Source organism: Lactobacillus sp. wkB10, assembly GCF_000760615.1.
GTDB lineage: Bacteria > Bacillota > Bacilli > Lactobacillales > Lactobacillaceae > Lactobacillus > Lactobacillus huangpiensis.
On sequence record NZ_JRJB01000003.1, the window covers coordinates 57,672 to 115,342 of the forward strand.

General features: G+C 34.9%; 51 protein-coding genes (1 of these 51 only partly in view). 22 read left to right on the forward strand and 29 right to left on the reverse strand.

All coding sequences use genetic code 11. The features are described 5' to 3' along the window. A protein-coding gene (locus LACWKB10_RS02635) for a glucose PTS transporter subunit IIA (RefSeq protein WP_081945326.1) crosses the window boundary here: on the forward strand, positions 1 to 1,533 show its 3' portion. 318 nt of this gene lie to the left of the window's left edge; the window shows 1,533 of its 1,851 coding nt (coding positions 319-1,851); its start codon lies beyond the left edge, outside the window; its stop codon occupies positions 1,531 to 1,533. Between the two features lie 90 nt (positions 1,534 to 1,623). Here the strand turns inward: LACWKB10_RS02635 and LACWKB10_RS02640 are convergent, their stop codons facing one another. Beyond that, on the reverse strand, positions 1,624 to 2,373 hold the full coding sequence (locus LACWKB10_RS02640) for a sulfite exporter TauE/SafE family protein (RefSeq protein ID WP_034978492.1): 750 nt from the start codon (positions 2,371 to 2,373) through the stop codon (positions 1,624 to 1,626). A 101-nt stretch (positions 2,374 to 2,474) separates the two neighbouring features. On the opposite strand from LACWKB10_RS02640, the gene LACWKB10_RS02645 reads away from it, so the two are divergent. Continuing rightward, a complete protein-coding gene (locus LACWKB10_RS02645) occupies positions 2,475 to 3,044 on the forward strand; it encodes a TetR/AcrR family transcriptional regulator (RefSeq protein ID WP_034978495.1) in 570 nt (189 codons plus the stop codon). A 9-nt stretch (positions 3,045 to 3,053) separates the two neighbouring features. Here LACWKB10_RS02645 and LACWKB10_RS02650 read toward each other — a convergent pair whose 3' ends face one another. The 7 genes from LACWKB10_RS02650 to LACWKB10_RS02680 all read right to left on the reverse strand — a co-directional run bounded on the left by LACWKB10_RS02650 (position 3,054) and on the right by LACWKB10_RS02680 (position 12,759). Beyond that, the gene (locus LACWKB10_RS02650) at positions 3,054 to 3,818 is read right to left on the reverse strand and encodes a hypothetical protein (protein WP_034978498.1); all 765 of its coding nucleotides are present in this window, start codon (positions 3,816 to 3,818) and stop codon (positions 3,054 to 3,056) included. After that, on the reverse strand, positions 3,811 to 4,332 hold the full coding sequence (locus tag LACWKB10_RS02655; RefSeq protein WP_034978501.1) for a hypothetical protein: 522 nt from the start codon (positions 4,330 to 4,332) through the stop codon (positions 3,811 to 3,813). The genes LACWKB10_RS02650 and LACWKB10_RS02655 overlap by 8 nt, the downstream gene beginning before the upstream one ends. 150 nt (positions 4,333 to 4,482) lie before the next feature. Next, a complete protein-coding gene (locus LACWKB10_RS02660) occupies positions 4,483 to 5,505 on the reverse strand; it encodes a branched-chain amino acid aminotransferase (RefSeq protein ID WP_034978504.1) in 1,023 nt (340 codons plus the stop codon). 253 nt (positions 5,506 to 5,758) lie between these two features. Continuing rightward, positions 5,759 to 7,855 carry an ATP-dependent Clp protease ATP-binding subunit gene (locus tag LACWKB10_RS02665; RefSeq protein WP_034978507.1) on the reverse strand — a complete coding sequence of 699 codons (2,097 nt, stop codon included), beginning with the start codon at positions 7,853 to 7,855 and terminating at the stop codon, positions 5,759 to 5,761. 206 nt (positions 7,856 to 8,061) lie between these two features. Next, positions 8,062 to 10,593, reverse strand: coding sequence for an excinuclease ABC subunit UvrA (locus LACWKB10_RS02670; RefSeq protein ID WP_034978510.1), 2,532 nt, complete (start codon positions 10,591 to 10,593; stop codon positions 8,062 to 8,064). Next, positions 10,593 to 11,459 (reverse strand): alpha/beta hydrolase, encoded by an 867-nt coding sequence (locus LACWKB10_RS02675; RefSeq protein ID WP_034978513.1) that lies wholly within the window; start codon positions 11,457 to 11,459, stop codon positions 10,593 to 10,595. Before LACWKB10_RS02675 ends, LACWKB10_RS02670 begins: the two co-directional genes overlap by 1 nt. Positions 11,460 to 11,463: 4 nt before the next feature. Beyond that, complete coding sequence (locus LACWKB10_RS02680; protein ID WP_034978738.1) at positions 11,464 to 12,759, reverse strand: PTS sugar transporter subunit IIC; 1,296 nt, start codon at positions 12,757 to 12,759, stop codon at positions 11,464 to 11,466. A 149-nt stretch (positions 12,760 to 12,908) separates the two neighbouring features. On the opposite strand from LACWKB10_RS02680, the gene LACWKB10_RS02685 reads away from it, so the two are divergent. Continuing rightward, the gene (locus tag LACWKB10_RS02685) at positions 12,909 to 13,142 is read left to right on the forward strand and encodes a hypothetical protein (RefSeq protein ID WP_034978516.1); all 234 of its coding nucleotides are present in this window, start codon (positions 12,909 to 12,911) and stop codon (positions 13,140 to 13,142) included. Between the two features lie 67 nt (positions 13,143 to 13,209). Here the strand turns inward: LACWKB10_RS02685 and LACWKB10_RS02690 are convergent, their stop codons facing one another. The 15 genes from LACWKB10_RS02690 to LACWKB10_RS02760 all read right to left on the reverse strand — a co-directional run bounded on the left by LACWKB10_RS02690 (position 13,210) and on the right by LACWKB10_RS02760 (position 28,120). Beyond that, positions 13,210 to 13,917: a DUF975 family protein gene (locus LACWKB10_RS02690; protein ID WP_034978519.1), complete on the reverse strand. Its 708-nt coding sequence runs from the start codon at positions 13,915 to 13,917 to the stop codon at positions 13,210 to 13,212. 158 nt (positions 13,918 to 14,075) lie between these two features. After that, on the reverse strand, positions 14,076 to 14,492 hold the full coding sequence (locus LACWKB10_RS02695; protein WP_034978521.1) for a PTS sugar transporter subunit IIA: 417 nt from the start codon (positions 14,490 to 14,492) through the stop codon (positions 14,076 to 14,078). A 9-nt stretch (positions 14,493 to 14,501) separates the two neighbouring features. Beyond that, positions 14,502 to 15,341 carry a PTS system mannose/fructose/sorbose family transporter subunit IID gene (locus LACWKB10_RS02700; protein ID WP_369792477.1) on the reverse strand — a complete coding sequence of 280 codons (840 nt, stop codon included), beginning with the start codon at positions 15,339 to 15,341 and terminating at the stop codon, positions 14,502 to 14,504. After that, a complete protein-coding gene (locus LACWKB10_RS02705) occupies positions 15,319 to 16,116 on the reverse strand; it encodes a PTS sugar transporter subunit IIC (protein ID WP_034978524.1) in 798 nt (265 codons plus the stop codon). Before LACWKB10_RS02705 ends, LACWKB10_RS02700 begins: the two co-directional genes overlap by 23 nt. Then, positions 16,113 to 16,592 (reverse strand): PTS sugar transporter subunit IIB, encoded by a 480-nt coding sequence (locus LACWKB10_RS02710; protein WP_034978526.1) that lies wholly within the window; start codon positions 16,590 to 16,592, stop codon positions 16,113 to 16,115. The genes LACWKB10_RS02705 and LACWKB10_RS02710 overlap by 4 nt, the downstream gene beginning before the upstream one ends. A gap of 1 nt (position 16,593) precedes the next feature. Next, positions 16,594 to 18,717 carry a hypothetical protein gene (locus LACWKB10_RS02715; RefSeq protein ID WP_052060251.1) on the reverse strand — a complete coding sequence of 708 codons (2,124 nt, stop codon included), beginning with the start codon at positions 18,715 to 18,717 and terminating at the stop codon, positions 16,594 to 16,596. A 52-nt stretch (positions 18,718 to 18,769) separates the two neighbouring features. Continuing rightward, on the reverse strand, positions 18,770 to 19,258 hold the full coding sequence (locus LACWKB10_RS02720) for a PTS sugar transporter subunit IIB (protein ID WP_034978528.1): 489 nt from the start codon (positions 19,256 to 19,258) through the stop codon (positions 18,770 to 18,772). A 69-nt stretch (positions 19,259 to 19,327) separates the two neighbouring features. Next, positions 19,328 to 21,964, reverse strand: coding sequence for a sigma 54-interacting transcriptional regulator (locus LACWKB10_RS02725; protein ID WP_235191488.1), 2,637 nt, complete (start codon positions 21,962 to 21,964; stop codon positions 19,328 to 19,330). 255 nt (positions 21,965 to 22,219) lie between these two features. Beyond that, on the reverse strand, positions 22,220 to 23,194 hold the full coding sequence (locus LACWKB10_RS02730) for a serine hydrolase (protein ID WP_052060252.1): 975 nt from the start codon (positions 23,192 to 23,194) through the stop codon (positions 22,220 to 22,222). Further along, positions 23,194 to 24,501: a D-alanyl-lipoteichoic acid biosynthesis protein DltD gene (gene dltD / locus LACWKB10_RS02735; protein ID WP_034978532.1), complete on the reverse strand. Its 1,308-nt coding sequence runs from the start codon at positions 24,499 to 24,501 to the stop codon at positions 23,194 to 23,196. Before dltD ends, LACWKB10_RS02730 begins: the two co-directional genes overlap by 1 nt. Next, positions 24,494 to 24,733: a D-alanine--poly(phosphoribitol) ligase subunit DltC gene (dltC, locus tag LACWKB10_RS02740; RefSeq protein WP_034978535.1), complete on the reverse strand. Its 240-nt coding sequence runs from the start codon at positions 24,731 to 24,733 to the stop codon at positions 24,494 to 24,496. Before dltC ends, dltD begins: the two co-directional genes overlap by 8 nt. A gap of 28 nt (positions 24,734 to 24,761) precedes the next feature. Beyond that, positions 24,762 to 26,006: a D-alanyl-lipoteichoic acid biosynthesis protein DltB gene (gene dltB / locus LACWKB10_RS02745; protein WP_034978537.1), complete on the reverse strand. Its 1,245-nt coding sequence runs from the start codon at positions 26,004 to 26,006 to the stop codon at positions 24,762 to 24,764. Beyond that, positions 26,006 to 27,520 carry a D-alanine--poly(phosphoribitol) ligase subunit DltA gene (gene dltA, locus LACWKB10_RS02750; RefSeq protein WP_034978540.1) on the reverse strand — a complete coding sequence of 505 codons (1,515 nt, stop codon included), beginning with the start codon at positions 27,518 to 27,520 and terminating at the stop codon, positions 26,006 to 26,008. Before dltA ends, dltB begins: the two co-directional genes overlap by 1 nt. 15 nt (positions 27,521 to 27,535) lie before the next feature. Then, positions 27,536 to 27,688 (reverse strand): teichoic acid D-Ala incorporation-associated protein DltX, encoded by a 153-nt coding sequence (locus LACWKB10_RS02755; protein WP_034978542.1) that lies wholly within the window; start codon positions 27,686 to 27,688, stop codon positions 27,536 to 27,538. A gap of 114 nt (positions 27,689 to 27,802) precedes the next feature. After that, a complete protein-coding gene (locus LACWKB10_RS02760) occupies positions 27,803 to 28,120 on the reverse strand; it encodes a hypothetical protein (protein ID WP_034978544.1) in 318 nt (105 codons plus the stop codon). Positions 28,121 to 28,683: 563 nt separating this feature from the next. Here LACWKB10_RS02760 and cbpB point away from each other — a divergent pair. From cbpB to LACWKB10_RS02775, 3 genes are all read left to right on the forward strand, one after another. Continuing rightward, the gene (gene cbpB, locus LACWKB10_RS02765; RefSeq protein ID WP_034978546.1) at positions 28,684 to 29,169 is read left to right on the forward strand and encodes a cyclic-di-AMP-binding protein CbpB; all 486 of its coding nucleotides are present in this window, start codon (positions 28,684 to 28,686) and stop codon (positions 29,167 to 29,169) included. Between the two features lie 283 nt (positions 29,170 to 29,452). Further along, complete coding sequence (locus tag LACWKB10_RS02770; RefSeq protein WP_034978548.1) at positions 29,453 to 30,025, forward strand: hypothetical protein; 573 nt, start codon at positions 29,453 to 29,455, stop codon at positions 30,023 to 30,025. Between the two features lie 123 nt (positions 30,026 to 30,148). Further along, positions 30,149 to 32,017, forward strand: coding sequence for a heavy metal translocating P-type ATPase (locus LACWKB10_RS02775; protein ID WP_034978550.1), 1,869 nt, complete (start codon positions 30,149 to 30,151; stop codon positions 32,015 to 32,017). A 74-nt stretch (positions 32,018 to 32,091) separates the two neighbouring features. Here LACWKB10_RS02775 and LACWKB10_RS10180 read toward each other — a convergent pair whose 3' ends face one another. Continuing rightward, complete coding sequence (locus LACWKB10_RS10180; RefSeq protein WP_161779303.1) at positions 32,092 to 32,484, reverse strand: CPBP family intramembrane glutamic endopeptidase; 393 nt, start codon at positions 32,482 to 32,484, stop codon at positions 32,092 to 32,094. 490 nt (positions 32,485 to 32,974) lie between these two features. On the opposite strand from LACWKB10_RS10180, the gene LACWKB10_RS02785 reads away from it, so the two are divergent. From LACWKB10_RS02785 to LACWKB10_RS02810, 6 genes are all read left to right on the forward strand, one after another. Beyond that, entirely contained in the window at positions 32,975 to 34,063 is a 1,089-nt protein-coding gene (locus LACWKB10_RS02785) for a YdcF family protein (RefSeq protein WP_034978554.1), read from the forward strand. Between the two features lie 222 nt (positions 34,064 to 34,285). Beyond that, positions 34,286 to 36,622, forward strand: a complete 2,337-nt coding sequence (locus tag LACWKB10_RS02790; protein ID WP_034978556.1) for an ATP-binding cassette domain-containing protein — start codon at positions 34,286 to 34,288, stop codon at positions 36,620 to 36,622. Between the two features lie 158 nt (positions 36,623 to 36,780). After that, positions 36,781 to 37,506, forward strand: coding sequence for a glucosamine-6-phosphate deaminase (locus LACWKB10_RS02795; RefSeq protein WP_034978558.1), 726 nt, complete (start codon positions 36,781 to 36,783; stop codon positions 37,504 to 37,506). A 156-nt stretch (positions 37,507 to 37,662) separates the two neighbouring features. After that, entirely contained in the window at positions 37,663 to 38,217 is a 555-nt protein-coding gene (gene amaP / locus LACWKB10_RS02800) for an alkaline shock response membrane anchor protein AmaP (RefSeq protein ID WP_152560552.1), read from the forward strand. Between the two features lie 11 nt (positions 38,218 to 38,228). After that, the gene (locus tag LACWKB10_RS02805; RefSeq protein ID WP_034978562.1) at positions 38,229 to 38,411 is read left to right on the forward strand and encodes a DUF2273 domain-containing protein; all 183 of its coding nucleotides are present in this window, start codon (positions 38,229 to 38,231) and stop codon (positions 38,409 to 38,411) included. Between the two features lie 14 nt (positions 38,412 to 38,425). After that, positions 38,426 to 38,956 carry an Asp23/Gls24 family envelope stress response protein gene (locus LACWKB10_RS02810; RefSeq protein WP_369792478.1) on the forward strand — a complete coding sequence of 177 codons (531 nt, stop codon included), beginning with the start codon at positions 38,426 to 38,428 and terminating at the stop codon, positions 38,954 to 38,956. 251 nt (positions 38,957 to 39,207) lie between these two features. Here LACWKB10_RS02810 and LACWKB10_RS02815 read toward each other — a convergent pair whose 3' ends face one another. Then, positions 39,208 to 40,836, reverse strand: coding sequence for an ABC transporter ATP-binding protein (locus LACWKB10_RS02815; RefSeq protein WP_052060253.1), 1,629 nt, complete (start codon positions 40,834 to 40,836; stop codon positions 39,208 to 39,210). Positions 40,837 to 41,581: 745 nt separating this feature from the next. Here LACWKB10_RS02815 and LACWKB10_RS02820 point away from each other — a divergent pair. The 5 genes from LACWKB10_RS02820 to LACWKB10_RS02840 all read left to right on the forward strand — a co-directional run bounded on the left by LACWKB10_RS02820 (position 41,582) and on the right by LACWKB10_RS02840 (position 45,343). Further along, positions 41,582 to 42,232, forward strand: a complete 651-nt coding sequence (locus tag LACWKB10_RS02820; RefSeq protein WP_034978566.1) for a deoxynucleoside kinase — start codon at positions 41,582 to 41,584, stop codon at positions 42,230 to 42,232. A gap of 12 nt (positions 42,233 to 42,244) precedes the next feature. After that, a complete protein-coding gene (locus LACWKB10_RS02825) occupies positions 42,245 to 42,934 on the forward strand; it encodes a deoxynucleoside kinase (protein ID WP_034978568.1) in 690 nt (229 codons plus the stop codon). 240 nt (positions 42,935 to 43,174) lie between these two features. Beyond that, a complete protein-coding gene (locus LACWKB10_RS02830; protein ID WP_034978570.1) occupies positions 43,175 to 43,816 on the forward strand; it encodes an amino acid ABC transporter permease in 642 nt (213 codons plus the stop codon). Between the two features lie 18 nt (positions 43,817 to 43,834). Further along, positions 43,835 to 44,488 (forward strand): amino acid ABC transporter ATP-binding protein, encoded by a 654-nt coding sequence (locus tag LACWKB10_RS02835; protein ID WP_034978572.1) that lies wholly within the window; start codon positions 43,835 to 43,837, stop codon positions 44,486 to 44,488. After that, a complete protein-coding gene (locus tag LACWKB10_RS02840) occupies positions 44,489 to 45,343 on the forward strand; it encodes an amino acid ABC transporter substrate-binding protein (protein ID WP_034978574.1) in 855 nt (284 codons plus the stop codon). Here LACWKB10_RS02840 and LACWKB10_RS02845 read toward each other — a convergent pair. Next, positions 45,340 to 46,131 (reverse strand): Cof-type HAD-IIB family hydrolase, encoded by a 792-nt coding sequence (locus LACWKB10_RS02845; protein WP_034978576.1) that lies wholly within the window; start codon positions 46,129 to 46,131, stop codon positions 45,340 to 45,342. The two genes, LACWKB10_RS02840 and LACWKB10_RS02845, sit on opposite strands and share 4 nt — an antisense overlap. Positions 46,132 to 46,356: 225 nt before the next feature. Here LACWKB10_RS02845 and LACWKB10_RS02850 point away from each other — a divergent pair, with 225 nt between their 5' ends. The 5 genes from LACWKB10_RS02850 to LACWKB10_RS02870 all read left to right on the forward strand — a co-directional run bounded on the left by LACWKB10_RS02850 (position 46,357) and on the right by LACWKB10_RS02870 (position 52,556). Beyond that, complete coding sequence (locus tag LACWKB10_RS02850; RefSeq protein WP_034978579.1) at positions 46,357 to 47,664, forward strand: NCS2 family permease; 1,308 nt, start codon at positions 46,357 to 46,359, stop codon at positions 47,662 to 47,664. Between the two features lie 100 nt (positions 47,665 to 47,764). Beyond that, a complete protein-coding gene (locus LACWKB10_RS02855) occupies positions 47,765 to 49,210 on the forward strand; it encodes a DASS family sodium-coupled anion symporter (protein WP_052060254.1) in 1,446 nt (481 codons plus the stop codon). 139 nt (positions 49,211 to 49,349) lie between these two features. Next, a complete protein-coding gene (locus LACWKB10_RS02860) occupies positions 49,350 to 50,660 on the forward strand; it encodes an NCS2 family permease (protein ID WP_034978581.1) in 1,311 nt (436 codons plus the stop codon). A gap of 146 nt (positions 50,661 to 50,806) precedes the next feature. Beyond that, positions 50,807 to 51,091, forward strand: a complete 285-nt coding sequence (locus LACWKB10_RS02865; RefSeq protein WP_034978583.1) for a hypothetical protein — start codon at positions 50,807 to 50,809, stop codon at positions 51,089 to 51,091. 136 nt (positions 51,092 to 51,227) lie between these two features. Beyond that, positions 51,228 to 52,556, forward strand: coding sequence for an MFS transporter (locus LACWKB10_RS02870; protein WP_369792479.1), 1,329 nt, complete (start codon positions 51,228 to 51,230; stop codon positions 52,554 to 52,556). Between the two features lie 109 nt (positions 52,557 to 52,665). Here LACWKB10_RS02870 and LACWKB10_RS02875 read toward each other — a convergent pair whose 3' ends face one another. From LACWKB10_RS02875 to spxB, 3 genes are all read right to left on the reverse strand, one after another. Beyond that, positions 52,666 to 54,222 (reverse strand): ClC family H(+)/Cl(-) exchange transporter, encoded by a 1,557-nt coding sequence (locus tag LACWKB10_RS02875; protein WP_034978587.1) that lies wholly within the window; start codon positions 54,220 to 54,222, stop codon positions 52,666 to 52,668. 91 nt (positions 54,223 to 54,313) lie between these two features. Next, positions 54,314 to 55,699 carry an NADP-dependent phosphogluconate dehydrogenase gene (gene gndA, locus LACWKB10_RS02880; RefSeq protein WP_034978589.1) on the reverse strand — a complete coding sequence of 462 codons (1,386 nt, stop codon included), beginning with the start codon at positions 55,697 to 55,699 and terminating at the stop codon, positions 54,314 to 54,316. A gap of 113 nt (positions 55,700 to 55,812) precedes the next feature. Continuing rightward, entirely contained in the window at positions 55,813 to 57,624 is a 1,812-nt protein-coding gene (spxB, locus tag LACWKB10_RS02885) for a pyruvate oxidase (RefSeq protein ID WP_034978591.1), read from the reverse strand. Positions 57,625 to 57,671: the final 47 nt, after the last annotated feature.

Genomic DNA, 57,671 nt, shown 5'->3' on the forward strand with positions numbered 1-57,671 from the left:
ATTTCAGGTGTTTTCCAACCAATTTTACCTGCATTAGTTGCAGGAGGTATGCTAAAGGGAATTTTGGCAATAGTCCTAGCAATTTCACCAGGACTCGAAAAAAACACCACGATGGCTCTATTTAATTTAATCGCTGATGTTCCTTTTTACTTTTTACCATTCTTACTGGCAATTTCATCAGCACGCAAATTTAAATTAAATGAATTTCTTGGCATCTGTATGGCCGGTGCATTGCTTTATCCTACATTTGTTGCCAAAATAGCAAGTGGTCATTCCGGGTTAACGCTATTTGGCTTAAATATTCCAGTCTTTAACTACGCCTCTTCTGTTTTTCCAGTTATTTTAGGCGTAGGACTAATGGCCATTATTTATCACTTTGTTGACCGCTTTATACCTGACGTATTAAAATTGGTGGTTGTTCCCGCCATAACTTTAATTACCGCCGTACCAATTGCAATGTGGATTTTGGCACCACTAGGAGCATACGGAGGTCAATATCTAGCTGACGGTATAGTATGGTTATTCCAAAAAGCTGGTTTGTTAGCAGGATTTTTATTAGGATTTTTCATGCCATTAATCGTTTTAACGGGTATGCATCAATCAACATCTCCTATTCAAATTCAGAATATCGCTACATTAGGTTATGATTACTTATTGCCCGTCTCTTTTGTACACAATATGGCCGAATCTGGAGCAGCTTTTGGCACTTCTTTAAGAATGAAAAATAAAGAATTGCGTGCCGCAGGATTATCTACCAGCTTCTCTGCTTTTATAGGCATTTCTGAGCCTGCTCTTTATACGGTTAATGTGGTTCATAAAAGTTCCATGCTGGCAGCAATGTGTGGTTCCGGAGTTGGTGGCATGCTAACCGTTTTACTTGGTATTAAGTGCTATGCATTTGTAATGCCCGGCATCACTTCTCTGCCTGTTTATGTCAAGGCGGGTCAAGGTTTTACCAATGTTTTGTTAATGATTATATGCTTAATAGCAGCTTTCTTAACTAGTGCTCTAGTAGCAGTAATTTTAGGTGGAAAAGTTGCTCAAAGAAGTGAAACAAAATCCAGCTCACCACAAAGCATGACTTTTAGTACTCCTGCTGCCGGAGTTGTAATTCCATTGGAAGATGTAGCTGATTCAGTTTTTGCCAGCAAAACAATGGGTGAAGGTTTTGCAGTTAAGCCTTCTGAAGGCAGCATTTATGCTCCAGTTTCAGGTAAAGTCACTATGTTGGCAGAAACAAAGCATGGTATCGGTATCACCACAAATAATGGCCTAGAGGTTTTAATACATTTAGGAATTGATACAGTTGAACTAAATGGTAATCCTTTTAAGCTTTTTATTAAAAAAGGTGATGAAGTCGCTTCCGGTCAAAAAATTGCATTCATGGATATTAAGCAAGTTAAAGACAGTGGCAAAGATCCAACTGTCATCGTGGTAATCACAAATTCAAAAGACAAGGTTAAGAATGTTAAATTTACACTGCCAAATAAGTCTGCCGCAGATTTTGATGAGATAATGTCTGTGCAATTATAGAATTAAGAATTTAATATACACCAAAAAACGTGATTCTGTTTTTATAGCAGGATCACGTTTTTTATTCTAATAAACCGTATTTTTCAGGACTCAGAGCAATGACTTAACGCCTAATAATACCAGCAAGACACCAACTGTGGGTTTCATGTAGCGTGTGATTTTAGTTTTAGCTAGAATTTGGGCAAGTCTAGGTGCAATAACAGCGCCAATGATAGCACCGATCATCAAGGGCAAACCAGCAATCCAATCTACTCGCCCATCAGCGATATGAAAGACAGCACCCGTGATAGTCATAAAAACCAGAACATAAGTTGAAGTTGCAGTAGCCTGAAAATCTTGTAATCCCAGCAAAAATAAACCGCCAATAATAACAGCGCCACCACTCATGCCAGCAACGCCAACCATTAAGCCACCTAAGATACCATACATACCCGCTTCTAGCCTGGAATATTGCGTTTTTTTAACAGTTGCGGCAGTTTGCGTTTTCTTCTTGAGTAGCATATTAATGCCAAGAACTACCAAAACGATTCCTATCAACCATTTATAAATTTTGGCAGGAATATATTTTGAGAGTAATGCGCCTATTATCACAGCAGGAATTGCCGTCATTAACATTTGATTACCTATTTTAGTATTTATTTGTCTTTGATGATAATAGCTAATTGCACCAATAATTAATGAAGGCAAAGCTGTCACTAAGGAAGTAGAAGATGCTGTTGCAGCATTTAATCCAAATAAGCCGGTCAATATTGCCAGGTAAATGGCTGCTCCACCACCGCCAAAAAGAATAACGAAGGTTCCTATTATCAACCCTATTAGTCCCAGCAAAAAAATTTTCATATTATTTGACCTTCTTAATTTTTTTAAAATTATATGTTATAGTTACAATATGTAATTATAGTTTACATATTGTAAAAGTCAAATTAAGTAAGGAGTTCAAAATGCCACGACAAATTTTGTCTAAAGAAATAATTATTAAAACAAGCATTGAGTTAATTGAAGACAACAAAGAAAATAATTTTGTGTCTATTGCTAAAAAAATTGGCACTCAATCGCAAGCTCTATATAATTATTTTCCTAATCAATTAGCACTAAATTACGCCATAGTTGCGTGGACTGTTAGCCTGCTAACAGATCAATTACGCAAAGATTTGTTTGGCAAAGCTGGCCTGACAGCGATTATTGATTTTGCAATGACATTTCGCGAAACAGCACTGAATCATTTTCTCTTAACTCAATTTGTTTTAAAAATGCCACGCACTAATAACTATCCTGAAACTACCGCAGCTTTTAATGAACTAAAATCTATCTTTAATCAAATGATAGCAACAGAGTTCACTGACTCTAAAAAACAATTACTGGTAAGCAGATGCATTAGAGATTTAGCAATAGGAGATATTGTCAACGTTGGAACAGGTTGGTTTGCGGATAAATCGTTACCAGCTGATAAAAGTTTTCGTAAATTGCTGAAAAAAAGTCTGTGCCAAATTGCAGACCAGAACCATAATTAAAATATTGGTTTATAAATTTAATTTGCTAATCTTTTTTTCAATATTACGTTCTCCTGTAGGAGAAATAGTACATTCCCCGGTATTTTTATTATACTCTAATAGCCTTTTTCTATGTAAAGCGGCCAAAATTTCTCTAAATTTTGAAGGATTTGAATACTCTATATCTTTAAGAAGTTCTTTATCTGTCAACGTTGTATTTTCATATAAAATTAATAATATTTGGTCTTGAGTGATAAATGTGTTATCTAACACTCTATTTCTACCATTAATATTCCATATAAGATCAGGTTCTTTTGAAACTATAGAATTAATAATGTTATATACCTTATCAGATGGCATGTTTACTGCTAAGCGAAAGAACTCGGCAAGTACCCATTTCATATCATTTATTAATAAAGTGGCATCCATTATACCTGGGTCAGCTTTTTTTACATGTACTCCTCTTTTACTTCGTATACAATACATCGCAAACAAAACTCTAGGAATTATAATCCTATAGCTTTCACTATTTTCCTCTTTAGAATAATTTTCCCATTTATTTAAAAGCTGTTCGTTAAGTGCTGGAAGATTTTCATTTAGATCTTTATACTTTTTCGTCAAAGCATAATTTACCATTCTCATTGATATTTCTATAAATTGACCTACACAGGTACAAGTACTAATCCAATCTTTTCTTCTATATTCTTTTAAACTAGTTAAGTATCTGCTAATTAGTTTATTTATAAGTTCGGCTGGAAATTTTTTTATCAAAGCTTTTTTTATATCATCAATCATTTTGATACATCTCCTTAAGTAATTTTTTAGCAGCTATTTCTCCATCAGTAGTTAATTCAACACTCCAACTACTTTTATCTTCTTTAAGAATAAATAATTTTTTATATTTCTTTAATACATTTTTCATATTATGGCTATCTAAGCATCCACCTTTAAGGCATAATTTTGCAATTTCTCTTCGTTCAGCACTTCTTATGTTTTCTGTATGTTCTTTAGCATATAATGTTATTAAAGTAACATTCTTCATTCTTTCCGACTTATTTTTTCCAGGAATAGGTTTTAAAATTTCAATAGACTTATTTTTTTGATTCAATTTATATATAGTTGATTCATATTTATCCTTTTTTGTAAAATTATGATTGTCATAATTTTGTTTTTCACTATCTGACACATGTTTATTTTTTGAAATAAAATTTTCTATTCCTTCCAAATGATTATTAATAAAGGCTTCAGTCCCAGAAATTGAAAAACTCCCTGAACTTAAATCTAATTCGATTTTACTAGTCTGATCCATATTTTATTATCTCCTTATATTAATTTTTATATAAATTATATCACTCTTATAAACATATTATATACAAGAGCATTTCAACTTTTTATGGTGTTTTTAAGTATTTAAAAAAGCGAGTCCTAAGACTCGCCTTTTTTATTCCCAATTTGTAACTTAATCCAATGTTTGGACCCAGCCTTCTGGGCCTTTCTTGTTACCATACTGAATATCAACCAGTTCGTTATAAAGTTTCTTAGTAACTGGACCAGTTTCTGTTTCACTATAGATAACATGTTTTTTACCCTCGTAGGTAATTGAACCTACAGGAGAAATTACAGCAGCTGTACCCATTGCACCAGCTTCTTTCATGTTGAACGCTTCTTCCAAGGTAATCTGGCGTTCAACTGGGTTTAGACCTTGCCACTTAGCGACTTCCAAAAGTGAGCGCTTAGTAATAGAAACCAAAATCGATTTTGATTTTGGTGTGACAAACTGTCCTTCTTGGGTAATGCCGTAGAAGTTAGCACCACCAAATTCGTCAATATATTTATGTTCACGTGGATCCAAGTAAAGACTATCGGCAAAACCGTTTTTATGTGCTTCAACTGTCGGAAGCAAACTGCTGGCATAGTTACCGGCTGTCTTTGCTTGACCGGTACCAGCATATGCGGCACGGTCGTATTCACTAACAACGTAATCTGCAGGGTTCAATCCTTTAATGTATGCGCCAACTGGAACCGCAAAAACGCGGAAGGTATATTCAGTGGCCGCTTCAACACCTAAAACTTTACTTGTTCCTACCATAAGTGGTCGTAAATAAAGAGTTGCGCCACTATCATATGGTGGTACAAATTCTTCATTAGCTTTAACAACTTGTTTTACGGCATCAACAAATCTATCTTCAGGAAATGGCGGCATGGCTAACCGCTTTGCTGAAAGAGTAAAGCGGTGTGCATTTTGATCAGGTCTAAAGAGATTGATCTTACCATCTTTTCTACGGTAAGCTTTTAGTCCTTCGAAAACCTCTTGTCCATAGTGCAGTACTTCCGCGCCTTCAGAAAAGGTCATGGATGAATCTTCGGTCAGTTTTCCTTCCTGCCATTCTCCATCTTTATATTTCGCCTCATATCGATAAGGCAGATCACGATACTTAAATCCCAGATTTTTCCAATCCAGGTCTTCTACTCGTTGTTTCATTTGATTGTCCCCTATAACAAAACTACAAAAGCTAAAAAATAATTTTTAGCTTTTTAATAATAATTTAATTGCTACCTAATTTAAACTATATTTTTGTTGATGTCAATAGTGAATTCATATTAATCTTAATAAAATAATATGAATTTCTGATAATTAAACAAAAATTCAATTTTGTTACTGTATGGAAGGTTTCACATGAAACAACTAGAAGCAAAAAAGGGATCATCCTCTATTGAATGATCCCTTTTTAACATTAATCTTGTTTTGTTTTATCGTTATTTTCAGATTTTTCTTTTGGCTTAATGTCTAATACTGCAGCATCATTTAAGTAAACATGCTTGTCATCTGCTGTAAACTTGACTTCTTTGGTGTCAGGCTCTTTCATTAATAATTTAGCAATTGGGGTTTCCAAGTCCTGCTCAACTACCCGACGTAAAGGTCTTGCACCAAACTTTTTATCATAGCCCTTTTCAGCTAAATAAGCTTTAGTCTCATCAGAAACGTTAACCTTAACATTCTTTTTCGCCAAAACATGTGCCATTTTACTTAAGTAAATATCAATAATTTTATTCATATCATCTTTAGTTAAGGAATTAAATGGCACAATCGCATCAAGTCTATTCAAAAATTCAGGTCTGAAGTATGCTTCCAAAGCCTTGATTAATTTATCATGATCTACTTTACCGTCTTTTAGCAATTGGTCGGAATAACCTGCATTAGAAGTCATGATCAAAATTGTATCCTTGAAGGAGATTGTTCTGCCTTGTGCATCAGTTAAACGGCCATCATCCATGATTTGAAGCAAAGCATTAAACACTTGCGGATTAGCTTTTTCAATTTCATCGAACAAAATCAGGCTGTATGGCTGGTGACGAACTTTTTCAGTCAATTGACCGCCTTCGCCATAGCCAACATAACCTGGAGCAGAACCAATTAGCTTGTTAACTGCCATCTGATCTTGATATTCTGACATATCAAGTCTAATCAGATGATTTTCACCACCAAACAATTGAATAGCCAATTGTTTAGCTAATTCTGTCTTACCTACACCAGTAGGTCCGGTTAATAAGAATGTACCAGTAGGACGATCATTGTCTTTAAAAACTTGTTTACGGGCAATTGCATCAGTAATGACATCAACCGCATTATCCTGATCAATAACCACTTTCTTTAATTTTTCAGCTAAATCAAGATTCTTTTGTCCCTCACTTGCATGCAATTCACTCATTGGAATCTTTGTCTTGGCTTCAATCAAAGCATAGATATCTTCATCAGTAACATGTGGAGTCGCTTCATCATCTACATGATCAGCTTTGTCGCGCAACTCTTCAATCTTCTTTTTCAGCTCACTTGCTTTACTGTAATCTTCCTTTTTGGCAGCAGTTTCTTTTTCACTTTCCAGCTTTTTAATCCGCTTCTTTAAAGTTGCTTCATCATCAGGAATAGTGTCGAGACCCTTTTTGGCACCTGCTTCATCCATTAAATCAATGGCTTTGTCAGGTAAGTACCGTCCCTGAATGTAGCGCTGTGATAATTCAACAGCCAGCTTTAAAGCACTGTCATTGTATTTTACATGATGGAAAGCTTCATATTTATCTTTTAGACCCTCTAAAATTTTGACAGTCACTGCAGCAGATGGCTCAGGAACTTGTACAGGCTGGAACCTACGTGCTAGGGCCGCATCATTTTCAATCCTGCGGTACTCACTCGTAGTCGTTGCACCAATCAGGTTCAAGTCGCCACTAGCCAAAGCCGGTTTCAAAATATTAGCAGCGTCACCATTGTTATTTTCAGAGTCAGTTGACCCTGCTCCGACAATATTATGTAATTCATCAATAAATAAGATAATATTAGGATTTTTCTTAGCTTCGTCAATCACTTTTTTCAGGCGCTCTTCAAAGCTACCACGCAAACTTGATCCAGCAACCATATCATTAATGTTAATTGCAATAATATGTTTGTCTTTCATCTTGTCAGGAACATCGCCTGCAGCGATCTTCTGTGCCAATCCTTCTACAATGGCAGTTTTACCTACACCTGCTGGTCCAACTAAAACTGGATTGTTCTTTTTGCGCCGACTTAGAATCTCTATAACTTCCTGAATTTGTTCATCACGCCCAATTACAGGATCGTATTTGTTTTTCTTTGCTTGCTCAACCAAATCAACTCCAATTGGCTTTTGTCCTTGCTTTTGCCCCATTTGTCCGTTTTGGGATATGTCTTGCGGTGAAATATTCATACTGCTTGAATAGTGAATAGGAATAGCTCCACCTTTATCATTAGTGTTATTAAAGAAAGAATTGTTTAATTCGTTAAATAATTCGTCAAAATCATTATCAAAATATGCCATATGTAAACACCCCTTTGATAGGTTATAAATTTGTAATTAGCACTCGTAGCGTTTGACTGCTAATTGCTTACATATAATATTATAGCAGGTTATCCACAGAAAGCAATAGTTTTGATTAACTTTTTCCACAGATTGTTTGATTTTTCCACAGAAATCAAAAAAGCCTTAAAAGCAGCGCTCTCAGCTACTTTTTAGGCTCTATTTTTTTATTTTTGATATAATTTAAATTGCTTTGCCAAATATTTACCTGTTAAACTACCAGAATTTTGAGAAATATCCACAGGGGATCCGCTTGCAATAATTTTTCCTCCTTGTAGTCCTCCTCTTGGTCCCATATCAATCATATAATCACTGTTAGCCATAATATCCAAGTCATGCGTAATAGTAATAATAGTTCCTTCTTGCTCGAGTAATCTTTGAAACACTTGTAAGAGTGTTCTCACATCTTGTGGATGTAGTCCCACTGTCGGTTCATCAAAAACAAATAAAGTGCCCTTTTGCCTTTGATGAATGTGACTAGTTAACTTTAACCGCTGTGCTTCTCCTCCTGATAATGCTGGAGTAGACTCCCCTAGATGAAGATAACCTAACCCCATGTCATGTAATGTTGTAATTGTTTTATTAATTTTTGGCTCTTTTTGAAAAATTTCTTCTTTTAAGGCATCATCTACCGAGTAATCCAAAACGTCAGCAATACTTAGATTGTGCCATTTTACCTGCAAGACATTTTGATTGAAACGATGACCTCCACATACTGAACATGTTTCAACCATGTCAGGCAAATATTGGATATCAAGTGAAATCACACCAGTGCCACCGCATGCAGGGCATGCACCTTCTTTATTATTATATGAAAAATGAGACGCGCGATATTTTAACTTTTTAGCTAAAGGCTGTTTGGCAAAAAGTTTACGTAAGTTGTCCATAATATCTGTATAAGTTGCAACAGTTGATCTCTGATTCTTACCAACTGGTGTAGAGTCAACACTAATCACGTTTTTAATATAGTTATTGTTTAAACTCTTGACCCACTTAGGTCTTTCACTGTTATTTTTTTGTGCCTTTAATGCCGGAATCAAAGAATCTAGAATGAGAGTAGTTTTACCAGCACCTGAAAATCCGGTAACAGAAGTTAAGCGATTGACAGGTATTTGAACATGCAAGTTTTTTAAGTTAAAGCGCTCAGTAACATCAAGTTTTATTTTGCCGTGTTTAAAGATTTGGTTTTTATTGACCCTGGGTCTGACAAATAATGGTGCTTTACCTGTTAAATACGGTCCAATTAAGGATTTTTCATTATGTTCTATCTCTTTGGGTATTCCCTGAGAAATAATTTCACCACCCTGGCTACCTGAACCTGGACCAATTTCAATCACCCAATCAGCCGCATTAATAATGGAAGTTTCATGATCAACAACAACTAAAGAATTGCCTTGATTGACCAATTCATGAAATACATCAATCAACCCAGCTACATTGTCAGGATGCAAGCCCACTGATGGTTCATCTAATACATAGAGTACCCCTGTAGTTTCGGTGCGCAACGTTCTGCCAAGCTGGATACGTTGAAGTTCACCTGTAGACAGACTACTTGCCTGCCTGTCTATGCTCAAATAATCTAGTCCTAATTTTAATAGAGGTTTGACTTGATGCAACAATTCACTCGTTAAATTTTCTGCTAAGTCTTGCATGTCTTGTGGCAAACTTGCTAAAATCTCATCCATATATTGAGTTAATTCACCTAAAGTCAGTTTCTCAGCTTCAACAATATTTTTGCCGGCAACTAGCTGCTGCCAGCGACTAGGATCAATCCGATAGCCATGGCAGCGAGGACAGGTACTAAATTTATAAAAAGAATTAATTCTTTGCAATCCTCGCTCCGACTTTGTAGTTTTACGGGAGTTAGCTACCGCATTATAGGCATTTTCATATAACGCATCAAGATGATAAACCCGACCAGTTGAAGTTGGCAAGTCAATAGGTACTTTTCGCTCTTTACCATGAAGCACAATATCTTTTTCTTTAGCATTCAACTCTTTATATGGGATATCAGTACGTACACCTAATTCACGCGCAATGCGCCACATCCAATTTCGACCAGGAATTTGCCAAGTGGCTACCGCACCTTTTTCAAGCGTTAAATTTTCATCAGCAATAATCTTACTATCATCAATCTGCTCAACCGTTCCTAGACCCTGGCATTTTTGACACGCACCATCTGAATTAAACGCAAAGTCTTCAGCACTAAAAGCATAAAATTGTATGCCACATGTAGGACACGTCAAGCGACCCATTGCTTCCCCAGTTAGATCCATTGCTTCCGCAATTTTTATGGTTGGTGGAACTCTGTGACCATTAGGACATACGGGTGAACCTAATCGGGAAAAAATTAGTCGTAGGATATTAAAAACTTCCGTTACTGTGCCAAAGGTCGAACGCACACCAGGAACAGCCGGTCGCTGCCTTAATGCCAATGCTGAAGGGATATGTTTTACCTCATCTACTTGTGCACGACCAACTTGGCTAATGCGTCTCCTAGTATAGGCTGCTAAGGAATCAAGATAACGTCTTGCACCTTCTGAGTATAAAATGCCCATTGCCAAGCTGGATTTTCCAGATCCGCTTAAGCCAGAGATTGCTACAAATTTATGTAGTGGAATATCAACATCAATGTTTTTTAGATTATTAACTCTACCACCAATTACTTCAATTTTAGTAGGTTGTTTTTGGTATTTCATTAATGATTATCCTTTCCCTTAGCAGGCTTTAATGGCCTATTCGGTTTCTTTAATAAGTACTGTCGAATTGCTTGAATTACCTGCTTATTTTGCGGCAAATCTGAGTGATCTGCTTTTTCACCTGTAACTGTCATTGCCGTATAATTCTTAACCTGATTTTGAAAAATAAATTTACCGGCAGCTACACTTGTTTCAGGTACGATTCCATCTGATTCATAATTTTTCCCTCCAGAAAGAGAATAAACCTTTAAATATTGCGGTAGTGTTGCACGATTTTTAATAAAATCTGCCAGCATTTGCGTCCGATTATTAATATTACTTTCAGTAAAGTTATAAGGAGTTCCTAAAGTCATTAACTTCTTTATCTTAATGTTATCAGAATATTCAGAATAATAATGTTCCAGCCAATAAGTCCAAATTAAACCACCGTTGGAATGACCAAATGCTTTAAAATTATTAAACTTATAGTTTTGAATTAGTGATTCAAACGCAACATTTAGCCATTTTGCCTGTTTTTTAATATTTGTATAACCGTCTTTATTGTTGTCAAAACCAATAATAATAAAAGGCTCCAAATCGTTTTTACCAATAGAGCCACTGTAAGTTAATTTTGCTTCACGTGAAACTTTGATTTTTATTACACTGTGTCTGTTGAGAGTAGTTTTATTCAGTTCATCAATTAAATCGTTAAAACGCTCAGTTGTGGCACTGGAACCAGGAACCATTATTACTGGGGAAAGCAGCGACTTGCTAAGTTCCGCTCTTGATTTATTATCCTTTTTCATCCAAAAAAAACTGGGGACAGCCAGCATAATTAAAATAATTATGACCAAGATTAGCCATTTATAATTAGGATTTTTACGCATCTGATCATTCCTTCTTCTGGTAAGCAATTCTTAGATCAATTTTTTCATTAATTTTAATTATTGGTAATAGCAAAATTATATCCAACAAAAACAGCAGTAATGTAAAAATTAACGTTGACCAGTTACCATTTGTGCCAAAAAATGAAACTAAAATTCCGGGGGTCCCTTTTAAAATTTGATAAACACTCACAGGAATAATATGTACGCTAATAGCCACAGCGGCCAATGTCATATTAATAATCGGGATCATAACACTAGGCAATACGAACACAGGATTTAAAATTAGAGGTAAACCAATTGTAAATCCCAAGTTAGAACCAAAAGCAGCTGGTAATAAATTAATTTTAGCATTTATTTCATTTTCTCTATTACCTCGCCTTATTAAAAGCAACACGATCACGGCTAAAGCAACGCTAGCCCCACCCATTATCCCATAGCTGTTAATGAGTGAACTGCCCAAGTATTTATACGGCACATTCCAAGAATTACCGTGTTTTAATGTATACGTCAAATTTTCAGCAGTAAAAGCATTATTAACTGTTCCTGATAAGGAGCGCAATGGATAACCGATTCCTAACCAATCTAAAAAAGTAATCACAGCTGAAAGCAATAAAACTTCGCCAAAATTATTAGTGGTCTGAACTCGACTGACAATTTCATTAAAACTAGTGGAATTAAGGAGTTTAAGTTGTAATTCATAAATTATAATTCCTAAGAATATACCCAGTAGCAGTGAAATAGCGCTAGGCAAAACAGCATCCCCTGCCCTCTTTTGGATTATCTTTGTTCCCTCATCTTTAACGTAGGAAAAGTCTTTACCTAATAAATGAAATATTTGTCCCACACAATATCCTATAACTAGGGCTATAAAAACTGCATTAATTTGTAACAAACTGGCAGTAAACGGCATGCGAGCATTGCGGCCACTGCTGGATGCATATGAACAAAAAAGCATAATTAGAACAGCAGTTAAACCTGCCATAGTTGAATCCTTATGATAAAGCCGTGCTGTGTAACGAGCCATAAAGTAACTGGCATAGACACCAAACACCCCAAAAGTAATTTCTACCATTCCACGGCAAACAAAAGAACCACCATACCAAATATGATCAGATAATACTTTATCCAGGCTAAATATATTATAAATTAGTCCATTAGGTGTAAAAACCAAGTCATTAAAAAGTTTAAAATATGAGCCAACCGCTGCAATCGGCATTAACACTGCCATGGTATGTCTTGTCGCACGAAAAAAAGAGAATTCCTGCATACGTGCTACGATATTGATAGTATATTCTTTCATTAAATCTGACCTAACCTTGATTATTGTATTTAAAATAAAATAATACTCTATTTTTCTAATGCTAGCCATTTTAATACCAACCATTATCTTTTTTATTATTAGTAATGAATAAAATGGTATAATGAAAGTGTATTTTAAGAGGCGAGAAAATGAGCAGGAAGAAAATTGAATTAACTGAAAAGGTAGCAAAGCTAACAGAAAAGTATTTAGAAGTTAACGATACTGATTTTAATGATCTGATTAATAAGGCTTTAAAGACCTACCTGATTGATCACTTAAATTCCAGTCAAGTAAAGGATGCTCTCAAAAAAACAGATGATTTTAATTCTGAATATGCTGGCAAATGGTTTCAAGAGCGTATTGAAGACTTGAACAAGTACTAAATTTTAAAATGGGTACACAAAAAAGAGCAAGACAATGAATGTCTTGCTCTTTTAGTTTTTTATCAATTTAATTTTTTAAATAGCGATCGCCAGCTAATCTGCGGTAAAAATTAGCTTTAGTTGTCTGTTCATAAGGAACTAGCCAAATATAACCAATGCCAAAAGTTAGTACACTCAAAAGATACCAACCAATAAAACTTAAATTTAATACAAATAGTTCCCATTTATGGCCGTCCATCAACTGACGACTTAGTGTAATTGCTGTTGTTGCATGTACCTCTTGCCCACTTGCTACCAAGTCATTAACAATATAGGGCGTCATGGCATAAGAATAAGACTTAATTAAGCCAGGGATAACTAATAATAAAGACCACAGAAATTGAAAAATATACTCACAAAGATAATTCAGAAATTCTGGTACAAACCGATCATCAGTAAAAACAGAAAAAATACCTTTAAAAAAGCCTAGTCTTTCTCCACGAGCAAAATGTAAGAAAGTAACCACCATACTCAGCATAAAAAAGCTGCCGATAAAAGTTAAACCCGTATCAGGACCTAATTGACCTGCCCAAAATGCAGGTTTAAATAGTGAATCAATTGAGCCAGTTCCCATGACATCATTTACATTATTTGCAATCTTAAGTGAATTATTTATTGCTGGCCTAGCAAAAAAGAAACCAACAAATATGGTCATTACTAAACCAATAATAACTGCCCAGCCCCAGTTATGACGCAGTTGATTTTTCGCTTCTAGTTTTAGTTCTGCTCTGTTCATAACTTATCTCCTTATCTAGTATATATTAAATATATTTTACCCCCTAGTAATGGCAGATAGCAAAGAAAACACTAAAAAAGCCTAGTTCCACCAACATTGGAACTAAGCTCAAACAGTGTTTGTTCTACCATTACTGACCACATTATAGAAACTTACATTTATTCGTCTTCTTTATCCATATTTTTATTACTAAGATTAACATAAACCAAAGAATCTTTTGCTTGATTAACTAACTTCTTGATTGTTTCTTCACTAAAATATTCCTGTGAATTATTTAAAGCTACGCTCATTATAATAGGCAAATTCATGCCAGCAATAATGTGGGTATGCGGTCTATTAATGTACTTATAAAATTTTTGGTTCACACTGCCAGATGCAATATCCGTAAAAATGAAGACTTCATCTTCTTTTTTAAATTTACTCATTACATTTGCAACTTCAGAATCAATTCTTTTGTTTTCCATGTATGCACATAGTACATAAATATCAAGATCTGTATGGGTCAAATACTTTAGAGTATCCTCAATACCCTTAGCCATAGCATGATGTGAAGCAATTACAATTTTTCTATCCATTCAATAACCTTAAGCTTTAAAAATTCCTAAAAAAGTTCCAACGAGTGCTATTAAGATAACTAAAAATATAATCTTAGTTGGAGTCCATTTTTTATTATCCAATAATTTATAAATAAAGAAAGTAAATACAGCTGGTAATAATGCCGGCATTATTTTATCTAAAATGTCAGTTTGAATATTCATTGATACTTTACCAAACTTAAAGACATATGGTACTGAAACTTTGACTACCGTAGCAACCAAGGCGCCAATAACTGTGACCCCCATTACTGATGCAGCTTCGGTAAAAGTATTTATCTTATTTCCTAAAGTGTCAATTAGCCTTGTTCCAGATGAATAGCCAACATGGTACAGCCAAACTTTCATAATATTAAATAAAATATTAACCAAAAACCAAATTATTGCTCCAAGCGGATTACCTTGCAAAGCCATATATCCAGCAATTGATCCCATAATTGTAGGCCAAAGTACCCAGAATATTGTATCACCAATACCTGCTAACGGACCCATAATACTAGTTTTAAAAGATTGAACCGTTGGCAAAGCCTTGATCCCATCTTTTTCTTCCATAGCTACCGTAGTGCCTAGCACTATATTTGCTAAATACGGAGTAGTATTAAAGTAGTTAAAGTGATTTCTTAGTGAGGCCTGGTAGTCTGAATCCTTCGGATAAATTTTCCGCAATAGCGGGGCCATAGACCATACTAGTGACGGACCCAGTTGTGACTCATAATTAAATAGATTCACGCATATCCAGTTAAATCGTAACGATGCATGTGTCAAATCTTTTTTTGTTACGTGGTAGCTTGATTTGTTTTCAACATTTTTATTCATCATAATCTTCTCCAGTTGTATCATTTTTAGCTACTGCTTGGTTTTGGCTGTATTTATTTTTGTCAATCTCAGAATTAAAGTACCAGTATGCTGCTGCTAAACCTAATAAAGCTATACCAATTATTGGTATCTTAATAAAAGCTGCCAAAACAAAACCGGCAACTAGAAAAGGTAAGAACTTTTTTACTGGCATATAGTGTAGCAGCATTGCAATACCAACTACAGGCAGCAAGCCACCGGCAACTGTTAATCCGTCTGTTATCCAAGTAGGTATAAATTTCAAAATCATTTTAATTGCAGCTGGTCCAACTAAAACTACTATTGCTGTAGGTAAAGCTGTCTCAACAAAACATAAAACGGGTCCTGCATATCCCCAGCGCAACATCTGCTTCCACTTTTTTTCTTCATTAAGAGACTGCATTTTATGAGCAACAAAGTTGGCTATAATTCTCCGTAAAACTTCTAACTGAATTGCTAATAAGCCCACAGGTATACCGACAGCAATGGCAGTTTTTAAACCTGTACCTGTTCTAATTGCGACAAATGCACCTACAATAGTTGCTAACCCATAATTAGGAACTGATGCTCCTCCTAAAGCTGCGACCCCTAACATCATTAACTGGAATGTACCTGCAACAACCATAGCTGTATGTAAATCACCCATAATTAAACCAGTGGCCAAACCGACTATCACGGGAAAATATGTCAATAAAACTATCCCATCTTCATCCATAGTCATGTATCCAGCTAAAATAATGATCAGGATATCTTGTAAAATTTCCATTATTATTCTCCTTTTTTATCGAAATAATCTTTCTCAGGATCATTGGGAACAAATTGTAATTTTATCGGAACACCATATTCATGGATTTTATTTAAATCAGCTTTCTCTTTTTCATTTAATGCAATAAATTTAGTAATTTGCGTACGATCATCCGATTTAAAAATTATTCCCAAATTTACCTTGGGTATTTCGATACCTGCTTCAAGCATTTTAACTATAGTTTCAGGCTCTTTTACCAAAACAAGTACTCGTTGATTATCATATTTTCCGGCTTTGAAATTATTAAGCGCTTTTTCAGTGTCAATTATTGACATTCCTGTACCAGCCGGCTTCACAATTCTCATACTTGTTTTCATATTTTCATTTTTACTAACTTCATCATCAATAACCATAAATCTGTTGACTTGCAAGTACTGATACCAAGCATTAACTATTACTCCGTGAACCAGTCTTTGATCAACTCTTGCTAATACTACTGTCATACTACTTCTCACTTCTTTTGAAACTCACAGTTTTTTTATCCTTTAATTGCAACAAATATTGCTCACTATCGTTATATTGATTAATATCTATGTCATGACCTGAAAGGTTCGTAACTATTATTTCGTTTTCATGGCAACTGATATCTGCTGTTATATTGCCTATATGGGCGTTTTTCCAACAATAATTAAAGTGTGGAAGCGGTCGAATATTTAAAGTGTTGTTTTTTACTTGTATGCCTAAAAATTGTGTAATAAATAAGCTAACAAATGTTCCAGAAGCCCAGCCACACTTACCACAGCCAATATCTCTATAAACATCCCCAGGCTTGCCATTAATATCATATGGCCACCACCACCATGAACCATCAAGATCAGATAAATGCAGTAATTCGGTCAGTTGCTTTGTTCTTTCTTCTTTATCATTAATAAAACCCATAAGAACAGTGACAAAGCCCGGGAAGGTTGCACCAGACTTATCCCCCCATCGTATTCCTCTAATATTTGCTCCATAGGTTGGATTATAGGTACTTGCAGCAAATTTCATGGAATTTTGATATTTTGGATCTTTCAAGTCTAAAAAGCCGTAAAAAGGAATCATCGTAGTGTCTGATTCTTCACCATCATGCATTTTTAAATCTATTTTTTGGTCTTTAATAACGTCAGTCAAAAAAATCATACCTTGATCTAAAATCGGTCTATCATAATTATTGACGTTATAAAATTCTTTTTCTTGATCCCCAATTCCTTCCAAAAACTGTTCCCCAAAATGTCCTTTAAAAGTCATATTTTCCAAAATGGCTTTTTTTACTTTGCAGGCAATTTTTTCATAATAGTTTGAAAGTTCTACTTTTTCTAAACCTTGATAGATTCTTGCTAGCGAATCACATGCCTTCCAAAAGCAGATATTGCTACCAGTATGATATTTACCTAATGAATAAGCATCACTAATCCAAGTAGAGGAAAATAGCATAACATCCCCAGGAACTTTCTTGCTGATTTCTGTATCTATAATTTGGCGAGCTTTTTGTAATATAATCGGATGATTTACAAAAAATGAGAGGTCATTGGTATACTCATAATAAAGTCCTGCAAGAATAATTGCTGACATAGAATTACTTAAAGAGTGTTCTATCCCACCTTTAAATTTCTTGCTTTTGAATCTCACACCGTACTTGGTAAACCATAAAATCTGTTTTTGGCATAATCTAGCATCAAAAAAAACGGAAGGCAGTGTCGAATAAAACATATCTTTGTTCCAAATTTGGTCTGTTGCGGGCATGCTTCCCCAATGACTGCCGACACTTTCTCCTTTTTGGTTCTCAGCAAAAGCCGACAGGCTTTGATATATTGCACGATTAAAAAGATGCGGCAACCTGATATCTTCCAGTTGCAAATCTCCATAGATCTTTTTATAGTAGTTAATTGTTTCTTCTAACCACTTACCAGTATCAGCTTTTTCAAAAATATTGATTTTACTGTAAGCATTGGGATCAATTAATCCGATAGAAAAAGTTTTGCATTCATGTGGCTTAACAATTTCGTTAACCAAATTGGCCTGAGCCACAATGACATTAAACTGATCTGAATACTTTTTTTGATATTTCGGTACTTCAAACTGATTAATAGTTAAGTTGTGATTAGTTAAGTTTTCAATATATATCTGATATACGAGCATGCTAGGCTTTTTATTCTTTAGAATTGGACAAAAAGGTATTAAAACAATTTTATATTCCTGATACTTATGAATAAACCTTGGTAAAGAGTCTGCAATTAAGTCCGTATCAAAATCATGATTTTGGTCAGTAAATTTAATATGTTCTCCGTTTATGGTAACTGCAAAATGTAAATTCTTTGATGTAGTATATTGCTTATGAACCCACACTCCCGGCTTTTGTTCTACCAAAAAGTTTCCTTGAAAAAAATTTAACTGTTTTATCTCTCCATATACATCTATATTTCCTAAAACTTTTTGATTTGAAACGTCATAGGAGAAAGAACTTATTCTTTCATTCAAATTATTCTTAAAATAACTAAAATTGTTAGTTGTTTTAAATTTTTTATTTATAAAACTAATATTAAAATTGGGATCAATAATTTTATTAATTATGCTTGAATACATTTTCATCTATCACTACTTTCTTAATTAATTTAACTAATTAGCAAATTCAACTATTATTTCACAACCTTTCATCTTTTATTTTTGCAGTAATATCTTTAGGTTTATCTGCTGGAACATATTGAACAGAAATCGCCACACCTTTTTGTGCTAATTTCTGGTAAATTTCAAGTTCCTCCTTTGTTGCAAACACTCGGCTAGAAAGCCGGACAGCATCTTTTCTTATAATCGTTGATCCAATGGTCAGTGAATGAATTTTTATCCCCTCATTTATGAGGTGTAAAATTATATCTGGCTTTTTAACAATTACAAATACTTTTTCACGATTATATTGTCCATTCGTAAAGTTATTTAATGCAGTTTGTTCAGAAATAATTGAAACAGCCATATGTACTGGACGAGCCAAGCGCATACTGGCTTTCGCTATATCATCAGACGCAATTTCATTGTCTATCACCATTACTCGGTTAGCACTAGAAATGGGCGCCCACTGTGTGACAATTATTCCATGAAGCAATCTATTATCAATTCTCGCCATTACAACAGTCATAAGAAACCTCCAAAGACGTTACATTTTTATATAAGCAAAAATTGTGCCAAAAAAAAGAAGCTTGTTAGATCAAGCTTCTTTGATGTAGTCATAGACATATTTTACTTCTATTTCCGGTATTTCGACACTATAATACTGTTCAACGACAGTAAATGAATTCTTAAATGCTTTATAAAAATTTTTAAACTTATTACTACTTGTTTTACTTAAATTTATTTCATCTGCCATCCCTTTTTGCATGACCAGTCTTTCAATTAAACAACAAATATGAATATACAAGCCAAAACAGGTGTTGTTTTTTAAAGAAAGGTTTAGTTTCGTTTGTAAAATATATATCGCATCCGTCACTTGTTCCAATAATTTTGTTGGATTCAAAATTGTTAGTTGGTCCGTTAAGTTGGTAAGACTAAAGTTCTTTAAAATATTATTATTAATTGTCTCAAGTTGCTTCTGATCAAAATAAACAGCCAATTTATTAGTTATTTTTTTAACATTTATACCTAAAATCAAGTCCTCTATTGAAAAAAAAGTTACCCCTTTAACTTGGGGATCCAGTGTCCCTACTATAAACAAAATATTGTAGTTTTTTCGTAATTCTGAAATGTAATTCTCTTTAGCAATGGAATAATAATCAAAGGAATCTATTACTATTTTAGAATTCTTAGGAAAACTTTTTACCATTATTTGTTTTAATTTCGTGGCTGTTCCTAATCCACTTTCACAAGTACAAACGATCATATCTTGTTTTTTAACAGATTTTTGAAAGAACACATCGATTGTTTGATTTTTCTTCACATTCTGTACAATTGAATCTGTATCAACTTTAAGTTTTATCTGATTTGCAACATCTAGAGCTATTCCTGTAGATACATTAGTTATTAACGCAAAATTTTTGTTATTGCTTATTTCTAGTTGTGATGAGATCTTTTCAAGCGATCCCATATCAACTAAAAGCAGCAAATCAGCAAAACTCTTTCTTTTATTCAAATAATTATTGACCCGCAGGGCAATTTCTTTACTAGTAACGTCCAATGGCATATCGATGGCATCAAAAATATAATCACCAACCATGGTATTAACTGTTTGTGCAATTGAAGAAGCGGTATTAGCACCATGAGCAACAATCAGCGATAATCTTTTTTGAGACTTATGTTCTTCAACCATCAACTTGAACAATATTATAAATAATAATTCTTCGCCTTCATTTGACGTTAAATCAACTTCATTTTTGAATTCTCTTACTAAGCCAACTTCATATCCTAAATACTTGTTAACATCATCTTTAAAATTGGACCACTTCTGAAAATCAACTTCCTTAAAGTCATAATGATAGTTATTTTTATCAAATAAATATAAGATAATTTTGTAAAAAAATGTATCAACACTAATCTTGTAGTCATCTTCAATATGCCTAGTAAACTGTTGAAATTTAAGCCCGAAAAAGCTATTTAATGTTTCACTATCAGAAATGGAAATATTGATAAACCGCTTTTTAAAATACCTCTGATAACAGTCAAAAATTTTTTCACTGGGTTTTTTCTTTATATCTATTGTGTATAAATCTGTAATTATATGTTCTATTGAATTTTTTTGATCATTTTTGGTTAAGTTACTCACTGCAATAAAACGAGAGTTATTAGTGTTTTTTAATTCTTTATAATTTTCAAAACCGACTTTTTCAGGCAACTCCATTAATGTAATTTTTAATTTATTTTCTTCGACTTGTTGTATTAAAGCATTTGCACAAGAAAGCTGAATTACGTTTTTTAAATCTCCTACATTACCCTTAAAAGTATAATGTATTAAAAAACTAATTAAATTATTTGTAACGTAAATTTCTTTACCTACTTTTTTTTGCTCATTTCTTAAAAAGAACTGGATCAGTTCTTTCTTTTCCTGTTCACTTCTTTTATTAAAAGCCGGTAGAAAAACCTTCACAGGAATTCTACGCAATAATGTTGGTAAAATTTTCTTTTCAGGATTTTCCGAAGTAGCAAATACAAACCTACAGTTCGATTTAGACCAATGCTCATTATCACCAAGTCTATGAAAAGTGCCGGTGTCCATAAACTGAAAGAGTTTTTCTTGACACTCTTTACTTAATGAGTGAATCTCGTCTAAAAATAAAACCCCACCATCAGCTATTTCTGCTAAGCCTTTATTATTTTGTGTAGCACCAGTAAAGGCACCTTTTACATAGCCAAAAAAATTTGATAAAAAGAGTTCCGGATTATTTGAATATTCACTACAATTAACCGAAACAAATCTGGCAGTTTTAGTTATAAACTTCATTTTTTGTAAATGTTTGTATATAACCTGCGCTAAGTAGCTCTTTCCTGTTCCTGTTTCACCAGTTATCAAAATAGGTAAGCCATGAGGGGGATATTGTATAGCTGCTTTAATTTGACTGATTATTTGATATAGACTTCGCTCACTTCCTATAATGGCATCCAATGGACTAACAGAGTGACTAGCATTCCACACTCTGGCCGCATGTAGGCTTTTAAATGTTTTAGCATTAATCTCAACTTGCGGTAATTTGAAAAAGAGTACCGGTCTTGAAACTATTTTTCCAAAAACACCCTTTTCCCAATACTCATTTAAATATTGAGATACTAAATTTCTACTACAGTTAAATTGTTCAGCAATTTTTTTTGCATTATTTTGAGACCACTCTTCATAATTTTCTGTGTTTTTTTCTATCAATATGTATACTTTGTCCCGTAAATTGCTCATATAAAACCCCTATATTTTTATTGCTCATTATAAATGTATTTATCATTATTTTCATGTATACAAAAAGCCTAGTTCCACCAACATCGGAACTAAGCTCACACAGTGTTTGTGCCACCATTACTGACCACATTATAGAAATTTTACATTTTCGCTACCGGAGAAAATGATTACTTCCCTATGGTGACACAACAAAATTTTAGCATGCAATTAACCAAAAAACAAGTTTCAACCAACTATATTTGCACTGTCAGCCTTACGGCCAAGCAGTTCGAGCATGATTTGATTAATTTGACTTTTCAACTGGTTAAATTCACCTTCACGTGTCTTGTTAGATTGTATAATCACTAGCGTTTTAGCATTATTAGTACTGCGCATGAAAGTATAATAACCCTCTCCTGCACCATTAGCAGTTTTAGTTTTTAATTTAATATTATTATAAAAGCCGCCATTATAATAAGCAGGTGGTCCAGACTGGTAAAGCAATTTACGACTCTTTTGGGTTAACAAGTTACCAGCCAGTAAATATTGTATAACTTTGGCCAGATCATGATTGGACATTACTATTGAACCAGCCCCTAATTCATTGCGAGCTCCCCTTAAAGCTACCTTATGCTTAACCACGTCATAGCGACCTTTGCGGTAAATCATTCCAGGTACTAAATGACTGGAAATAATTTTGCCCGGTTTTGACCACAAAAATTCTGTTTGTTTCAGCTTTAACGGTCTGATATAGGTATTGCGGAACAACTGCTCATAGCTTTGACCAGTTATTTTGCTCATAATACCACAGAGGTAAACATAATTTAGTGAACTATAATGCCACTTATTTAATAAATCAGGTTCAAAAATAGTTTTAGCGGCATCATGCTGAATATTATCAGAGTCAGAAACAAAATGTTTTCTTCCCAATTTTGCTCCCGGCTTAAGGTCAAGACCTGCCGTCATGTCTAACAGATTTTTAATTTTGACTTTTTGTGCTCCAGAAATTTGCGGATAAAATTCACTCAGTTTGTCCCGCAGGCTTAACTTGCCTTCCTGCACGAGCCGCATAATAATTGCAGCCGTCATTGATTTTTGTACAGAATTAATTAGATAACTAGTGTCAGTGTTATTGCCTAAAGCATAGTTAAGCATTATTTTGCCATTTTTAATGACTAGAATTGAGCCCTTGATTCCTAAGGCATCAATTTGCTGGCGCACTATTTTCCTTTTAAAGATTCTTTTGAACTGCCATTTAACGGATTTTCATCTGTCAAACTAATCTGATATGGCTTTTTTTGCCACTTTCTGCTGTAAAAATAGTTATGAATATTATAATTACGTGGCAGATCACTTTGCGCCATGAATGGCTTTACTGCCTTGTCAACAGCTACCCAGCCGCGCCAGCCCAAGTGAATAGTATCTTCCATGAAATACTGTTCACCACCGCGCTTGGATAAATCAGTAACGTTATCAAAACCTTGACTAGCCAGTTGGTACTTAATCTTAGAAACAGCCTTCTGGTACATCGTTTGTGACAAGCCAGTGTAATTAGACCATTTTTCATTAATCGGCGGGATAATGAACAGCACATTGGTATGCTGCTTGGCAAACTGATGCAACATCAATTCAAAATCGCTGTATTCTACCGATTTAGTATAATTAAAATGACGCTGACTATCTTTTAATTTAGCAAGTACCCTTTTATTTAAACGCCTTTTATAAAAACGATTGTTAATACCAAAATTGTTAGAATTGGTGTTAAGTGCAGCCTGCTGACTTGCTACTTGGTCTAAAGCCTTGACTGAATACGTATTCGGCAATAACTTGGCCTGCTTATTGATCCTTCTAATGCGATCACGCAGCTGGAAGGTGCTGAAAAATTTATCTTCATTGTTAAGCATGCGCCGCTGATTTTCTAAGTAAAAGCGTTGAAATCCCGTTAGCTTTTGCCCGTGGGCAATCCTTCTCATACCCAATTTGATAACGCCCTTCACTTCAGGCATTTGCTGAAAACGTTTGGCTGCATAGCGGTTGGTCACCGTGTCTTTTTTTATACCTAAGAGGAAATTGCAGGCTTGCAGGGGTGAATAATACAGAGCGAAGGCATCAGGATTTTGACCCTTCTTGGTAAACCACTGCGGTGAAACAATGACTACGGCTTTTTTGCCCTTAAGCTGTTTAGTAGTCCCCTGCATTTCCAAAAAATGTGCTAAGGATTGACTGCCTGGTCCGCCTAATAAAAATGGCCGGTAATTGCGGCGATACTTTTGCGCAATTACACTGGGATGCAATGGATCAAGCCGTGACAGTTCACTTGACCCATAAAAAGGCACATACCCATCCTTAAACGCATCCTGTTTCATTAAAGAGCCCTTAAAAATAGTATTAGTTTGCGAATTTGCCGCTTGATAAATGGCATCCCTGGAAAAAGTTCGCTCCCACGGCATTAGAAAGATAACCAGCAGCAAGACAAAAGCGCAAAGAACCGGACCAAAAATATGCCACAGCCGGCGTTTGTTATTCATTTTCTAAATTTTCCACCTTTGCCACAATTTTATTGGGCGTATCCCATTCATTTCTGTCAAATTCAGAAACTGGTACATCTATCTGGAATTTTTCCTGTAAATTTAACAACATTTGGACACTGGCCATTGAATCCATTAGACCGTTGGCAAAAATATTTTCATCCATTTTCTCTGTTAAATCTTCACCGGTTAAATCTTGTAAAATTGCTAAAACTTCTTTTTTGGTATCCATGTTAAAACTCCTTAAATAAAATTATTGCCTATTGCCAACCAAACCAAAGTTGGCTGAGAAAACCTGAAAAAATCAGGAAACTAAAACACACTACATTAAAAGTTACAAAAATTGCCAGCCATTTTGTGTATTTATTCGATGGCAGCTTATCTTTGTGCTTCTTTTTAAACCGCAGCCAGCAATCATTGATGATGATGGCAAAAGCATGGAACAAACCATAAACAATATAATACCAGGTCAGCCCATGCCAGAAACCCATCACCAAGAACAAGAGCAGGTATGCTGCCTGCGACAGCCTGACTGGGTTTTTGAACAACTTTTTCTTCATTGCAAAGAAGGTAAAACGCATGTAGATGTAGTCCCGAAACCAGAAAGACAAAGTCATATGCCAACGGTTCCAGAATTCTTTGATGTTTTGCGAAATAAACGGCTTGTTAAAGTTCATTGGAGTGTGAATGCCCATAAAATAGGAAATCGACACTGCAAACAAGGAATAACCCGCAAAATCAAAGAACAAATACATACTGTAGCAGTACATGTAGGCTACTACCCACCAGGATAGTTTCAAACCGCCATTTGCCGTACCTGTAATTAAAGCAGCTCGGGTGATTCGGGGCAGCCAATAGGTACCAAAGAACCAGCCAAGAACAAATTTATATAAGAAGCCTTGAAACAGATAACGTGTTGCCAGCTCTAAATCGTTTAGATATTGATCACGCTTTGGCACCGTGTCACATTCTTTGGCAAATCTGCGGTAACGATCGATTGGCCCCGAAGAAATGGTCGGAAAGAACAGGAGAAAGCGAAGATAGGTCCCCAAGTTAAGTTCTTTAATAGCGCCATCGCGTACTTCCATCACGACCTGAACTGTCTTAAAGGTCAGATAAGAAATCCCCAGAAAAGCCAAAACTCCAGGAATTTTAGCTTGCGGAAAAGCAGTCTGTACTTTAACCAAAACCAGGGGCACAATTGCCAAAATTACAGCTAAGTAGAAAACCCAGGTTCTATTTGGACTGTTCTTACGACGACGATAATAAAGATAGCCATAAGTGACCAGCAACTGAAACAAAATATAGATGATTAAACTAACGCCCTGTTGCCACTTTTCACCATCAAAAATGAGAAACAAGAAAATTAATGAGAATACAACCTCATATATTTTTAAACGGTGACCCCAATACAGCCCGATGATAATAGGTATTAAGCCAATCATCAAATACACGAAATAATGCGGATTGGAATAAGGTTGCAAGTTAATGAAATTAGCGTTCACTACTCGTTGACCTCCTTAATGACAGCCTTAATATCAACCTTACCATTTTGCGATACCGGCAATGTTTCACGGTAAACATAACGCTGTGGAATCATATATGGCATCAGTTCTTTAGCTAAATCTGCTCTGATCATCTTAGTAATCTCTGCTTCAGAATATTGCTCTTTTACCCCATCTTTGAGTTTAATTTCGGCAACAATTTGCTTAACCGTATGATTTTGATTATATTTTGGTGCAGCTACGCCGTGATCAACCAACTTGTTCATACCAATATAGTGGTTGATTTCTTCCAGTTCAATACGATAGCCATTAAACTTGATCTGAAAATCAATTCTGCCGCGGTAAAAGAGCATATCTTGGTCAAAGAAGCCTTCATCACCTGAACGGTGACTCATATATTGGTCACCCGGTTTTTTAAAGAATGCTTTAGCTGTTTTTTCAGGGTTATTCATATAACCCTTAGAAGTACTTGGTCCAGAAATAATAATTTCGCCTTCATCAGGTTGATCACCCTTAGTTTTATCAATAATAATTTTGGTATCTGCCTTAACCTTGCCAATTGGGAGACGATCATATTTCTTTAAAACAGCATCAGTAATTTCTACCTGAGTGACTGCGACTGTAGTTTCAGTCGGACCATAGGTGTTAAAAATACGCGCTTGGGGGAATTTCTTTTTTAACGTTACCACTTCGCTATGTGGCAATTCTTCACCGCAAAACATAAAATGAGTTAAATTTGGATGATTGGCAGCAGTAAAAGTTTTATCTAAAAAACACATCTGCGCAAATGACGGCGTTGATACCCAGACATTAAATTGCAACTTAGGCAAAGTCTGAAATAACTGAGCAAAATTTTGCGTAACTTCATGCGGCAAAGCCACCAATTTACCTGCACCGACTAAAGCAGGATAAAGACTCATGACTGAGAGGTCAAATGAGTATGGCGCTTGGGACAAAAATGAAGGATGTTCTGGCAGATCAAAGTCCGTCATTTCCCAGTTGACGAAACTGAGCAAGTTATTATGACTAATTTGCACGCCTTTAGGTTTACCACTTGTGCCTGATGTAAAAATAACGTAAAAATTGTCGTCACCCTGTACATAGATGGCAGGATCAGGTTCAAAATCTCCTTTTTCTACATCAGCAGGATGCACTACTTTAATAGATGGCAAATCAATTTTCGGCAGTTCATCAATTGCTAAAATTGCTTCAGCATGAGAAACTTCCTGAATCATAACTATTCTTTCAGCATTTGAATAGCTGGCAATAGGAATATATGCATGTCCAGACTTTACACAACCAAGAAAACTGGCAATCATTTCAAAATCCTGCCCGCCCCAAATCATCACTGGACTCTTAGGAGAAAGATTCAAACTTACAATCTTGTGAGCCCATTCATCTGAACGCTTTTTTAGATCACTATACGTATTAGTTTTACCTAAATAGTCATATGCAATACGTTCAGGCTCTGCCTGAGCAACTTCGTCAATTTTTTTAATTATATTTTCAATCATATTAGTGTACCAGCTTTAAAATTCATTGTAGATAAAGTGAACAGATGTTAACCCACTATATTGATACAAATAAATCAGTACCATTAAAATGACGCAATAGATAATTGTCGTCAAAACAAACTTACCAACACGTTTAGCACGTGACTCAGTTTTTTCTTTTTTAGCCATAATTTCATATCTTTCTCAATATTAATAAAATGTACTATCGAATATAGTACTCCTAAAGATTTGCAACTAAAAAAAAGCTTTCAAACTTTTACCAAATTTAAATATTTTTCCCTATTATCCGTTATTCAGCTTACGACAATTGTTATAAGCAAAACAAAGCGGAATTAGAATTATAAAAGAGCCAAAAAGCACTGTAAGTATTAATAAGATAAAAATGTTTGTTGGTTTTAACCAGCGTTCACTTTGTGCGGTTGTCAAAATATAAACAGCAAATAAGACTGTAAAAACGAGTTCCCCTAAAAGCGTATATCCTAAAGCACCTCGACTAAACATCTGATACAGCCAAAGCCAGCCAGATGCCGGCAACAGGCAAAGCCACCCTGAAAAACGAAGCCAAAAAACGATCTTTTTACGATAATCTTGTTTTCCCATTTTTCTCCTTAAAATTTCAATTTTTTCAAATAAAGTAAAACTAATTATAACAAGGAGTTTTGCAACAAACAATTTTGTAGTTACCTAAAATTTGCATTTTGAGATTTTCGTCATACTTTTTTCACATTTTTTATTTATACTATAATTGTGATATAGGAAAGATATACATTTTTCTTATATCACACTCAACTTTTTGTTTTTCATTCATACTCCTCCAAGTATAATAATGAAAAAACCGAAATGACTTTACAGGTCATTTTCATATCTATCCCTTTCGACTCACGTGCGTTACGTGAGTTTTTCTATGCTCTTAAACAGTTCTAAAGAAATTCTTTACTCTTTTATAAGAGTTTTTCTACTTTAACTTCATATTTTAGAGATATCATTTTAAATGTAGTAAGCAATAGCAAAACTTACTACATACTCCCACTTTTTTATTTCATTCATTCTTACTCCTTCAAAGTAGATGAAAACTAACAGGCTCGCACAACTTGCGGGCCTTTTTTCTTTGTTATAGTATAAATTTAGCTACCCATTGTTCTCATTATGAAAGGTTATATTTAATGTTCTCACCCACAATAAAACACTTACTAGAAGAAAAATCAGGTTCATTCATTATTCCTGCTTCTCGCATTGCATTCGTCGAAGATGACAACCCCTTGTACCATGCTTTTATGATTCTAACCCGTGTAAAATACTCAAAAATACCAGTACTTGACCGTAAAAATCGCGTTGTTGGCTTATTAAGCTTAGCAATGATCACAGATAAAATGATGGAAACAGATAGCATTTCACTTGAGCCTTTAAATAAATTATTAGTTCGAGATGTGATGCAAACCAAATTTGATAAAATCAACTTTGTTCAGACTACATTGGAAACCCAACTCCATCTGTTAGTTGACAATGCTTTTTTGCCTGTGGTTGATGACTATGGTGTTTTCCAAGGACTATTAACCAGGCGTGAATGGATTAAAGCTTTTAATTACATTTCTCATAATTTTGAGAAAGAATATAAGGTGATTCCTATTACCAAAGATAAGCTGTTATAAAATATACTGAAAATTTATTTTTGTTTATTCCTTTTTAGTGTACTTTATTACAAATTAAGCTATAATAATCATTAATAGGGAAACACCAGTACTTTTATTTGGTAATCCAGCTATTTGGTTAATACAATGTTAAAAATTGATTTTAGTTTAATATTTATTTTTTGATATATATATATTTATTGAATATAATCATTTTACTTTCAAAATTAAATAACGCCTTGCCAAGTTAGTTAAAAAGAAGCAATGGATATTCCTTAAATAATCAGAAAAGAAGAGCACTGTTATGGCAAGTAAAACAATTTCTGCGCAATTGACATTTTTGATAAGCGCAATTATAAAAACTTGGACTTACCCAAATGATCAAGAGCTTTCACTTGAAGAGAAATCTGAATTGGTGTCCCAACTAAAGAAGCTGGCACAAAACTCAGATAATATGGAAGAAGCGGCTAAAATCACTGATGCGTTCTATAAAGACAAAGTTACTAAACGTTTTAAATCAATGGATTCCAATTTTTCCTGGATCTTTATAATATTGCAGCATGAATTGGTATCGGCTACTCGATTGCATGCCCTTCTTCTTGATTTGGCTCACGAAGAACATTTTTCAGAAAAAGGAATTGCAAAAATTAACCATTATTTTGCAGAAACTGATGATCATGGTGACAATGACAACTTTATTACAATGTCATCTACAGATATAATTGATTCTTTAGGACGGACTAAAATTTTTCATATTCAACCCTCTAAGGATGAAAATAATTTCCCTGAAATTAAAAATTCTAAATTAACGTCTAAAGCTAAGCCGACAAAAACTGAAACTCAGTTCAACAAGATTATTAAACTAAAAGATCACTAAGTTAAAGAAGGTAAAATTACCTTCTTTTTTTTATATTAATTTGCATCTAATTTAGACTTATTCTAAATTAGTGTTAAAATAGAAAACATAATAATTAGTTTAACTTACGGGAGGCTACTATTAATGAGTTTTAAACGCCAATGGAAATTTATTCTTGTATTAGCAATTGGGGTAATAGGTCTTTTTTGCCAATTCGGCTTAAAGACCAAAAGTCTTTTTCAAATAGGAAACTTGCAGTTCCCTATTCAAGCAGTATTAATCGATATTGTGGGTATCATGATGGCAATTTCCTTACTTGCCGAAATTGCCAGTGATTTTAAATCAGGACGCTATGGTGTTGATATTTTAGCTGTTATCGCAGTTGTTTCCACTATATTGATTGGTGACATTTGGGCTGAATGGATGATTTTAGTCATGATGACTGGTGGCCAAACATTAGAAGACTATGCTACTGGACAAGCAGATAAAGAATTACGCTCTCTTTTAAGCAATTCACCTACTATTGCCAACAAAATTGTGAACAGTGAACTCGTTTCTGTTGACGTTGAACAACTAAAAATTGGAGATCACGTTTTAATCAAACCAGGTGAACAAGTTCCAGTTGATGGTAAAGTAGTTAGTGGTGAATCAAGTTTTGACCAGTCATCATTAACAGGAGAATCTGTGCCGGTTGCTAAAAAAACTGGTGATGAATTAATGTCTGGTTCGATAAATGGCAGCGTAGCGGTAGAAATGGCTGTCACTAAAAAAGCGAGTGATTCTGAATATCAGACAATTGTTTCACTTGTCGAATCATCGCAGGCAAAACCGGCCAAGTTTGTAAAAATGGCTGACCGCTACGCTGTCCCATTTACCATTATTTCCCTGGTAATAGGAATCGCTGCCTGGATCCATTCGGGCAATCCGGTCAACTTTGCAGAAGTCATGGTTGTAGCTTCACCTTGTCCATTACTAATTGCCGCACCAGTTGCACTGGTATCCGGCATGAGTTCCATGTCCAAGCATCACATTATAGTTAAGTCCGGTCCCACTTTAGAAAAACTAGCTACAGCAAAAACTTTTGCTTTCGATAAAACAGGTACTTTAACTGAAAATCAGTTGGTAATTGATGAAATAATACCTGCCAATAATAGTAGTTATAGTCCAGAAACCCTGCAAAGTTACGCTACCAGTGTTGAACAACAATCTAGTCATATTATTGCTAATTCACTGGTTAATGTAGCTGATAAGAACCTTTTAAAACCGGCAACAAATATCAAAGAATCAACTGGTCAAGGTATTAGCGGCATCGTCGAGGGACATTTAGTTAAAGTTGGCAAGCTGGATTACGTTAAGCCACAAGAAAAAGCTGCAACAGTCAACGCTACTGCAGTTTATATTTCAATTGACGATAAGTATGCCGGTTACATTACATTTAAAGATCAAGTTCGTCCTGAAAGTGCTGAGACAATAGCACGTTTGAAACGTCAAAGTGGTGCACACATTATGATGTTGACAGGAGACCACAAAGATGTGGCTGATAAAATTGGCCAAACAGTTGGAGTGCACGATATACGCTATAGTTTGTTGCCCGCTGAAAAGATTGCTGCAATCAAAAATGTGCCTCAAGATCAGCGACCAGTTGTTATGACTGGTGACGGCATTAATGACGCCCCTAGTTTGTCAGCTGCTGATGTTGGCATAGCAATGGGAGCAAAAGGTGCTTCTGCTGCTAGTGAAAGTGCAGATGCAATTATCATGGTAAACGACTTATCCAAAATCAATGATGCCGTAGCAATTTCTAAACACACTATGAAAGTTGCCAATATAGATGTGTTAACTGCTATCACCATTGTAGTTATCATCGAGCTAATTGCATTTACTGGTATTATCCCTGCATTTTGGGGAGCAATTTTGCAGGAAGTGGTTGATATGATTTCTATTAGCTTGGCTCTTTTAGCAAAAACTACTCCTAAAAATCCAGAACAAACAGGAATTAGCACTACAAATTAACTTTCAAAAATATTCTTGCATTAAAAAAGCCTGATAAACTGCATTGCCTATTAAGCAGCAGTTTATCAGGCTTTTTATACGAATCCTAATGCATTAAAAATCATATGAGATAAAATTGAATAGCGCAGATCTCTGGTACTTGTGTAAACCCAGGCTAATACACAGCCTAATGCCCAATAAACCAGTATATATTTAGTAAGTCCAGGATCATGTACATATCCAAAGATAAGTCCACTGAAAAGAATACCTAACCATTTATTTAAATTCGTATTTTTGTAAAAGAAAGTGTTAAAGAAAAAGCCCCGAAAAATAAATTCTTCAAATACTGGGCCTATAAATATTACCATCACTGGAAAAAAGTTTCCTGCCTGATGAGAAAATTGATCTAAAAGATTCTGATTAGTTGAAGTTTGATCCGAATTAAAACCCAGTGCCAACTGTATGGTCGCACTAACTATAATCAACATTATTACGCCTAAAAGGGAAAGTAATATCTTCTTAAACTGCCAATGTGGTCTGCTATTATAATTACGTTCATTTCTATGTCTTAATTGCAAGCGGTATAAATAAAGCACTATTAATAAAGCTATTGTTGTAATTATCATAGTTAACAGGATAAAAGAGACATTTCCTAAATGCAGTTCTCTTCTTAACCTGTGAGGGTAAAAATAAAATTGTTGCACTACGCTATAAATTATAAAAGAGGCTATTATTGTAATTACATTCCCCAAAAAATAGAAAAAATTTTTCATTCATTTCACTCTTTTCAAACTATAAGTAAAAGCAACTTCGACCATTTTGCACAATGTCATCTTAATTTTAAAAATTTAATTTCAATTATGATGATAAGCTATTTCCTGGGAAATAACTTTATTATTCTATCATATTTTAATTTACTATGACTTTTTATTCATCTTTATTATAATAGACTTAGCTTTAAACCTAAGGTAGGATACTATGATTAGAATTTTTGAAGTATTAAATCAAAACCGTTCATTTATAATTCTTTCACTTATTATGCTTGCAACTTTTGGAGTTTTTTTAATTTCTTGGCTAAAAGAACCCAGAAGATTGCTTAATGGCATTCTTTTTACTATTTTTTTATTGGCATTTGGCGTTTGGCTGACCGTAATGATTCTATCTACCAGTTTGAGACCTCTCATTCTGACATACGAAATTCTGATAGTGTTATTTGTAGCAACAATTACTTTGCTAGCAGCTTTTTCATGGCTATTTTTTCTATGGAATGCTTATATCGTATGGAAACGTGAAAGTCATACCCTATCAAACTTATTAACTCTTTTTATTGGTATTGGAATAATCGTTGTTTGGTTAGTTGCACTAGTTGGACCTTTTAGAAATTTACCCTCTTGGGTTAGAATTTTGCTATATGCGCCAACAGCTATATTAGACTATCTTCTTTTTGTAGCGTACAACTTTTTGGTTAATTTAACCTTTTACCAAATTGTTCCTAGACAATATAACCAAGACTATTTAATCGTTTTAGGAGCGGGGCTGTCTCACGGTGAGCAAGTCACCCCACTATTAGCCAGTCGAATTAATCGTGCTATTGAATATGCTCAAAAGCAAGTCACTAAAGGACGGAAAATGCCTAAATTTATTATGTCTGGTGGTAAAGGTGGAGATGAAAAAGTTTCTGAAGCTCAAGCAATGACAGAATATGCAATAGCTCGCGGTATAGAACCAAAAGACATTTTATTAGAAGACAATTCCAAAAATACATACCAAAATATGAAATTTTCAGCCGAAGTAGCTGCAAAAGATTTCGGTAGTAAAAATTACAAGGCAAAATTTTTTAGTAACAATTATCATATTTTTAGGGCTTCTCTCTATGCAAAATCAGCTGGCCTAAATGCAAATGGAGTAGGATGCTATACTCGTCTTTACTTTCTACCAAATGCAATTGTGCGTGAATTTGCTGCAGTTTTAATTTTAAATAAAAAGCGTCATATTATCGCAATCTTATTACTTATTCTCTTCTTCTTTATTTATGCTTTATTTGACTTGACCGGTATCATTAGTTAATAAAACTGAAACTTTGTTATTTTTATTAATTAATTTTATTAAATAATGTTATTTTTATGATTATATTAGCTTTTTTAAAATAACAAGTTTGCTTATAGTTACCATGATAATAGTTATTGTAAAAAATATCTTGGATTTAGTGATTTATAAATGGTAAACTTACTGTTATTAATTAGTTGATTGGTTAATTATTTAAATAGAAGGAGAAAAAGTGAAAAAGACATGTTACAGTTAAAAAAAATATGTAAATCATATCATGTGGGAGATACGATAACTCATGCGCTTAATGATGTTTCTATTTCATTTCGTAATCAAGAATTCGTTGCTATTTTAGGGCCTAGTGGTTCTGGTAAAACCACTTTGCTAAATGTTGTTGGTGGATTAGATCGTTATGATAGAGGCGATTTAATTATTAATGGCAAATCCACTAAAAATTTTAAAGAGACAGATTGGGATGCATATCGAAATAATTCTGTTGGTTTTGTTTTTCAAAACTATAATTTGATTTCGCATCTATCTATTATGGATAATGTCGAATTAGGAATGAATTTATCAGGTGTATCTGCTACCGAAAGAAAAAAGCGGGCAGCAGATGCTTTAACTCAAGTAGGTTTGAAAGATCAAATTACTAAAAATCCTAACCAGCTTTCAGGTGGACAAATGCAGCGCGTGGCTATTGCCCGTGCTTTGGCTAACAATCCTGATATCTTGCTTTGCGATGAGCCAACAGGTGCTCTTGATACTCAAACTTCTGAGCAAATCATGAAGTTAATTAAAAAGTTGTCAAGAGATCGCTTAGTAATTATGGTTACTCATAACTCAAACTTGGCTCAGGAATATGCAACTAGAATTGTCAACTTCCAGGATGGTAAAATTTTAAATGATTCTAATCCACTCACTCCTAAGGACGAAAAAGATACTTTCAAGTTAAAAAGAACGAAAATGTCTTACTGGAATGCCATTAAGTTAAGCTTTACTAACATATTAACCAAAAAAGGCAGAACTTTACTAACAGCACTTGCATCAAGTATAGGCATTATTTCAATTGCCCTTGTTTTAGCTTTATCTAATGGCTTACAAAAACAAATAGATAATACAATGAGCAGGGCTCTTGCTAAATACCCTGTGACAATTAACCAAACTGTAACTGATACTAGTAATTCCCAGAAAAGAAATCAATCAGATAAAAATGTCAGAAATACTGGTTATATAACTGTCGAAAAAGACACTACACAGCAGTTATCACATCAAAACATAATTAGCCAAAAGTATCTTAATTATATTAAAAGCATTAATCCGAATAATGCCAACAATATTTCCTATCAACGAGGGGTCAATTTAAACATACTAACTCGTGTAGATCATAAGATCAAGTGGGTACAATTTTCACCAACTACAGATAATTCTCAAGACTTTGCTAAGTTAAGAATGCAAGTAATTAGTTCCATTGGACTGGGATCATCTGTCTTCCCTACTGCTTTAAAAAAAGGTAAGAGTAGTTTCCTTAAGCAAAATTATCAGCTTTTATCTGGCAAATGGCCCAAAAAAGCTACTGATTTAGTTATAGTAATTGATAATAAAGATAAACTAAATGTTAATATACTTAAAAAATTGGGCTTAAATGTTAAAATTGGAGATAAACTAAAATATCAAGATTTAGTTGGTCAAAAATTTAAAATAATTGACAATGACAATTACTATCAAAAACTGCCTACTGGTATGTTTATACCCCAAAAAGATAAAAGCTTTATGTATAAAAGCAGTAACACAACAACAAAAACTGTGGGTGTAATCAGACCCAAAAATGAAAACTCTATGGAATTTTTATCAACAGGAATTGCTTATAGTGATCAGTTAGCCCAGAACATTATCAAGAAGAACAAAAATTCTCAAATTGTAAAAGCTCAAATAAATTCTGATCAAAACGTTATGACAGGTCAAGACATTAATGCAAATGAAAAAAAGCAAATGTTGCAGTCAATTGGTGGTTCAACCATTCCAACGAGTATAATGATTTATCCCAATGATTTTGATGCTAAAGATAAAGTGCTTGATTATTTAGATAAATGGAATCGGGGTAAAAAAAAGAAGAAGAAAATCTTTTATACCGACATGTCAAATGCTTTAACTTCAATGACTGGCGTATTGCTTAAAGGTATTACAACTGTCTTAGTTGCACTTGCTGCCGTTTCCTTGGTAACTTCAATTATTATGATCGGTATTATAACTTATACTTCAGTTTTGGAGAGAACCAAAGAAATCGGGGTTTTGAAAGCCTTAGGTGCACGTAAGAAAGATATTACACGTGTTTTTGATGCAGAGACTTTTATTCTTGGAATTTTTTCCGGTCTTTTAGGTATAGGTCTTGCTTGGCTACTAGTCTTTCCTCTTAATAGTATACTGTACGCTATTACTGATTTAGTTAATGTTGCCCAACTTAATCCAGTACATGCCTTAATATTAATTTTTATTTCAACAGTGCTAACAATACTTGGCGGGCATCTGCCAGCACGTATGGCTGCTAAAAAAGATGCTGCTATTGCTTTAAGAAGCGAATAAAACAAATTTAAAAAGTTTAATTAATGTTACATGTGAAACAAACATTAGTTAAACTTTTTATTTACCAAAAACAATGGCTGCTATTATTATCAAGTTTATTGACAAATTGGCATATACCAATTTATAATTGAGATAACAATTATGGAGGGGCAAATAAAATGAAAGTTATTATCTCAAGTGACAAGACTAACGGCAGTAAAAAAGGTTTTGAAATATTTAAGAATAGTATTAACAGTGGCAGTAAAGTTATTGGGTTAGCAACTGGATCAACTCCTGTGACTCTCTACCAGGAGTGGACTAAGAGCAATCTAGACAATAGTAGTTTAATTAGTATTAACCTTGATGAATATGTAGGTTTAACTCCTGATAATGATCAAAGCTATCACTATTTTATGCAAAAAAATCTGTTTGATAAAAAGCCATTCAAGCATTCATATGTTCCTGATGGTATTAAAGCTATTAAAGATCCAGAAGGAACTTCTGCTGACTATAATAAAATTATCGCTGAAAATCCGATTGATATTCAGCTATTAGGCTTAGGCCAAAATGGCCACATTGCGTTTAACGAACCAGGTACATCATTTGATTCTGTTACACACGAAGTACAATTAACAGAGAACACTATTAAAGCCAACTCTCGTTTCTTTAATAATATTGGCGAAGTACCTAAATCAGCAATTTGCATGGGTATTGCAAATATTATGTCTGCCAAAGAAATCGTCATTATGGCTTTTGGTGATAATAAAGCTGAAGCTGTTCAAAAGATGGTTGAGGGTCCAGTAACTGAAGAAGTCCCAGCTTCCATCTTGCAAAAGCATAAAAATGTAACTCTTATTGTTGATCAAGCTGCAGCAAGCAAGTTAAGTACAAATTACAACAATTAATTAACTCAAATTATATTCAAAAAGCGGTGCATTAAAGCATCGCTTTTTTTGTGTACTATTTCGCATGCTGTTATTGTATACATATGGTGCATATTGTTAGTCTGTTAAAATAATCCGTATTATTATTAAGGTGAACCATGAGAGGATGGTGATAAGTTGAAAAGGAGTAAAAAATGGCTATTGGTATTATGCATGTTGTTACTGCTACCTTTGCCTTGTTACTTAATATGGGAAACCAGTAGTTTTTGGCAAAAATATTTAAAGATTAAATTACCGCATTTAGGTTCTCTTAATCCTATATTTGCCTGGTATTTAATTGGTATCAGTCTAATTGTTTTTATAATACTAATTGTTAGTTTAATTGTCATCCTATTCTGGCCAGTCCAGAGAAACTTTAATTTAATTCATAAACGTGATGGTCAAGTTAAGGTTACTTCAAAAGCCATTAATAGCTATGTAATGAATTCACTTGCTGACTTGCCTTATTTAAATAATGCAAAAGTTAGTTCCAAACTTACGAAACACCGGATTAAAATTAAAATTGGCGGAGATCTTGGTCCAGGTGAAAACATTGCTGCCCTACTTGATGATTACCTTGAAGAATTAAAAAAGAACCTGAAGCAGTTGCTAGGAATTGAACAAAAACCAAAAATTAAAATCAAGTTTATCAATTATCACAAAGGAGATAAACCTGAAAAGCGCGTTCAATGAAGGAGGTCAAAATGAAAGAAGAATATAAAAAATACCTCCCAGAAATAAGCGGTGCTGTAATTGGTGTGTTACTGGCATTTTGCTTTTTGGTACTGGGATTTTTTAAAACTATTTTCGTAATCGTGATGTTAGTCTGCGGCTTTTTAGTTGGACATTACTGGCCGGTATTCAAAAAAATGTTACAGAATAAATAATTTATATAAGGAGTATATGCAATATGGTACAATCAAGTTCAAATCAAGGTAGTTCAAAACCAGAAGTTAAAGGTGACTTAAAATACGATTCAAAAGTAATTCAAAAAATTGTTGGCATTGCTTTATCAGATATTAAAGGTTTGTTAACTGTTAACGGTGGCTTTTTCTCAAATATCGCTGATAAAATTGTCAACAGCGATGATGTCACTTCAGGCGTAAATGTTGAAGTTGGTAAAAAACAAGTAGCTGTTGACATTGAAATTGTTGCAGAATATGGCGTTGATATTACTAAGCTATACGATCAAATAAAGCAAAAAATTCAAGAAAAAGTTAAAGAAATGACCGGTCTTGATACTGTTGAAGTTAACGTCACAGTAGTTGATATTAAAACTAAAGAGCAACACGAAAAAGATTCTGTCAGCTTACAAGACCGCATCACTGGAGCTGCTCAGGATACAAAGGAAAAAATTACCGATCAAAAAGACAAAGTTCAAGATAAAGCCGAAGAAAAGAAAAAGGAATCTAAAGAATCTAGAGTTAAATAGTATTTTCAATCTCAATCGACAAATTTATGTGGCAGATTCTAGAAAAAGATCATAATACTTACACAAAAAAGGCAAACCTCAATTTTGATGGTTTCCCTTTTTTTATTTATCCTGAATTTTAGGTAAACCTAATTATCTGTTTGATTTGTTTTCATTAACCATACTTATTAGTAGGTGTTTTTGTTTTTACCAATCTCGAAAATAGGCTTCACCAGCTTATTTAATTGGTTGTTAAAAGATGTATCATTCTATCATCCCAATTCAATCACTTGATCAAATTGCTTTTTGATTTCCGGTCGCAAGTGATGAGAAATGTAGACTAAAGTGATGTTGTCCAAATCAAGCAGACTTTGTTCAATTTTCTGGCCATCTTTTTCATCTATTGCTGAAGTAATTTCATCGGCTAAGATAACTTGCGGATTATTAAGTAACTGTCGTGCAAGCGCAATTCGTTGCTTTTGACCACCTGAAATATTATTACCAGCGTGTTTTAAAACAGTGTCAAGACCGTTGGCACTGTCAGCAACAAACTCTTCGAGACCGGCACGCGTAATTGCAGCATTAACTTCTTTGTCAGTTGTCTTCCGATCTAAAGTGATGTTATAACGCAGGCTGCCGTCAAAAATATAGGCAGACTGGTCAACGTAAGCAATCTGCTTGTGCAGCGAACTAAAATTAAGTTCGCTGTATTCATCATTATCCCAAGTCAGCGAACCTTGGTAGCCTGTTAACAAACCACCAATTAATTTTACGAGGGTTGATTTACCACAACCAGACGGACCAACAATGGCCACTCGTTCCCCTCGCTTAACGCTGCCGGCAACATTTGTTAAAATAGGTCTGTCATTATTGGGATAGCTGAATGAAAGATTGCTAAATGCAATTTGCTGGGTCAAAGGAGCAACATTCTTATCCCCAGTTTTTTCCTGTGTATTAGCCAATTTATTATATTTGTCAAAAATAGGCTGAACTGCCCGAATTGAAGTTAGATCAATACTGATTTCTGTCAAGCTGCCAAAGACATTCCCGGACATTGAACCAACAATTAAAATAGCACCAATTGGAACCTGATTGTGAAAGGCCAGATATCCGGATTCAACAGTTAAAATAGTTTGAGCAGATACACTAATCAGGTTAATCAGTGCATTAGAAAAGGACATTTCTGTAATGTAATTAACCCGAGCCTGTCCGGTCTTATCTGATACCGCAAGAACTATTTTATTGAGCAATTTTTGCTGACCAAGTGTGAGCAGGTTGACAAAGCCCTCAAGAACATCGGTTATTTTTGACGTTAATACCTCATTTTGCTTGCTTTGTTTTTGCGATAATTCCTCCAACTTTTTCTTAAAAAGACGGGGAAATAAAATCATAATAACAGCAAAAACCAAAGTGGTTACAAATAAGAGTGGATGGTAAAAAAACAGGATGACACTGGCAATAATGCCTAGGAGTGCGCTGCTAAATGTTTGCTCTAAACTGAAAAAGCCATCTTGATTAATTTGGTTTATATCGTTAGTAAACCAGGAAACATAATCAGCTTCCGTGTGTTTGTTAAAACCTTCATACTCTTGACGACCAATTATATGAGCTAATGCGCTCCTAATGGAATTATCGACAGCCTTGATGATTACAGCGGAATACCGTGAACTACAAAAAAAGAAAATCAGAAAAAAGCCCCAGCTAAGCAAGTTTAAGCCTGTATCAACAATAAAGCCGTTTAAATTATGCTGAGTCAAAGCAGTAAGTGCATTACCTTTAAAAATGCTGGCAGCAGTTTGTGCTACATTCCGGCCAAAATAGAAAATGGCCAGAATTACATACATGCCTGAATTACGTTTAATGTAGGTCCAAAGCGAAAATTTTGTTATAGTATCGTCCATGATTTACTTCCTGTCAAAACATCTATTTTTAGAGCTAATACTAAAATGACATATCTTCCTGAGAGAAACAGTTTGCAAAGAACATTAATCTTTGACCTATTTCAAAGCTGCAGGCTCTCAAATAATTTAATTATTGTGGGCTTTAGCATCCCTTCTAAAAATCCCCTAAGTACCAATTACGGCATGAAACATACTAATTTGCCCTTTTTATTTGACGTATTTTCTACTATCTTTATAATTTATTTATCATTTTATGGCTTTTATAATATAAAAGCAATCTATTTTTAATTTTTATATTTAGAATTATTTCTTGGCAACAGTATATAAATAGTGCAACTGCTTTATATTCTTAAAAAAATTTTGTTTCATAGTTGAGATATCATTATCATGTTTTAATTGAATTAAATTATACAACTGCTTTCAGCTTCGTTTGCTTTAACAATAAAAAAGCTAAATGCAAGCTGTACGGCTTGCTATAGAATAAATATTTCCATCATGCTCTAACTCTATTGCAAGTTAATAACTATTAGTTTAATTTTGAGGATTTATTTTAGTTTCACGTGTAACACAGTTTAAAATCATAAGTTCAAATTTTCAATTTTGACAATATCTACAACTTTTTACTTCTGTATTATACAAAATCACTTGACTTTTTCACTACAATTTAAATTTACTTTTTCCTTGTCTACCACTATATCTCGTATTAAACTAAATAAGAATCTATATATTGTATTTAAGAAAGAACGTGATCCAAGTTATTGTTTTAAGTGGGCCAATTGGAGCCGGTAAATCCAGTTTAACTAGTATTTTAGCTGAGCACTTAGGTACACAAGCCTTTTACGAGGGAGTTGATAATAATCCTGTTCTTCCTTTATATTACCAAGACATGAAACGCTATACTTTTTTGCTCAACATCTACTTGCTTAACCACCGTTTAGCACAAATTAACCAGGCAATTCTAGAAAAAAACAGTGTTTCTGATCGTTCGATTTATGAAGATGCACTATTTTTCAAAATGAATGCAGATAGTAAAGTGGCAGACCCTACTGAATTTAAAATATATGATAGTTTGCTAGAAAATATGATGGAAGACACTCCGGGCAATCCTAGCAAAAAACCCGATTTACTAATCTACATTCATGTTTCCCTGGATACTATGCTTAAGCGCATTAAAAAACGTGGACGTTCATTTGAGCAAATCAGTACTGATCCCAGTTTAAAAGATTACTATGCCAGGCTAATTAAGTATTACGAGCCTTGGTACGAAAAATATGATGCATCTCCCAAGATCAAAATTGATGGCGATAAATATGATTTCATTTGCGATGAAGATGCCAAAAAAGAAGTTTTAAGTCAAATTGATGACAAGTTGCATGCAATAGGCAATTTAGAATAGAGAAGGAACGTGATGACAGTTATTGTTTTAAGCGGGCCAATTGGAGCCGGTAAATCCAGTTTAACCAGTATTTTAGCTAAGTATTTAGGAACTAAACCTTTTTATGAAAGTGTCGATAACAATCCTGTATTGCCACTTTTTTATGCTGATCCTAAAAAATATGCATTTCTACTCCAAGTGTTTTTCCTAAACACTCGTTTTCGTAGTATCAAGGATGCATTAACCGATGATAATAACGTTCTTGATCGTTCAATTTATGAAGATGCTCTTTTCTTCCAAATGAATGCAGACATTGGTCGGGCTACTAAAGAAGAAGTTGATACATATTATGAACTGCTCAATAATATGATGGGTGAACTTAAGCACATGCCAAAGAAAAATCCTGATTTGCTTGTTCATATTAAGGTTTCATATGACACTATGATTAAAAGGATTCAAAAACGAGGACGTCCTTATGAACAGCTGAGCTACGACGCAACGCTGGAAGATTACTATAAGAGACTTTTGCGTTACTACAAACCCTGGTATGAAAAATACGATTACTCTCCTAAAATAGAAATAGATGGTGACAAACTAGACTTCATTACTGATGATCATGCTAGAGAAATTGTACTAGATCAAATCGTTGCCAAGTTAAAAGAAATGGGCAAACTACCTAAGTCTTGGGACAAGTCTACAGCTATTCAAATCGAGCAACAATAAATCATTTTAAAGAGTCATTAGCTACAGCTAGTGGCTTTTTTCATGTCATGCTTATTAAACTAACTATCAGCAAATTACAAATTTCTATATTAATTAAATAAAATTTCGAAAACTATGTTATGATTAAAACATATATTTTTTCACATATTTTTTTAATCAATTTATATAATTTAGCTGGTATTAAAAGAGTTGCCCTATTAGTCTCTCTAATCAAATTAATTTCAGTAAAAAGGAGAAAAAATGAACTATATCCTTTCAATTATGCCCTCTTTAATTTCAGGTGCAAAGATGACATTAATTTTATTCTTTTGGACTTTGATTGTTTCTATTCCTTTGGGAATTATAGTCAGCCTAGGCTTGCTTTCGCATTTTAAGCCCTTAAGGTTAATCTTAAAATTTTACATTTGGATTATGCGGGGTACCCCTCTTTTGCTGCAATTAATTTTTATTTTCTATGGTTTGCCTATAGTCGGCATCATTTTTGAACGCTATGATGCAGCACTTTTCGCTTTTATTTTAAACTATACGGCATATTTTGCTGAGATATTCCGTGGTGGCTTTCAATCAATCCCTGTAGGTCAATACGAAAGTGCTCGCGTTTTAAGATTAAATTACTGGCAAACAATGACCCATATTATTATTCCTCAGGTCAGCAAAATAGTTATACCTTCAATTGGCAATGAAGTGATCAACTTAGTTAAAGATACTTCTTTAGTCTATGTCATTGGTTTGGGTGAACTCTTACGTGCTGGCAATGTTGCTACAGCAAGAGATGTAACGCTAATTCCTTTAGTGATAGTCGGTATAATATATCTATTAATGACAGGTATCGCATCATTTTTGCTGAAAAAAATTGAACACAATTTTGCAAAGTGGAAGTAAATTAGGGGAAACAATACTATGTTAGAACTTAAAAACATTACTAAAAAATTTGGCTCTCGTACGATTTTAAACAAGTTAAACTTAACTATTCCTGACAGACAAATTTTAGCCATTGTAGGACCATCTGGAGCAGGAAAAACTACTTTGCTGCGCTGCTTAAGTGGTTTAGAAAAAATTGATTCCGGTGATTTTTTGTGGGATGGGCAAAAGTTTGACCCAGCCGCTCCTGATAGCAAAAGTCATATTATCGGAGTAGTTTTTCAAAGCTATGAGCTTTTCCCCAATTTAACTGTAATCGAAAATATTACTTTGGCACCAACACTAGTTTTAAAAGAAAGTACAGATCAGGCACAAGCCCGTGCGCGAAAATTGCTTAAACAACTAGATTTAATTGGTAAAGAACAGCTCTATCCCTATCAGCTTTCTGGAGGTCAGCAACAAAGAGTAGCTATTGTACGTGCTCTAGCAATGGAACCCCATATTCTATGTTATGACGAACCCACTTCTGCTTTAGATCCTGCTTTAAGAACAAAAGTCGGAGAAATAATTTTAAAACTTAAAAATAATAACAACATGACGCAAATTATTGTCACTCATGACATGGAATTTGCCAGTCAAGTGGCTGATCAGGTATTCAAAGTAAAAGCATTAGATGATAAGAAGGTAATATAAGTGAAAACAAAGCGCCTCTTAGCCCTCATAACAACGCTCATCTGTACTTTATTTATCTCTGCCTGCAGTGGCATATCAGTTAATAGAAAAGCTAATGCAGTTGACAACTGGTCTCTTATAAAGCAACGCGGCTATGTTACAGTTGGTGTAGATGATACTTTTGTGCCCATGGACTTTAGACAAAAAAATGGTCAGTTAATTGGTTACGACGTTGATCTCGCAAATGCTGTTTTTAAACAATATGGTATTAACGTCAGTTTTCAAACAATTGACTGGTCCATGAATACTACCGAATTAAAAAACGGCACAATTGATCTTATATGGAATGGTTTTAGCAAAAACCCAGAGCGTGAAGCTAAGGTAAGTTTTAGTAAAACTTACCTATATACTTCTCAGGTATTAGTAAGTCTTAAAAAGAATAAAATTAATACCATTGCCGCAATGAAAAATAAGACTTTGGGCGTTCAAACTGGCTCTTCCGGCTATAATGACGTAATGAAATATCCGAAAGTTTTTAAAAATCATATTAAAAATCAGGATCCTATCCTTTATGATTCCTTCACTAATGCATTTATAGATCTAAATGCAGGTCGCATCCAAGGCTTGCTGATAGATAGCACCTATGCAAATTATTACATTTCACGGCAAAAACACCCGGAAAACTTTACTGAGATCGAAAGTCCTTTTCCAAAAGAAGAATTTGGTGTAGGCATGAGAAAAAGCGACTTAACCTTGCATAAGAAAATCAATTATGCCTTAGAAAAGCTGGCAAAAAATGGCACTTTAACAAAGATTAATCACAAATGGTTTGGTAACAAAGCTGAATCCCCTTTACTTCAAACAAAAAAGGATTAATTTAAATTGTCAAGTATTGCAGCTATTCCATCGTGATTGTTATCTAAAGTAGTTTTAAATTTCTTTTTCAAATCTTGTGGTGCATTCCCCATTATTACAGGATGACCAACTGATTGAAGCATTTTTTCATCATTATAATTATCTCCAAAAGCCCAGCACCTTTTTAGTTCTATGCCAAAAGACTGGGCTATTACTTTTGCTCCCTGACCTTTAGAAACTCGTTTAACAACAACCTCTAACAAATTTGCGGCAGATTTCACTATATAGAATTCTGGATAAAGCTTTCTGAGTTCCTTTTGAGTATCATCTAATAAGCTTGGTGTTCCCATGAGCAAAATTTTATGTACATTTTCAAGACGTTTTATTTCAGTAATTGAACTGGGTTGTGCTCTAAATTTAACAATTTTTTCTTCATTTTCAACCAAATCATTATTATTACCTGGGAAATAATACCAATTATCACCGCTATAAACATTCCACACCACGCCATTATTCTGACGTTCTATATAAGTACAAATGCTTGCAGCTTTTGAAGAGGACATAAAATGCGAATCAAGAATGTGACCTTTCTTATCCAAAACCAAAGCTCCATTGTAGGCAACCATCGGACATGACCTGGTAATTTCTCCCACAACGGACATAATTGCCTTAGGCATCCGTGCAGAAACTGGTACAAACACATTGCCTTTAATAAGTTGATTACGAATAGCAAGTTTAGTCTTCAGTGTAACTTCTTGCTTTGAGTTGATTAATGTGCCGTCTATATCCGAAAAAATTAGTATCCCCATTTTTTCTCCTTACAGGATGCAGAATCCTTTACTGATTTATGTTTATTTTACCGATTAAAGTATTAGTTGGTCAATTTAACCAGAAGGGCTTTTATTAGAAAATTGTATTTATTTTACTATATTTTACACATATAATTCGTATTTACATTGTTTTAAATGAATGATAAACTGTTAAAGGCGTTAGATTTAATATAAAACGCGAACAATATTTTTGGGAGAGGTTAGATGAACTTTATAAAGAGTTATTTTCAACTCGATAAGTATAAGACTAATGTAAAAATTGAATTTCTTGCTGGATTAACAACTTTTATCAGCATGTCATACATTTTATTTGTTAATCCCAGTGTTCTGGGAGCCAGTGGCATGGATAAAGGAGCAGTCTTCACAGCAACTGCCTTAGCTAGTGCCTTGGGTACTGCAATAATGGGAATTGTTGCCAATTATCCTATTGGAGAAGCACCAGCCTTAGGAATCAATGCGTTTTTTGCTTATACCGTTTGCGTAGGCATGCATGTTTCATGGGAAACAGCCTTAGCTGCTGTTTTTGTCGCATCTATCATCTTTATTTTAATTACTATGTTTAAGCTACGGGAGATGATAATTAACGCTATTCCTTCCGATCTAAAATTCGCAATTTCTTCCGGAATTGGTTTGTTTATCGCTTTTTTGGGAATGCAAGACGGTGGCTTAATTGTAGCAAACAAATCAACTTTGGTTGGTTTAGGATCTCTTCATGATCCAGCCGTTTGGATTACTATTTTTGGCTTAATTGTTACTGTTGTTTTAATGATCTTAAATGTGCCCGGTGCTATTTTTATTGGAATGGTTTTAGCAGCTATCTTTGGTGTAGTTACAGGACAAATTTCTTTACCAACTAAAATAATTTCTGTTGCTCCAAGCATTGCCCCATCATTTGGTCAAGCAATTTTTCATGTTAAGGACATTAATACTTTACAGATGTGGGTTGTTGTCCTTACTTTTCTTTTAGTAACATTCTTTGATACTGCTGGGACCTTAATTGGTCTAGCTCAACAAGCTGGCTTTATGAAAGACAATAAGATGCCCCGCGTAGGCAAAGCATTGGCTTCAGACTCCACTGCTATGATGGTTGGTTCAGTTCTAGGAACCTCACCAGTAGGTGCATTTGTCGAATCTAGTGCCGGTATTGCAGTTGGTGGTAGAACAGGCTTGACAGCTGTCTTTGTAGCAATTTTCTTTTTAATTTCAATGATATTCAGCCCTCTCTTAGGGTTATTTACTACTCACGTCACCGCTCCGGCACTAATTATCGTTGGAGTTTTGATGGCTCAAAATACTGCTCATATCCAGTGGGATAAAATGGAAATTGCCGTTCCTGCCTTCTTAATTTTAATCGGTATGCCTTTAACTTATTCAATTTCAGACGGTTTAGCTCTAGGTTTAATAACATATCCTATTTGTATGGTTGCCGCTAAGAGAATAAAAGAAGTTACACCAATGATGTGGATACTTTTCTTCGTATTCATTGTGTTCTTATGGGTATTAAATTTTTAAACTTACTAATTGTTTTAAACGAATAATATGGTAAACTAAGCAAATATAAGGGTGTTTATCCGCCTAATATATTTGCTTTTTATTTTGAAGGGAGTCCTTTATGAAGACGATAGATTATAAAAAATTTATATTGCCACTATTGTTTGGTCTTATTATCTGGTTTACGACCCCAATTCGTCCTGCTGGAGTATCAGTTCAAGCCTGGCATATGCTGGCAATATTTATTGGAACTATCATTGGTTGTATTACGTTACCAATAGCTATTAGCGGTGTTACTCTAATAGGCTTTACTCTTACAATTTGCCTTGGGCTTGCACCCCTTGCCGACAAAGTTGTTAACGGTAAAGTTGTTGCAAAAGGTGCCATTGACGCATTCTCTAATTCATCTGCTTGGCTAATCGTTATGGCTTTTATGATTTCACGTGGTATTGTAAAAACCGGCTTAGGTCAGAGAATTGCTTTATATTTTGTTAAATGGTTTGGTCATAAATCCTTAGGCTTAGGCTATGCTATTGGTGCTATTGACTTAATAGTTTCTCCTGCAACTCCTTCAAACGGTGCTAGAGCAGGTGGCGTAGTATATCCATTAATTCAATCATTAGCAAATACATTTGACTCTAAGCCCAATGACCCATCACGTAAAAAGATGGGGGCATACCTGACTTTTACGGAATTTCAAGTTAACATTATTACTTCATCATTATTTATGACTGCGTGCGCACCCAACTTAATCGCTGTTGCACTTGCTGGTAAAGCAGGCGTGACTCTTAGCTGGATGCCATGGTTAATGGCCAGCATTGTTCCTGCAGCAATCTGTTTACTCGTTGTACCATATTTTGTTTATAAACTTTATCCGCCAGAAATTAAGGAAACTCCTAACGCTAAGGAGTGGGCTGATGGTGAATTGGCAAAAATGGGTAAACTTACTTTGCCTGAAAAATTAATGGCAGTTATTTTTGCAATTACATTAGTACTCTGGATGCTTTCCAGTACTCTAGGAATAGATGCTACATTAATTGCATTCATTTCCGTTTCACTTTTACTTCTTACAGGTGTATTAGCACCTAAAGACTTGCTAAGTGAAACCGGAGCTTGGAACATTTTGATCTGGTTATCTATTTTAGTATTCATGGCTGAAAAACTAACTCAATTTGGTTTGATTGGGTGGATATCAACTAGTATTTCCAGTGCAATGAAAGGTCTCAACTGGCTATTAGTTTTAGTAGTTTTAGCACTTGTTTTATTCTACACTCATTATTTGTTTGCAAGTGCTACAGCTCACAATTCAGCAATGTACCTGCCACTTTTAACTGTAGCTATTTCAGCTGGAGCACCTAAATTACTAGCGGCTCAGTTCTTAGCACTGTTTTCAGCAATCATGGGATCTACTACTCATTACTCCAGTCCTGCTGCATCAGTTTTAGCTTCTTCCGGCTATGTAAAACAAGATGAATGGTGGAAATTGAGTTTTATATTCGGTATCTTCTATATCTTAGTTTATGGCATAATCGGATTAGCTTGGATGAAACTAATTGGTATGTGGTAAACTGATAAAGCAAATCTGTACAGATTTGCTTTTTTTATTTCCCCGGAAATATTCTTTGCTTTACATGGCTTTTCTGAATTAATAAGTTATATACTAGATATATTAGTTCTTTATAATTTAAATATTTTTGGAGGAAAAAATGACGACATTAGACAAAGTCTTTCATTTAAACGATGCTCATACCACTGTTAAACGTGAATTAGTAGCTGCACTAACCACATTTGTCAGTCTCTCCTACATCCTTTTTGTTAACCCTAATATTTTGCACGCAGCAGGTATTAATAAGGGGGCAGCCTTTACAGTTACCGCAGTTTCAATTGCAATTGGTTGCTTTATTATGGGTCTAGTTGCTAATTACCCTGTAGCCTTAGCTCCTACACTAGGCAGTGCTGCATTTTTTGCCTACAATGTTTGTGGTGGAATGCATATTAACTGGCAAACAGCCTTGGCTGCTGTTTTAGTGGCCTCTATTTTGTTTATTTTGATAACGGTCTTGAAATTGCGCGAAATAGTAGTTGATGCCATCCCGCAAGATTTGAAATATGCCATCTCAGCTGGAATTGGTTTATTTATCGCATTTATAGGTTTACAAAATGGCAAACTAATAGTCAATAGCGATTCAAATTTAGTTACTTTGGGCAAGTTTAATTCACCAGCCGTTTGGATTACCCTCTTCGGCTTAACCTTAACAGTAATTTTAATGGCAATGAATATACCCGGATCAATTTTTATTGGCATGGTAGTAACTGCCGTATTCGGAGTTATTATTGGCCAGGTTGCAGTCCCCAAAGGTATTATAGCCAGTGCGCCAAGTATTGCACCTACTTTTGGTCAAGCTGTTTTTCATTTAAAAGACATTAATACCCCTCAGTTATTTATGGTGGTTTTGACGTTCTTATTAGTTACATTTTTCGATACTGCTGGTACTCTGATTGGCATGACTGAACAAGCGGGTATGGTTGATGAAAATGGTAAAATTCCCCGTATTGGAAGAGCCTTTATTTCCGATTCACTGGCAATGGTCGAAGGAGCTGTCTTAGGAACTGCTCCACTTGGAACTTCTGTGGAATCCAGTGCGGGAATTGCCATGGGTGGCCGTACAGGATTAACAGCAATTTTTGTAGGAATCTTTTTCCTGATTTCAATGATTTTTAGTCCACTTTTGGCAGTTATCCCTACTACTGTTACTGCTCCAGCATTAATTATTGTTGGGGTGCTCATGGCAGGCAACCTGAAGAAAATTGACTGGGATAAGTTTGAAATTGCCCTTCCAGCGTTTTTGACGGTAGTTGGTATGCCATTAACTTACAGCATTTCAGACGGTTTAGCTTTAGGCATGATTGCTTATCCGATTACTATGATCGCTTCTAAACAGGCCAAGAAAGTTTCACCAATGATGTATGTTCTATTAATCGTATTTGTCCTCTTTTTCCTGATCACAAATATGTAAGAATATCTGTCTAATTACAAAGGTCACTTTTTGAAGTGACCTTTTTGTTTATACTTAATTGATAAATTACACTTTATTTTTTATTTACTTGCTATTATAATTCATAAAAATATTTACATTTTATTCTTGAAAGAAGGTAAATTATCATGTCTAACACTAAGGAGAAATGGTTCAGCCGCTATATTGGCACTATTACGTTCTTTGTTGTTGCTTTATTAACTAGTTTTAATTCTAGCTTTTTCCCTTATTCAATTGCTGGAAGACTCTACGCCATTTTGTGGTTGGTCACATTCAGCTTTTTGATATTTGCCTGCGAATATTTGATTAATCACACTAACCTTGATAATAAAAATACTGCAAAAGCAGTAGTAAATTTTAGTATTTGGCTACTTGCAGCCTTAGTTTTAGTTATATTTATTTTAATTTTTTAAAAATGAACTTTTGCTTTTAATTCATTTTAGGTTATTTTTGCACGAATCGTCAAAATTTGTTATGTTAAGTAGCAGTTAATTCATTCAATGAAAGGGAAGTTGTAAAGTAGATTAAGTAGCTCGTATTTAGTCTATTATCATGAAAGAAAAAAAGACAAAAACAATTAAAAAAGATTATAAAAAGGCACCTCTTTCAAAAGTTCATTTACGCATAATGACTGCCATTGCTTTAGGGCAATTTACTTGTGGCTTTTCATTAGGAATTACTGGCGTAGCTATGAACAGTGCCGCCAAGTACATTCAAATTAGTAATATGTGGACTGGTTTGATTGGAGCTGGTGGTTTGATTGGTTTATCCAGCAGTGCTCTGATTGGACGCTTATCCGATAAAATTGGCCGAAGTCAATTATTGATGAGCAATATGTACGTTTTGGCCATTCTTTCTCTTTTTCATCCTCTGACAACCAGTCTTTCTTTAACATTTCTAATCAGGATTGGCATTGGACTGATGATGGCGATTGATTATACTGCTGGAAATGCTCTATTGACTGAATGGCTGCCTAAAGGCGAAGACAGCAAAAGGCAGAGTCATTTGTTAATCTATTGGGTTTTAGGCTTCATTGCCTCATACTTAACCGGTACATATTTGGTAGGCTATGGTAGTCATACCTGGCAGATCATTTTAGCAACAGGTGCTATTCCAGCATTGATTACTGCACTCTTTCGCAGCCTATTTCCATTGCCACCTTCACCCGGATGGCTTGCCAGCAAAGGTAAAATTAAAGCCGCTAACAGACTTATTGGTAGAATACTAGGTCATAAATGGGGCATCTCACGTCACTTTAAGCGTTCCAAAAAGGCTGGACAAACTTCATGGACAGTTCTTTTTAGTAAAAAATACTTACGCAGTACATTAGTGGGAGGAAGTTTTTATGCCTGCCAAACCTTTGCATTTTTTGGGATTAGTATTTTCCTACCAATTCTTTTGCAAGGCATGGACATTAGCAATCCTAAAGTTTCAGGAGATTTATACAATGTCAGCATGCTAGTTGGAATATTTTTAGGGATTTATCTTTTTAATCACCTCAGTCGCCGTTTGTTTTTAATCAGTAATTTTCTATTATCTGCACTATTAATAGGAATTCTAGCATTAATGCCTCATGTTTCTTCTTTAGTTAAAATAGTTATTTTTTCAATTTTTGCAGTCATTTTATCTTCAGGTTTGGTACTTGATTATCCTTATCCTACAGAATTATTTGACACTAAAGTTCAAGCAAGTGGCGTGGGAACTTGCATTACAATTAGTCGCATTGGCGCTGCTGCCGGTACATTTTTATTGCCAATTTTAACAGAACTTGGTGGACCCAACTTAGCAATGCTTGTTTGTGCTTGCGTTCTCTTTGTTGCTTTTGTTATTTGTTTAATCTGGGCACCAGAAACTTCACCTAAATATCTAAAAAAATAAAATTTGATATGATAAAAAAGCTAATAGATCACGTTTAAAAACGTAGATTTATTAGCTTTTAAAATTGTTATAAAAATGGAAGTTTATCTAATGATTTTCTTTACACCATTTAGCCATCATATTCTACTTTTTGCATTCGTTTTATCTGACTAAAAACATGTCCTCGTTGCCCAGCATCAAGAGTTAAAACCAAAGAATCACCTGCTTTAATTATAGACTGGCCATTGGGAACTACATATTGACCATCACGATATATTGCCTTAACCAATGTATGTTTAGGCCATTTCACCTGCATAATTTCTTTACCTGCTAATTGACTGTCCTCATAAATCGGCACAGTCAGTTGATCTGTTTTACCAGATATCACAGGAACATGATTTTTACTTTTCGACGACATTGCACGAGCCAAGGTACCGTAAATTGGGTCACCATTCAGGAGCATATCAACCAAAAGTGCAATAAAAGCTACAACTGCTAGTGGCATTAAATGAAGTAACGATCCTACCATTTCAGTAATTAACATTATTGCCGTGAAAGGAGCACGAATTACAGCTGCAAAAAATCCGGCCATTGCAAAAATAATCAAGTTTATCACTAATTTTGCCGGCAATAAATGTAATTGAACTAATATAAGACCGTAACTGGCACCAATCACAGCACCCATTGTTAATATGGGCAAGAAAATACCACTTGGTAGTCCTGAATCATAAGAAATAATGGAAAAAATAATTCTAACAATGAAGAAAAACAATAGTAATCCAACTATTTTCCAGCTACTATGACGAATAATACGTGGCAGCGCTAAAATTAAACGATTACCAGGTCCAGTGATTAAGGGCAAAAAATAAGCGATCGGAATTAATAGTGTCAGTGGAATTAATCCATACAGCCAACTTGGCAAGAAAGTAATTTTTGCGTATGTCTTTTTCCCTTTAAATAAACCAACTTTATATAGATGACCCGATAAGCCTAAAATCAAACCTAAGACAAGTAAGTAGCCATATAGTTTTACTGGAAAACTATGGCGATAAACAAGAGACAATGACGGTTTTTGACCAAAAATATTTGAAACAACAAAATCCGACACTAAAGCACCTGCAAGTGCATTTAACCAAATTCGTGGAGAAAAATTATGAAAAACTTCTTCAAGTACAAATAAAGCACCACTTAATGGGGCTCCAAAAGCTGCAGCTAATCCACTAGCGGCTCCTGTCGCTAACAACACCCTAGAATTTGTTTTTGACTCCTTAGTGGCCTCTCCAATGCCTTGACCGATAGTTGAACCTATTTGTAAAGAAGGCCCCTCAGGGCCTAAAAACAAGCCTGTGCTGATTACCAAAATGCCACCAATAACTTTACGCCACAATGTGGGCCACCACTTTAAAGTTAAATTTCCTGCAAGTTGCAATTTAACTTCAGGAATGCCCGATCCACCAACATGAGGATACTTTTTAACAAAATAACCGGCAATTAATCCTACTAAAGCAAGTCCAATAACAATCGGGATGAACCATAATGCATTCTGATGTGCCACGTGAAACAAATTAAGCCACAGCTTCGTCATCTTTCCTATGCCAAAGCGAAAGAAACCTACTATAAAGCCACTGAATAGTCCGACTAACATAGCTTCCAGTAAAAGTTTTATTTGTTCTTTTTTATCTTTCATATTACCCCCGCTTATTAATATGATTTAATATTAGCAAAAAACCAGTTAAGACTTAACTTTAACTGGTTTTAGTAGTTACACGTGTAACAATTTATTTTTCTTCATACCACTCAGTGTGATAAACGCCTTCACGATCATTTCTAAAGTAAGTATGAGCTCCAAAGTAATCACGTTGACCCTGAATCAAGTTTGCTGGTAGACTTGGGTTAAATATTGATTCCAAGTAATTTAGTGAAGCACTCAATGTTGGAGTAGGAATACCAGCTTTAGTAGCAAGTTCAATCACTGCGCGGAGTGCAGGAATGTTTTTATTCATCAAATCCTTGAAATAAGGGTCCTGGAACATGTTGTCGAGTTTTTTACCTTCAGCAAATGCTTTTTCAATATCTTTTAGCATTGATGAACGAATGATACAGCCGGCTTCCCAGGATTGGGCAATAGCCGGATAACGCAAGTCCCAGTTATATGCATCTGCAGCCATTTTTAATTGCTGGAAGCCTTGAGCATAAGCAACAGCTTGGCTTAATTGCAATGCTTTACCTAAATTATCAACTAAGTCCTGTGGAACTTCACCGTTCCACTTTATTTCCTTGCCTTCACGTGTAGTGGCCTTGGACATGAAACGGCTAATAACAGCTTCTGCAATAACACTGATTGGAACACCTAAGTGCACGCCATCTTCCAGCATCCAATTTCCTGTACCTTTATAAGAAGCAACATTCAGAATATGATCAATTACATGATCAGGTGTTAAATCGTCCTTTTGCTTTAAAACTTCAGCAGTAATTTCACTTAAATAAGCCTGAACTATTCCCTCATTCCAGTGAGCAAAAATAGCTGACATTTCATCATTTGTTTTTCCAGCCACTTTACGTAAGATATCATATACTTCAGAAAATTCCTGCATGATACCATACTCAATCCCATTATGTACCATCTTGACATAATGACCACTGCCTTCAGGTCCAATGAAACTAACGCATGGATGACCTTCAGAGTTTTTAGCTGCAATTGCTTCTAAAATCGGAGCTACTTTCTTATAAGCATCTTCATCTCCACCCGGCATCAATGCAGGACCATTTAAAGCACCTTCTTCACCGCCTGAAACGCCCATGCCAATAAAGTGAATACCATGTTTTTCCATTTCATGATAGCGCCTGTTAGTGTCGTGAAAGTTTGAATTACCTCCGTCAAGCAAAATATCGCCTTCATCCAAAAGTGGTAATAATTTTTGTAAAGTTTCATCAACTGGTTTACCAGCCGCAATTTGGATTAAAATCTTACGGGGTTTCTCTAAAGAATCAACAAATTCTTTCCAAGAATATGTTGGCTTCAACTTATCATCTTCATATTTAGCAAAAGCGTCTACTTCTGGTTTATCAATAGAAAAGCCAGAAACGGAAAAGCCATTATTTCTTACATTCAAAGCAAGGTTCTTACCCATTACAGATAAGCCTATAATCCCAAACTGTTGCATTTATAGTCCTCCATCATTTAAGTTTCATACTCTATCATTATACTTGTAAGACCGCAAAAAAGCGAAACTTTCAAAAGTTTCGCTTTTTTCAAACCAATATATATGGTTATTAATTAGTGAGCTGAAGCACCTGAAGTTGTGTCAGGCTCTGGTTCTGGCTCAGGTTCTTCTTCTTCAGCTTCTGAAGCACCTGAAGCAGCATCTTCTACCAAGCCATACTTATCAGCAAAGTAGCTAAATGGTTTCAAACCTTCAGCTTGATACTTCTTAACAAATTCTGGGTCATCAAGAGTATTCAATTCAGTTGAGTAAGGCATGTCATGAGTGAACTTAATATCAATTAACATTGGTCCATCCATTTGCTTGAATTCCTTAACTGCATCTTCGAATTCCTTCTTAGTACGTACAGTTACACCCTTCACGTTCATACCTTCAGCAACCTTAGCCCAGTCATTGTTAGGCATAATAACACCTGATAATGGTTGGTGTGATTCGTCAACTTGTTCAGCTTCAATGTAACCCAAAGTGTCATTTGTAAAGACAACGTTTAAGATATGCAAGTTGTAACGAGCTTCAGTCAACAATTCTTGACTCATCATGGCAAAACCACCATCACCGCTCAAGTTCCAAACTTCGCGTTCTGGACGAGCAGTTGCAGCAGCAATAGCAGCTGGTGAACCAAAGCCCATAGTTGCGTACAAGCCAGAAGTTGCCCAAGTTTGATCATCATGCAAGTTTACTAAACGTTGGAAGTCAATGTTGATGTTACCAACATCAATAGCAAATTGTGCATCATCAGCAGCATATTTGTTAATAATATCAAAGATTGGTTCACGACGAATTGGCATTTCGTCTGAATTATCAAAGCTGTGCTCCCATTCTTCCCAGTTTTGACGGTCTGCAATAGCAGCTTTGTAAAGTGGTGACTCTTCACGAGCTTGACCTGCGTCAATAATAGCTTGTAAAGTCTTAGCACCATCAGCCAAAATTGGAACATCAACAGCGTGACGCTTGCCTAATTTTTCTGAATCAACATCAATTTGTACAACTTTAGCCTTAGGGTCAAAGAAGAACAATGAGAATGGTGAGTCATTACCTACCCAGATAACGGCATCTGCATGAGTTTGAATATCATCACTTGTCTTAGGAGCGACACGACCAATTGAACCCATGTAAGCTGGGAATTTATCTTCAACGACACCCTTAGCCATAACTGAGGACATTAATGGAGTCTTGAATTTTTCAGCGAATTTTTCTAAGACATCGCCATGTCCCTTCATACCTAGACCGAAGTATACAACTGGATTCTTTGCTTCTTCAAGAAGCTTAACAGCTGCTTCAACTTCGTCTTTTCTTGGAGCTGCATAGTTAGGAATTGCTTGCAATGCATTGTAATTTACACGGTAATTGTCATTAATCTTATCCCAACCAAAGTCCTTAGGAAGAATTAAGACAGCTGGACCCTTCTTAGCATAAGCTTGACGGATTGCTTCATCCATCATTGAAGGAATTTGCTCTGCACGCTTAACTTGGTGGTTCCAAACAGCAACCGGATCAAACCAAGGCTTTTCGTCAAAAGCTTGGAAGAAATCCATATCCTGACGACTAGTTGGAACGTTAGCTACAATAGCTACCATAGGAACCTTGTCGTATTTTGCATCATACAAACCGTTCATCAAGTGAACAGCACCAGGGCCAGCTGAACCAAAGCATACGCCGACCTTACCAGTTAACTTATATTCAGCTGAAGCTGCTAAAGCACCGGCCTCTTCATGCCGAACTTCAATATACTTCATCTTACCTTTAAAGTCATGGATAGCATTCATTGTTGAATCAAATGAGCCACCCGGAAAACCATAAATATGATCAATATGCCAGTCCAATAAAACTTGGAGCATGGCATTTGCGCCATTAATTTTTGCCATTTTAAAGTGCATCTCCTTAAATACATGTTTACTTACATATTGTATTA

Excerpts from the sequence above, each read along its gene's own strand:
- LACWKB10_RS02640 (WP_034978492.1), bottom strand. The coding sequence starts at position 2,373 with ATGAAAATTTTTTTGCTGGGACTAATAGGGTTGATAATAGGAACCTTC.
- LACWKB10_RS02645 (WP_034978495.1), top strand. The coding sequence starts at position 2,475 with ATGCCACGACAAATTTTGTCTAAAGAAATAATTATTAAAACAAGCATT.
- LACWKB10_RS02650 (WP_034978498.1), bottom strand. The coding sequence starts at position 3,818 with ATGATTGATGATATAAAAAAAGCTTTGATAAAAAAATTTCCAGCCGAA.
- LACWKB10_RS02655 (WP_034978501.1), bottom strand. The coding sequence starts at position 4,332 with ATGGATCAGACTAGTAAAATCGAATTAGATTTAAGTTCAGGGAGTTTT.
- LACWKB10_RS02660 (WP_034978504.1), bottom strand. The coding sequence starts at position 5,505 with ATGAAACAACGAGTAGAAGACCTGGATTGGAAAAATCTGGGATTTAAG.
- LACWKB10_RS02665 (WP_034978507.1), bottom strand. The coding sequence starts at position 7,855 with ATGGCATATTTTGATAATGATTTTGACGAATTATTTAACGAATTAAAC.
- LACWKB10_RS02670 (WP_034978510.1), bottom strand. The coding sequence starts at position 10,593 with ATGAAATACCAAAAACAACCTACTAAAATTGAAGTAATTGGTGGTAGA.
- LACWKB10_RS02675 (WP_034978513.1), bottom strand. The coding sequence starts at position 11,459 with ATGCGTAAAAATCCTAATTATAAATGGCTAATCTTGGTCATAATTATT.
- LACWKB10_RS02680 (WP_034978738.1), bottom strand. The coding sequence starts at position 12,759 with ATGAAAGAATATACTATCAATATCGTAGCACGTATGCAGGAATTCTCT.
- LACWKB10_RS02685 (WP_034978516.1), top strand. The coding sequence starts at position 12,909 with ATGAGCAGGAAGAAAATTGAATTAACTGAAAAGGTAGCAAAGCTAACA.
- LACWKB10_RS02690 (WP_034978519.1), bottom strand. The coding sequence starts at position 13,917 with ATGAACAGAGCAGAACTAAAACTAGAAGCGAAAAATCAACTGCGTCAT.
- LACWKB10_RS02695 (WP_034978521.1), bottom strand. The coding sequence starts at position 14,492 with ATGGATAGAAAAATTGTAATTGCTTCACATCATGCTATGGCTAAGGGT.
- LACWKB10_RS02710 (WP_034978526.1), bottom strand. The coding sequence starts at position 16,592 with ATGACAGTAGTATTAGCAAGAGTTGATCAAAGACTGGTTCACGGAGTA.
- LACWKB10_RS02715 (WP_052060251.1), bottom strand. The coding sequence starts at position 18,717 with ATGAAAATGTATTCAAGCATAATTAATAAAATTATTGATCCCAATTTT.
- LACWKB10_RS02720 (WP_034978528.1), bottom strand. The coding sequence starts at position 19,258 with ATGACTGTTGTAATGGCGAGAATTGATAATAGATTGCTTCATGGAATA.
- dltD (WP_034978532.1), bottom strand. The coding sequence starts at position 24,501 with ATGAATAACAAACGCCGGCTGTGGCATATTTTTGGTCCGGTTCTTTGC.
- dltC (WP_034978535.1), bottom strand. The coding sequence starts at position 24,733 with ATGGATACCAAAAAAGAAGTTTTAGCAATTTTACAAGATTTAACCGGT.
- dltA (WP_034978540.1), bottom strand. The coding sequence starts at position 27,520 with ATGATTGAAAATATAATTAAAAAAATTGACGAAGTTGCTCAGGCAGAG.
- LACWKB10_RS02755 (WP_034978542.1), bottom strand. The coding sequence starts at position 27,688 with ATGGCTAAAAAAGAAAAAACTGAGTCACGTGCTAAACGTGTTGGTAAG.
- LACWKB10_RS02760 (WP_034978544.1), bottom strand. The coding sequence starts at position 28,120 with ATGGGAAAACAAGATTATCGTAAAAAGATCGTTTTTTGGCTTCGTTTT.
- cbpB (WP_034978546.1), top strand. The coding sequence starts at position 28,684 with ATGTTCTCACCCACAATAAAACACTTACTAGAAGAAAAATCAGGTTCA.
- LACWKB10_RS02770 (WP_034978548.1), top strand. The coding sequence starts at position 29,453 with ATGGCAAGTAAAACAATTTCTGCGCAATTGACATTTTTGATAAGCGCA.
- LACWKB10_RS02775 (WP_034978550.1), top strand. The coding sequence starts at position 30,149 with ATGAGTTTTAAACGCCAATGGAAATTTATTCTTGTATTAGCAATTGGG.
- LACWKB10_RS10180 (WP_161779303.1), bottom strand. The coding sequence starts at position 32,484 with ATGTTGATTATAGTTAGTGCGACCATACAGTTGGCACTGGGTTTTAAT.
- LACWKB10_RS02785 (WP_034978554.1), top strand. The coding sequence starts at position 32,975 with ATGATTAGAATTTTTGAAGTATTAAATCAAAACCGTTCATTTATAATT.
- LACWKB10_RS02790 (WP_034978556.1), top strand. The coding sequence starts at position 34,286 with ATGTTACAGTTAAAAAAAATATGTAAATCATATCATGTGGGAGATACG.
- LACWKB10_RS02795 (WP_034978558.1), top strand. The coding sequence starts at position 36,781 with ATGAAAGTTATTATCTCAAGTGACAAGACTAACGGCAGTAAAAAAGGT.
- LACWKB10_RS02805 (WP_034978562.1), top strand. The coding sequence starts at position 38,229 with ATGAAAGAAGAATATAAAAAATACCTCCCAGAAATAAGCGGTGCTGTA.
- LACWKB10_RS02815 (WP_052060253.1), bottom strand. The coding sequence starts at position 40,836 with ATGGACGATACTATAACAAAATTTTCGCTTTGGACCTACATTAAACGT.
- LACWKB10_RS02825 (WP_034978568.1), top strand. The coding sequence starts at position 42,245 with ATGACAGTTATTGTTTTAAGCGGGCCAATTGGAGCCGGTAAATCCAGT.
- LACWKB10_RS02830 (WP_034978570.1), top strand. The coding sequence starts at position 43,175 with ATGAACTATATCCTTTCAATTATGCCCTCTTTAATTTCAGGTGCAAAG.
- LACWKB10_RS02835 (WP_034978572.1), top strand. The coding sequence starts at position 43,835 with ATGTTAGAACTTAAAAACATTACTAAAAAATTTGGCTCTCGTACGATT.
- LACWKB10_RS02845 (WP_034978576.1), bottom strand. The coding sequence starts at position 46,131 with ATGGGGATACTAATTTTTTCGGATATAGACGGCACATTAATCAACTCA.
- LACWKB10_RS02850 (WP_034978579.1), top strand. The coding sequence starts at position 46,357 with ATGAACTTTATAAAGAGTTATTTTCAACTCGATAAGTATAAGACTAAT.
- LACWKB10_RS02855 (WP_052060254.1), top strand. The coding sequence starts at position 47,765 with ATGAAGACGATAGATTATAAAAAATTTATATTGCCACTATTGTTTGGT.
- LACWKB10_RS02860 (WP_034978581.1), top strand. The coding sequence starts at position 49,350 with ATGACGACATTAGACAAAGTCTTTCATTTAAACGATGCTCATACCACT.
- LACWKB10_RS02865 (WP_034978583.1), top strand. The coding sequence starts at position 50,807 with ATGTCTAACACTAAGGAGAAATGGTTCAGCCGCTATATTGGCACTATT.
- LACWKB10_RS02875 (WP_034978587.1), bottom strand. The coding sequence starts at position 54,222 with ATGAAAGATAAAAAAGAACAAATAAAACTTTTACTGGAAGCTATGTTA.
- gndA (WP_034978589.1), bottom strand. The coding sequence starts at position 55,699 with ATGCAACAGTTTGGGATTATAGGCTTATCTGTAATGGGTAAGAACCTT.
- spxB (WP_034978591.1), bottom strand. The coding sequence starts at position 57,624 with ATGGCAAAAATTAATGGCGCAAATGCCATGCTCCAAGTTTTATTGGAC.